General features: G+C 53.7%; 49 protein-coding genes and 10 tRNA genes (1 of these 59 running past the window's edge). 20 read left to right on the top strand and 39 right to left on the bottom strand.

From position 1 onward, the window contains the following. Nucleotides 1-1422 carry the 3' portion of a phosphoglucomutase (alpha-D-glucose-1,6-bisphosphate-dependent) gene (gene pgm, locus KJI95_RS15780; RefSeq protein WP_214508153.1) on the top strand. It extends 228 nt beyond the left edge of the window, so only the last 1422 of its 1650 coding nucleotides appear in the window; its start codon lies beyond the left edge, outside the window; the stop codon is at nt 1420-1422. A gap of 109 nt (nt 1423-1531) precedes the next feature. Here pgm and gloA read toward each other — a convergent pair whose 3' ends face one another. From gloA to KJI95_RS15710, 14 genes are all read right to left on the bottom strand, one after another. Further along, nucleotides 1532-1942, bottom strand: coding sequence for a lactoylglutathione lyase (gene gloA, locus KJI95_RS15775; RefSeq protein ID WP_214508152.1), 411 nt, complete (start codon nt 1940-1942; stop codon nt 1532-1534). Nucleotides 1943-2258: 316 nt separating this feature from the next. Then, the gene (gene nth, locus KJI95_RS15770; RefSeq protein WP_214508151.1) at nt 2259-2900 is read right to left on the bottom strand and encodes an endonuclease III; all 642 of its coding nucleotides are present in this window, start codon (nt 2898-2900) and stop codon (nt 2259-2261) included. Between the two features lie 3 nt (nt 2901-2903). Continuing rightward, nucleotides 2904-3602: an electron transport complex subunit E gene (locus tag KJI95_RS15765; protein WP_214508150.1), complete on the bottom strand. Its 699-nt coding sequence runs from the start codon at nt 3600-3602 to the stop codon at nt 2904-2906. Between the two features lie 20 nt (nt 3603-3622). Further along, nucleotides 3623-4327 (bottom strand): electron transport complex subunit RsxG, encoded by a 705-nt coding sequence (gene rsxG, locus KJI95_RS15760; RefSeq protein WP_214508149.1) that lies wholly within the window; start codon nt 4325-4327, stop codon nt 3623-3625. Between the two features lie 8 nt (nt 4328-4335). After that, a complete protein-coding gene (gene rsxD, locus KJI95_RS15755) occupies nt 4336-5382 on the bottom strand; it encodes an electron transport complex subunit RsxD (RefSeq protein WP_214508148.1) in 1047 nt (348 codons plus the stop codon). A 2-nt stretch (nt 5383-5384) separates the two neighbouring features. After that, nucleotides 5385-8084, bottom strand: coding sequence for an electron transport complex subunit RsxC (rsxC, locus tag KJI95_RS15750; protein ID WP_214508147.1), 2700 nt, complete (start codon nt 8082-8084; stop codon nt 5385-5387). Then, a complete protein-coding gene (gene rsxB, locus KJI95_RS15745) occupies nt 8078-8647 on the bottom strand; it encodes an electron transport complex subunit RsxB (protein ID WP_214508146.1) in 570 nt (189 codons plus the stop codon). Before rsxB ends, rsxC begins: the two co-directional genes overlap by 7 nt. Beyond that, the gene (gene rsxA / locus KJI95_RS15740) at nt 8647-9225 is read right to left on the bottom strand and encodes an electron transport complex subunit RsxA (RefSeq protein ID WP_214508145.1); all 579 of its coding nucleotides are present in this window, start codon (nt 9223-9225) and stop codon (nt 8647-8649) included. Before rsxA ends, rsxB begins: the two co-directional genes overlap by 1 nt. 75 nt (nt 9226-9300) lie before the next feature. Beyond that, the gene (locus KJI95_RS15735; protein ID WP_214508144.1) at nt 9301-11226 is read right to left on the bottom strand and encodes an EAL domain-containing protein; all 1926 of its coding nucleotides are present in this window, start codon (nt 11224-11226) and stop codon (nt 9301-9303) included. A gap of 168 nt (nt 11227-11394) precedes the next feature. Next, nucleotides 11395-11470 (bottom strand) — tRNA-Asn (locus KJI95_RS15730). Between the two features lie 27 nt (nt 11471-11497). Beyond that, nucleotides 11498-11573, bottom strand: a tRNA-Asn gene (locus KJI95_RS15725). A 23-nt stretch (nt 11574-11596) separates the two neighbouring features. Further along, nucleotides 11597-11672: transfer RNA gene (locus tag KJI95_RS15720), tRNA-Asn, on the bottom strand. 22 nt (nt 11673-11694) lie between these two features. After that, nucleotides 11695-11770: transfer RNA gene (locus KJI95_RS15715), tRNA-Asn, on the bottom strand. 48 nt (nt 11771-11818) lie between these two features. Continuing rightward, a tRNA-Asn gene (locus tag KJI95_RS15710) sits at nt 11819-11894 on the bottom strand. Nucleotides 11895-12665: 771 nt separating this feature from the next. On the opposite strand from KJI95_RS15710, the gene uvrB reads away from it, so the two are divergent. Then, a complete protein-coding gene (gene uvrB, locus KJI95_RS15705) occupies nt 12666-14681 on the top strand; it encodes an excinuclease ABC subunit UvrB (protein WP_214508143.1) in 2016 nt (671 codons plus the stop codon). Between the two features lie 184 nt (nt 14682-14865). Here the strand turns inward: uvrB and rrtA are convergent, their stop codons facing one another. Next, nucleotides 14866-15447 (bottom strand): rhombosortase, encoded by a 582-nt coding sequence (rrtA, locus tag KJI95_RS15700; RefSeq protein ID WP_432653812.1) that lies wholly within the window; start codon nt 15445-15447, stop codon nt 14866-14868. A 32-nt stretch (nt 15448-15479) separates the two neighbouring features. Then, complete coding sequence (gene queC, locus KJI95_RS15695) at nt 15480-16172, bottom strand: 7-cyano-7-deazaguanine synthase QueC (RefSeq protein ID WP_214508141.1); 693 nt, start codon at nt 16170-16172, stop codon at nt 15480-15482. A gap of 133 nt (nt 16173-16305) precedes the next feature. Here queC and queE point away from each other — a divergent pair, with 133 nt between their 5' ends. Next, nucleotides 16306-16977 carry a 7-carboxy-7-deazaguanine synthase QueE gene (gene queE, locus KJI95_RS15690; RefSeq protein ID WP_214508140.1) on the top strand — a complete coding sequence of 224 codons (672 nt, stop codon included), beginning with the start codon at nt 16306-16308 and terminating at the stop codon, nt 16975-16977. Nucleotides 16978-17047: 70 nt separating this feature from the next. On the opposite strand, the gene KJI95_RS15685 is transcribed toward queE, so the two are convergent. The 4 genes from KJI95_RS15685 to KJI95_RS15670 form a co-directional block, all read right to left on the bottom strand. Beyond that, the gene (locus tag KJI95_RS15685) at nt 17048-18118 is read right to left on the bottom strand and encodes a PLP-dependent cysteine synthase family protein (RefSeq protein ID WP_214508139.1); all 1071 of its coding nucleotides are present in this window, start codon (nt 18116-18118) and stop codon (nt 17048-17050) included. Between the two features lie 194 nt (nt 18119-18312). Beyond that, a tRNA-Tyr gene (locus KJI95_RS15680) sits at nt 18313-18397 on the bottom strand. Between the two features lie 27 nt (nt 18398-18424). After that, nucleotides 18425-18509, bottom strand: a tRNA-Tyr gene (locus KJI95_RS15675). 36 nt (nt 18510-18545) lie between these two features. Next, nucleotides 18546-18630: transfer RNA gene (locus KJI95_RS15670), tRNA-Tyr, on the bottom strand. 125 nt (nt 18631-18755) lie between these two features. Here KJI95_RS15670 and KJI95_RS15665 point away from each other — a divergent pair. The 3 genes from KJI95_RS15665 (at nt 18756) to KJI95_RS15655 (ending at nt 22306) form a co-directional block, all read left to right on the top strand. Next, a complete protein-coding gene (locus tag KJI95_RS15665) occupies nt 18756-19280 on the top strand; it encodes a VC2046/SO_2500 family protein (RefSeq protein ID WP_214508138.1) in 525 nt (174 codons plus the stop codon). Nucleotides 19281-19686: 406 nt separating this feature from the next. Beyond that, nucleotides 19687-19974, top strand: a complete 288-nt coding sequence (locus tag KJI95_RS15660; protein WP_214508137.1) for a DUF406 family protein — start codon at nt 19687-19689, stop codon at nt 19972-19974. 154 nt (nt 19975-20128) lie between these two features. After that, nucleotides 20129-22306, top strand: a complete 2178-nt coding sequence (locus KJI95_RS15655; RefSeq protein ID WP_214508136.1) for a putative bifunctional diguanylate cyclase/phosphodiesterase — start codon at nt 20129-20131, stop codon at nt 22304-22306. A gap of 121 nt (nt 22307-22427) precedes the next feature. Here KJI95_RS15655 and KJI95_RS15650 read toward each other — a convergent pair whose 3' ends face one another. Then, entirely contained in the window at nt 22428-22934 is a 507-nt protein-coding gene (locus KJI95_RS15650; protein ID WP_214508135.1) for a YchJ family protein, read from the bottom strand. A gap of 269 nt (nt 22935-23203) precedes the next feature. Further along, nucleotides 23204-23818 (bottom strand): YybH family protein, encoded by a 615-nt coding sequence (locus KJI95_RS15645; RefSeq protein WP_214508134.1) that lies wholly within the window; start codon nt 23816-23818, stop codon nt 23204-23206. A 143-nt stretch (nt 23819-23961) separates the two neighbouring features. On the opposite strand from KJI95_RS15645, the gene KJI95_RS15640 reads away from it, so the two are divergent. Then, on the top strand, nt 23962-24549 hold the full coding sequence (locus KJI95_RS15640; RefSeq protein WP_214508133.1) for a Smr/MutS family protein: 588 nt from the start codon (nt 23962-23964) through the stop codon (nt 24547-24549). Nucleotides 24550-24774: 225 nt separating this feature from the next. Here KJI95_RS15640 and KJI95_RS15635 read toward each other — a convergent pair whose 3' ends face one another. Beyond that, nucleotides 24775-26715 (bottom strand): M2 family metallopeptidase, encoded by a 1941-nt coding sequence (locus KJI95_RS15635; protein WP_250885881.1) that lies wholly within the window; start codon nt 26713-26715, stop codon nt 24775-24777. Between the two features lie 204 nt (nt 26716-26919). Here KJI95_RS15635 and psrA point away from each other — a divergent pair, with 204 nt between their 5' ends. Both psrA and KJI95_RS15625 read left to right on the top strand, forming a co-directional pair. Next, entirely contained in the window at nt 26920-27567 is a 648-nt protein-coding gene (psrA, locus tag KJI95_RS15630) for a TetR family transcriptional repressor PsrA (RefSeq protein ID WP_214508132.1), read from the top strand. A gap of 5 nt (nt 27568-27572) precedes the next feature. Continuing rightward, complete coding sequence (locus KJI95_RS15625; RefSeq protein WP_214508131.1) at nt 27573-29852, top strand: acyl-CoA dehydrogenase; 2280 nt, start codon at nt 27573-27575, stop codon at nt 29850-29852. Between the two features lie 240 nt (nt 29853-30092). Here the strand turns inward: KJI95_RS15625 and pyk are convergent, their stop codons facing one another. Both pyk and KJI95_RS15615 read right to left on the bottom strand, forming a co-directional pair. Further along, nucleotides 30093-31532, bottom strand: coding sequence for a pyruvate kinase (pyk, locus tag KJI95_RS15620; protein WP_214508130.1), 1440 nt, complete (start codon nt 31530-31532; stop codon nt 30093-30095). Between the two features lie 185 nt (nt 31533-31717). After that, complete coding sequence (locus tag KJI95_RS15615) at nt 31718-32572, bottom strand: MurR/RpiR family transcriptional regulator (protein WP_214508129.1); 855 nt, start codon at nt 32570-32572, stop codon at nt 31718-31720. A 312-nt stretch (nt 32573-32884) separates the two neighbouring features. Here KJI95_RS15615 and zwf point away from each other — a divergent pair, with 312 nt between their 5' ends. From zwf to KJI95_RS15595, 4 genes are read left to right on the top strand one after another with little or no spacing between them, the layout of a single operon-like run. After that, on the top strand, nt 32885-34357 hold the full coding sequence (gene zwf / locus KJI95_RS15610; protein WP_214508128.1) for a glucose-6-phosphate dehydrogenase: 1473 nt from the start codon (nt 32885-32887) through the stop codon (nt 34355-34357). A 10-nt stretch (nt 34358-34367) separates the two neighbouring features. After that, on the top strand, nt 34368-35066 hold the full coding sequence (gene pgl / locus KJI95_RS15605; protein ID WP_214508127.1) for a 6-phosphogluconolactonase: 699 nt from the start codon (nt 34368-34370) through the stop codon (nt 35064-35066). Nucleotides 35067-35078: 12 nt separating this feature from the next. After that, entirely contained in the window at nt 35079-36905 is a 1827-nt protein-coding gene (gene edd, locus KJI95_RS15600; protein WP_214508126.1) for a phosphogluconate dehydratase, read from the top strand. A 19-nt stretch (nt 36906-36924) separates the two neighbouring features. Beyond that, nucleotides 36925-37569 carry a bifunctional 4-hydroxy-2-oxoglutarate aldolase/2-dehydro-3-deoxy-phosphogluconate aldolase gene (locus tag KJI95_RS15595; RefSeq protein ID WP_214508125.1) on the top strand — a complete coding sequence of 215 codons (645 nt, stop codon included), beginning with the start codon at nt 36925-36927 and terminating at the stop codon, nt 37567-37569. A gap of 559 nt (nt 37570-38128) precedes the next feature. Here the strand turns inward: KJI95_RS15595 and gap are convergent. Next, nucleotides 38129-39142, bottom strand: a complete 1014-nt coding sequence (gene gap, locus KJI95_RS15590) for a type I glyceraldehyde-3-phosphate dehydrogenase (protein WP_214508124.1) — start codon at nt 39140-39142, stop codon at nt 38129-38131. 142 nt (nt 39143-39284) lie between these two features. Beyond that, a complete protein-coding gene (locus KJI95_RS15585; RefSeq protein WP_349356750.1) occupies nt 39285-40193 on the bottom strand; it encodes a DUF2989 domain-containing protein in 909 nt (302 codons plus the stop codon). Between the two features lie 187 nt (nt 40194-40380). Between KJI95_RS15585 and KJI95_RS15580 the strand changes: the two genes are divergently transcribed. The 4 genes from KJI95_RS15580 (at nt 40381) to KJI95_RS15565 (ending at nt 43610) form a co-directional block, all read left to right on the top strand. Further along, a complete protein-coding gene (locus KJI95_RS15580; protein WP_214508123.1) occupies nt 40381-41820 on the top strand; it encodes a glyceraldehyde-3-phosphate dehydrogenase in 1440 nt (479 codons plus the stop codon). A gap of 194 nt (nt 41821-42014) precedes the next feature. Beyond that, nucleotides 42015-42090, top strand: a tRNA-Gly gene (locus KJI95_RS15575). A gap of 29 nt (nt 42091-42119) precedes the next feature. Next, nucleotides 42120-42193 (top strand) — tRNA-Cys (locus KJI95_RS15570). A 223-nt stretch (nt 42194-42416) separates the two neighbouring features. Beyond that, the gene (locus tag KJI95_RS15565; protein ID WP_214508122.1) at nt 42417-43610 is read left to right on the top strand and encodes an amino acid aminotransferase; all 1194 of its coding nucleotides are present in this window, start codon (nt 42417-42419) and stop codon (nt 43608-43610) included. A gap of 181 nt (nt 43611-43791) precedes the next feature. Here KJI95_RS15565 and yvcK read toward each other — a convergent pair whose 3' ends face one another. Continuing rightward, nucleotides 43792-44700, bottom strand: a complete 909-nt coding sequence (yvcK, locus tag KJI95_RS15560; protein ID WP_214508121.1) for a uridine diphosphate-N-acetylglucosamine-binding protein YvcK — start codon at nt 44698-44700, stop codon at nt 43792-43794. A gap of 170 nt (nt 44701-44870) precedes the next feature. On the opposite strand from yvcK, the gene KJI95_RS15555 reads away from it, so the two are divergent. Both KJI95_RS15555 and KJI95_RS15550 read left to right on the top strand, forming a co-directional pair. Continuing rightward, complete coding sequence (locus tag KJI95_RS15555; RefSeq protein WP_250885880.1) at nt 44871-45662, top strand: glucosaminidase domain-containing protein; 792 nt, start codon at nt 44871-44873, stop codon at nt 45660-45662. A 2-nt stretch (nt 45663-45664) separates the two neighbouring features. Further along, nucleotides 45665-46300: a DUF2987 domain-containing protein gene (locus KJI95_RS15550; RefSeq protein ID WP_214508119.1), complete on the top strand. Its 636-nt coding sequence runs from the start codon at nt 45665-45667 to the stop codon at nt 46298-46300. A 129-nt stretch (nt 46301-46429) separates the two neighbouring features. Here KJI95_RS15550 and ttcA read toward each other — a convergent pair whose 3' ends face one another. The 11 genes from ttcA to ccoN all read right to left on the bottom strand — a co-directional run bounded on the left by ttcA (nt 46430) and on the right by ccoN (nt 56493). After that, complete coding sequence (ttcA, locus tag KJI95_RS15545) at nt 46430-47392, bottom strand: tRNA 2-thiocytidine(32) synthetase TtcA (protein ID WP_214508253.1); 963 nt, start codon at nt 47390-47392, stop codon at nt 46430-46432. A gap of 83 nt (nt 47393-47475) precedes the next feature. After that, on the bottom strand, nt 47476-48408 hold the full coding sequence (gene uspE / locus KJI95_RS15540; RefSeq protein WP_214508118.1) for a universal stress protein UspE: 933 nt from the start codon (nt 48406-48408) through the stop codon (nt 47476-47478). A gap of 86 nt (nt 48409-48494) precedes the next feature. Beyond that, on the bottom strand, nt 48495-49247 hold the full coding sequence (gene etrA / locus KJI95_RS15535) for an electron transport transcriptional regulator EtrA (protein WP_214508117.1): 753 nt from the start codon (nt 49245-49247) through the stop codon (nt 48495-48497). A 56-nt stretch (nt 49248-49303) separates the two neighbouring features. Beyond that, complete coding sequence (locus KJI95_RS15530) at nt 49304-49999, bottom strand: sulfite exporter TauE/SafE family protein (protein WP_214508252.1); 696 nt, start codon at nt 49997-49999, stop codon at nt 49304-49306. Next, nucleotides 49996-50247, bottom strand: a complete 252-nt coding sequence (gene ccoS, locus KJI95_RS15525) for a cbb3-type cytochrome oxidase assembly protein CcoS (protein ID WP_214508116.1) — start codon at nt 50245-50247, stop codon at nt 49996-49998. The genes KJI95_RS15530 and ccoS overlap by 4 nt, the downstream gene beginning before the upstream one ends. Continuing rightward, the gene (locus tag KJI95_RS15520) at nt 50244-52655 is read right to left on the bottom strand and encodes a heavy metal translocating P-type ATPase (protein WP_214508115.1); all 2412 of its coding nucleotides are present in this window, start codon (nt 52653-52655) and stop codon (nt 50244-50246) included. Before KJI95_RS15520 ends, ccoS begins: the two co-directional genes overlap by 4 nt. 7 nt (nt 52656-52662) lie before the next feature. Beyond that, complete coding sequence (locus KJI95_RS15515; RefSeq protein ID WP_214508114.1) at nt 52663-53142, bottom strand: FixH family protein; 480 nt, start codon at nt 53140-53142, stop codon at nt 52663-52665. Between the two features lie 112 nt (nt 53143-53254). Then, complete coding sequence (ccoP, locus tag KJI95_RS15510; RefSeq protein ID WP_214508251.1) at nt 53255-54226, bottom strand: cytochrome-c oxidase, cbb3-type subunit III; 972 nt, start codon at nt 54224-54226, stop codon at nt 53255-53257. Between the two features lie 5 nt (nt 54227-54231). After that, nucleotides 54232-54405 (bottom strand): cbb3-type cytochrome oxidase subunit 3, encoded by a 174-nt coding sequence (locus KJI95_RS15505; RefSeq protein WP_214508113.1) that lies wholly within the window; start codon nt 54403-54405, stop codon nt 54232-54234. A 12-nt stretch (nt 54406-54417) separates the two neighbouring features. Beyond that, on the bottom strand, nt 54418-55044 hold the full coding sequence (gene ccoO / locus KJI95_RS15500; RefSeq protein WP_214508112.1) for a cytochrome-c oxidase, cbb3-type subunit II: 627 nt from the start codon (nt 55042-55044) through the stop codon (nt 54418-54420). A 12-nt stretch (nt 55045-55056) separates the two neighbouring features. After that, nucleotides 55057-56493, bottom strand: coding sequence for a cytochrome-c oxidase, cbb3-type subunit I (gene ccoN / locus KJI95_RS15495; RefSeq protein WP_214508111.1), 1437 nt, complete (start codon nt 56491-56493; stop codon nt 55057-55059). Nucleotides 56494-56758: 265 nt separating this feature from the next. Here ccoN and KJI95_RS15490 point away from each other — a divergent pair, with 265 nt between their 5' ends. Then, nucleotides 56759-57214, top strand: coding sequence for a hypothetical protein (locus KJI95_RS15490; protein ID WP_214508110.1), 456 nt, complete (start codon nt 56759-56761; stop codon nt 57212-57214). Nucleotides 57215-57671: the final 457 nt, after the last annotated feature.

The raw sequence follows: 57671 nt of genomic DNA, 5'->3' as shown, positions 1-57671 counted from the left end.
ATAAGCGGCGCAATGTACCTTGGCATGGATACCCACGCCTTGTCGCAGGCGGCGTATTTGTCGGTTATCGAGGTGCTGAGCGCCAATCAGGTGACCATGATAGTGCACGCCAACGACGGTTTTACCCCGACGCCCGTGGTCAGTCAGGCGATTGTCAGCGCCAATGTGGGCGCGACCGAGCAATGTGACGGCATTATCATCACGCCGTCCCACAATCCGCCTCAGGATGGCGGTATCAAGTACAACCCACCCCATGGCGGCCCAGCCGAAGGGGAAATCACCGCCTGGATTGAGCAGCGTGCCAACCATTATCTGGCCCATGGCCTCGATGGCGTGCGCCGGGTGAATTATGGCGTTGCCGAAACCCTGCCATACCTTAAGCCAAGCGACCTCATCACGCCCTATGTGGCCGCGCTCGCTGAGGTGGTCGACATGGCCGCTATCGCCAAGTCCGGCATTCGTATTGGTGTTGATCCGCTCGGTGGCAGCGGTATCCATTACTGGCAGCCGATTGCCAAGCATTATGGCCTTAACATTACCCTGGTGAATGAAGCGGTTGACCCGACCTTTGGCTTTATGACTCTGGATAAAGACGGCAAAATCCGCATGGACTGCTCGTCGCCCTATGCCATGGCGTCACTGCTTAAGCACAAGGATGCCTTTGATTTGTGTGTCGGGAACGACCCTGACTACGATCGTCACGGCATTGTTTGCCCGGGCTCCGGGCTTATGGATCCCAACCACTTCCTCGCGGTGGCCATCGATTACCTGCTTGGGCACAGACCACAGTGGAGCAAATCCCTATCAGTGGGTAAGACGCTGGTGTCCAGCGCCCTTATCGATAAGGTGTGCGCCGCCCACGGCGTGCCTTTGATGGAAGTGCCGGTTGGCTTTAAGTGGTTTGTGGATGGTCTTGCCAGCGGTGACGTGTGCTTTGGCGGTGAAGAGAGCGCCGGCGCTGCTTTCCTTAAAATGGATGGCACCACCTGGTGTACCGATAAAGACGGTTTTATTCTGACCTTACTTGCGGCTGAAATTCTTGCCGTCACCGGCCAAACTCCAGCCGAGCGTTACGATGCGCTGGTTGCCCAGCATGGCCGCAGCTTTTATAAGCGCATCGACAGCCCGCTCAATCCCAAGATGAAGGCCAAGTTCGCCAAGCTCAATGCCGAAACCCTGGGCGCGACCGAGATTGCCGGTGATGCCATAGTGTCTGTGCTCACCAAGGCGCCCGGTAATGGTGCGTCCATTGGCGGCATCAAGGTGGTGACCGACAAGGGCTGGTTTGCTGCCCGTCCGTCCGGCACCGAGCCGCTGTTTAAGCTCTACGCCGAAAGCTTTGTCGATGAGGCGCACCTCGCCCGCCTGATTGAAGAAGCCCAGGCCGTGCTTGGCAGTGCGCTTAAAGCCATTGAGGCCTGATCCACGGAGGCCTGATCTCACTGAGGCCAACGCCCGCTCTCGCTTAGCCGATGAAAAACGCGCCTGTTGGCGCGTTTTTTTATGACACTTTTTGAGGAGAACTCAGGGCTCAGCCCAGTCCTTTCATCGCCGATTTCATCTGGATAAGTTCAATCTTGTAGCCATCCGGGTCCTGCACAAAGGCGATTTCGGTGGTGCCACCGGCAACCGGGCCCGGTGCACGGGTGATTTTACCGCCGGCGGCTGCAATGTCGTCACAGGCGCGGTAGATATCAGCCATACCCAGGGCGATATGGCCAAAGCCTGTGCCCAAGTCGTAGCTGTCGGTGTCCCAGTTCCAGGTAAGTTCAATCACGGCGTTGCCACTCGCTTCTTCGCCATAACCCACAAAGGCGAGCGAATAGCGGTACTCGGGATTTTCAGAGGTCCTGAGCAGTTTCATGCCGAGCACCCGGGTGTAAAAATCGATGGAAGTTTCCAGGTTGGCAACCCGGATCATGGTGTGAAGTATTTGAGACATATAAGACTTCCTCTTGAATAAGCGCCGCTCAGTATACCAGAGAAAGCCAGTGCGGGTAGGGCAGCAAGACAAATCGGAGCCTGCTCACAATTTAAGGTTATAAGGTTGGATTAGCGCCAATCAAGCAGGAATAATGACTGCAAGTTCACTGAAGGAGAACAAGATGAAAACCGAACTTAAAATGGCGATGGGCACTGTGGCTGTGATTGGTCTTTTCTTTGCGGCGTTTGCAAGCTCAATGTTCTAAAACGCTTTTTTACGAAAAACGCCGCAGCTGGTAACAGACTGCGGCGTTTTTCATTAGCGGTTTCCCTGCTTACTCGTCGGGATAAACCTTGTCTTTGAATTCACACAAATCTTCGATGATACAGCTGCCGCAGCGCGGTTTGCGGGCAAGGCAGGTATAACGGCCGTGCAAAATAAACCAGTGATGCACATCGACTTTAAACTCAGCCGGCACCACCTTTAACATCCGCTCTTCCACTTCCACCACATTTTTGCCGGGGGCAAATTTGGTGCGGTTGGCCATGCGAAAAATATGGGTGTCCACGGCAATGGTCGGCCAGCCAAAGGCGGTGTTTAGCACCACGTTGGCGGTCTTGCGACCAACGCCTGGCAGGGCTTCCAGCGCCTCTCTGTCTTCGGGGACTTCGCCGCCGTGCTTATCGAGCAGAATTTGCGACAGCTTGACCACGTTGATGGCTTTGTTATTGAAAAGGCCGATGGTTTTGATGTACTCCTTCAGCCCCTCAATCCCCAGCTCTACCATGGCTTTTGGGGTATTGGCCACCGGAAACAGTTTGTCGGTGGCCTTGTTAACGCTGACATCGGTCGCCTGGGCCGACAGGGTCACTGCGACCAAAAGCTCGTAGGGGCTTGAGAAATTAAGCTCGGTTTCCGGCTTGGGGTTATTTGCCCTGAGCCGGGTAAGTATTTCAATACGCTTTTGATTGTTCACGGCTTATCCCACCTTGGTGATGCGGGCGCGGGTGATGGCCGCAGCAGGCTCAGGCGCAGGCTTTTTCGCCTCAAGGCGCTTATCAATCACGTTTTTGGCGGCAATCAAGAGCCCCATGGCGATAAAGGCGCCCGGGGGTAACATGGCCAGCAAAAAGCTGTTATCCACTTGCCACAGCTCAATTTTCAGCGACTGCGCCCAGGAGCCAAGCAGCTGATCGGCGCCATCAAACAAGGTGCCCTGACCCAAAATTTCCCGCGTGGCGCCAAGCACCGCCAGCACAGCGGTAAAGCCAAGGCCCATCATCAGGCCATCAAAGGCGGCTGCCGGTACGCTGTTTCGTGATGCAAAGGCTTCGGCGCGGCCGATGATGACGCAGTTGGTCACAATCAGCGGCAGAAAAATCCCAAGCGACAGATACAGGCCGTAGGCATAGGCGTTGATAAGGAGCTGCACCGCCGTTACCAGCGCAGCGATTATCATCACAAACACCGGAATGCGGATTTCTTTGGGTACAAAGTCGCGCACCAGCGACACCAGCACGTTGGAGCCAATCAGCACGGCGACGGTGGCAAGCCCAAGACCCAGGGCGTTGGTCAGGGTGGCGGTGACCGCAAGCAGCGGGCAAAGCCCGAGCAGTTGCACCAGCCCCGGGTTATTTTTCCAAAGGCCCTGCCAGGCGATATCTTTAAAATTGCTCATAAAAAGTTACTCACCGAAAGTCAGTCGTTTCCGTCTGTATTTGAAGCGTCTGTATCTGATGCGTCTGTAGCTAACGCGTCTGCATCTGCCGCCTTTTCGGGATGGCAACCAAGCGGACGTTTGAACCAGTCGGCCTTTTGCTTTTCAACCAGGGTCAGAGTGCGGCTGATGGCATTAAGATAAGCGCGCGGGGTGATGGTGGCGCCGGTAAACTGATCGAATTCGCCGCCATCTTTTTTCACCCGCCAGGGCGCAGGGTTTGAAGCTTCAAAGCGTTTACCGTTAAACCCAAGCACCCAATCGTCTTTTCTAAGCTCAATCTTGTCGCCAAGGCCCGGGGTTTCCTGATGACTCAAGGTGCGGATCCCAAGCACTTCCCCTTTGGTATCAACGCCGACAATGAGACGGATATTGCCGTTGTAACCATCGGGGGCGATGGTTTCGATGGCAAGTGCCACCGGCTTGCCGCCTTTGGTGCCAAGGTACACAGGCATTGGGTCAATACTGCCAAGGGCGTCAGGCTCGGTAACCAGGATACAGCTCGCGCTTAGGTCATTGTCGTGGATATCGTCCGGCACGATTTGGTGCAAAATCCTCGACAGCTCCAGCCGCTGCTGCTCGGCAATCCTGTCTTTGGTGGCATCGTTTACCAGTGCAACCGCGGCGGTGCAGGCAAGGGCGAAGCCACCGAGCAGCAAGCCATTTTTAATGATGGATTGTTTCATGGCGACTCCTAGCTGTGACCACGGTGGCCGTATGCACGCGGTTTGATGTAATAGTCAATCAGCGGCGCACAGAGATTTGCCAGCAGCACCGCAAAGGCAACGCCATCAGGGTAACCACCGAACGTACGGATAACATAAATCAGCACGCCAATCAGGGCGCCAAACAGCAAGCGCCCGCGTCGGCTGGTTGCCGCTGTCACAGGATCGGTGGCAATAAAGAAGGCCGCCAGCATGGTAGCGCCGCTGAAGAGGTTAAACAGCGGGCTTGCGTGGGTATCCGGTGACAGAGCAAAGCCGACCAGGCTACAGACAAACAGCGCACCAAGCAGACCTGTGCTGATATGCCAGCGGATGGTTTTGCTCGCCAGCAAATAGATACCACCTGCGAGGTACGCAAGGTTTACCCAAACCCAGCCTTCGCCTGTGCTGCTGCCGCCAAAAATGGGTTTTTGCAGGCTTTCGGTGGCGGTAAGACCCATGGATAAATCGGTTTTCAGGGTATCGAGCGGCGTTGCCATCGACACCCCATCGATACCGAGGGCAAAGGCGGGGGCGCCAACGCCGGAAAAGATGACTTTAAGCGCGTCGACAAAGCCTGCGTTGTCAGCGCCAAGCCCCAGGGGCGCAGCCCAGGTGGTCATCAGTACCGGAAACGACACCAGCAGTAACACATACGCGGCCATGGCGGGGTTAAACAGGTTTTGCCCGAGGCCGCCATAGAGCTGCTTTACAATTACAATTGCGAAAATGGTTCCGATAACAACGAGATACCAAGGCGCGAGTGGCGGCAGCGCCACACCAATCAGAAGCGCCGTAAGGATGGCGCTCTGATCGTTCAGGGTCTCTTTGATAGTGCGGCCACGCAGTTTAAGCACCGCCGCCTCGGCGCCAAGTGCGACCGCGATGGCAAGCAGCACCTGGATAAAGCTGCCCCAGCCGAAAAAGTAACATTGCACCGCAAGCCCGGGCAGGGCGGCGAGAATGACTTTTTGCATCACGGCCTGGGTGGCCGTGTCTTTACGAACGTGGGGCGAGGATGAAATGCGAAATGCCATGGTTACTCTTGCTCCCTTGCGGCTTTCTTGGCCTTGGCTTTGGCCACCGCGGTGGCAATACGGGCTTTTTTACTGTCTTGTTCGGCGTCCTGGGCTTGGTCTGCTTGCGGCGCTGCGTTTTCGGCGACGGCTCCATCGGCCGCATCAGGCACATTAGACACATTAGACACATCGATGTCGGCGATCTCGGACACATCGGCCGCTTCGGCGGCGTTGTCCGATTGAGCCAATTGCGCATCGCGTTGCGAGCTGCTGTGCTCATTGTCTTCTGCTTGCTGAAGATTGCTTGCTTGGGCTTGAGCCTGCGCCGCCTTTTTTGCCTTGGCTTTGGCGACAGCCGCGGCCACAGCGGCTTTTTTGGCATCGGCCGGTGTCAGAGTCTCGCTTGCCTTTGCATCTGTACCAGCGCTTTCTGCACCGTCTGTGCCAGCGCTTTCAGCAATATCTGTGACATTTTTTTCAGCAGCATCTGCGTTGTCTTGGGTATCTGCAGCTGGCGCATCAACGCCGTCATTCTGTGCCGCTTTGGCCGCCTTTTTGGCTTTGGCTCGGGCAACTGCGGCGGCAATGGCGGCCTTTTTCGGATCTTCCTTGCCTTCAGGCGTTACAGTTGCAGCAGCGTTCGCGTTATTTTCATCGGAGTTGTTAGAAGCGCTGTCTTCGGCGCCGGTCTCTATGGCTTGGTCAATGGCAGGCGCGTCGCTCGTCTGAGCATCACTCGCTGAGCTAAGCCCCTGTGCGGCCGCTTTCTTGGCTTTGGCGCGGGCAACTGCGGCGGCGATGGCCGCCTTTTTCGGGTCCTGCGCTGCGCTTGGCTCTGGATTTACGTCCGCTCTTGCTTCGGTGCTTCTTTCTGCAGCCATGTCAGTACTTGCCTGGTCCTGCGCACTGCTTTCGCCTGCCTCAGCCTGGGCTGCGGCCTTTTTAGCCTTGGCGCGGGCGATGGCGGCGGCAACACCTGCTTTTGGATCGGCAGCCGTTGTTGCTGCATCTGCAGGCGTGGCAGCAGTGTTGTTTACACCCGCACTCACAGCCGCACTCAAACCCACACTTGCACCGGCACCCGCGCCATCAGCAGCTACGCCGCTGACAGCGCCATCATCCTTGGCGGCCTTTTTGGCCTGCACCCGTGCAAGCGCGGCGGCGATGGCATCTTTTTCATTGCCAACCATGCTGGCTTTGCGTTTTTCAGCCGCTTCACGGGCCTTGGCTTCGCGGGCGTTCTTCTCTTCTTCGAGACGGGCGATGCGGGCTTCAAAGCGCACCTTGGCACGCTCGGCTTTACGCTTTTCTTCGGCGTCGTGGCGAATGGCGGCCTTGGCGACACGGTAATATTCGACCAGCGGAATGTCGCTTGGGCAGACATAGCTGCAGCAGCCACACTCGATACAGTCTTTGAGGTTATAGCTTTCGGCCTTGTCGTATTCTTCGGCCTTGGCGTGCCAAAAAAGCTGCTGGGGCAGCAGGGATGCCGGGCAGGCAACCGCGCACTCGCCGCAGCGGATACAGGGCTTTTCGGCGGGCATCTCGCCAATTTCATCGCTTGCCGGCACCAGAATACAGTTGCTGCCTTTAAGGATTGGCACCTTTGACTCAGGCAAGGCGTAGCCCATCATGGGGCCGCCCATAATGATTTTTTGCGATGGCTCACTTTGAAAGTCGCAGTACGTCAGCACATCAGTCACCCGGGTGCCGATTGGGACCCAGTAGTTGCCTGGCTTACTCACTGTATTGCCGGTCACGGTCACAACTCGCTCAATCAAAGGCTTACCAAACACTACCGCATCGCGGATGGCAAAGAGCGTACCGACGTTGTGCACCACAATGCCAAGCTGTGCCGGGATGGCGCCCGATGGCACTTCTTTGCCGGTAATGATTTGAATCAGCTGCTTTTCACCGCCGGAAGGATACTTGGTCGGAATTTGGGTGACTCGCGCGGTGCCTGCGGGCAGGTGGCTGCGATTAAGCGCTGCGCCCATGGCTTCAGCGGCGGCAGGTTTATTGTCTTCAATGGCAATAATCAGCCGTTTGGGGGCGAGCAGTTTATGGATAATTTCAAGGCCGGCGATGATGTCATCGGCGTGCTCACGCATCAGGCGGTCATCGGCGGTGATGTAGGGCTCACACTCCACACCATTGACGATAACGAGCTCAATTTCGCTGGCGGGTGAAAGCTTAATATGGCTTGGAAACGCGGCGCCGCCCATACCGGCGATCCCGGCTTGCTGAATGCGGCTGAGAATTAGCTCGCGGCTTAAGCTTGCGATATCGACCTTTTCGGCATTCACGCCTTCTGAGCTGACACTTTTTGTATTGGCGCCATCGGAATTGGCGCCTTCAAGCGTGCACCAGTCGTCCTTTCCATCACTTTTAAGCACCAGTGTCAGTACCGGCAAGGCGGATGCATGGTTGCTTGGGCGTGGCTCAATGGCAATAACAGTGCCGGACGTTGGCGCATGCACGGGTAAGTAGCTGTGGCCTGCACCGCGGGTAAGGCTTTGGCCTTTTAACACCTGCTCGCCAACACTCACGGCAAGGCTTGCCTGCTCGCCTACCTGCGGCAGCGGCAGCAGGTATTCGTCAAACAGCGGCAGACGGGCGATGGATGAGGCGTTGGAGAGGGACTTCATTTCCGGCGGATGAATGCCGCCCGGAATTTTCCACAGCGTACCTTTGTCCAGTTGTTCAAGTAATGTCAGCACGGCTTTTCCTCTTCAAGCTGTGTGACAGGAATGGCACTGAGTTTCCAGTTCCAGCTGCGCAAATCTTGGGTCACGGGGATCATATCAATACAGTCAACGGGGCAGGGCTCGACGCACAAATCACAGCCGGTGCAGTCCTGGGCTATCACGGTATGCATCAGCTTACCGGCGCCGACAATGGCATCCACAGGGCAGGCCTGAATACATTTGGTGCAGCCGATACATTCATCTTCGCGGATGTAAGCAACCTTTTTAACCTGCTGCTCAGTGGTGGCGGACAATGGCTCGGGCTCAACGCCCATCAGCTCGGCGATTTTTTCCATGGTGGCGACGCCGCCAGGCGGACACTTGTTGACCTTGTCGCCACCGACAATGGCTTCTGCATAGGGACGACAACCCGGATAACCACATTGGCCGCATTGGGTTTGCGGCAGCAGGGCTTCAACCTGATCGGCAAGGGGGTTACCCTCGACTTTGAATTTTACCGCGGCAAAGCCCAGAATGGCGCCAAACACCAATGCCAGCAGGCCGAGTAAAATAACGGCAATCATAATTCCTGACATTATTTCACCAAACCGGTAAAGCCCATAAAGGCAAGTGACATCAAACCGGCCGTGATCATCGCAATCGCGCCGCCTTTAAACGGCAGCGGCACATCGGCGGCGGCAAGGCGCTCGCGCATGGCAGAAAACAGCACCAACACCAGCGAAAAACCCACGGCAGCGCCGAAGCCGTAAATGGCTGACTCAATAAAATCGTGTTTTTCGTTGATGTTCAGCAGCGCTACACCGAGTACGGCGCAGTTGGTGGTGATGAGCGGCAGATAAATACCGAGCGCACGGTGCAGGGCACTGCTGGTTTTTTGCACCAGCATTTCAGTAAATTGCACCACAACCGCAATCACCAGAATAAAGCTCATGGTGCGCAGATACAACAGCTCAAAGGGCGCCAGCAGATACTGGTTGACCAGATAACTTAAAATGGAGGCGAGTGTCAGCACAAAGGTAGTCGCCATCGACATGCCGATGGCCGACTCAAGCTTGCCTGACACGCCCATAAAGGGGCAAAGGCCGAGAAATTTAACCAGAACAAAGTTATTGACCAGCACGGTGCCAATCAATAACAACAGATAGTCACTCATCGCGAAAAAGCATTGGCGTTAGGTGGCGGTATTATCGGCTTTTTGAATGTCATTAACAACATATCAAAAGCAGGGTTAACCCTGCTGGGCGGATTTTCCGTCATCAGGCTCATTGCCAAGGGCTTTGGGCTGGGCAATGTAGTAGCCCTGCAGGCCATCGACCAGCAATTTCTCGAGGGTGAACTTTTCTTCCTGGCGCTCTACACCGCAGGCCAGCACCCGCACGCCGATGCGTCTGGCGATATCCACTATCATGCGCACAAAAAACTTGTTGTTGGCGTCCTGATCGATAGCTTCGCTGTAGGTGGCATCGAGCTTGATGTAATCCGGGCGGATCTCACGGAAAAACTTGAACGAGGTAAAGCCCATGCCAAAGCGCTCAATGGCAACGCGGGTGCCAACGCCATGCATGTCGCGGATAAACTTAAAGCAGCCCTGCATGTTGGTTTGCACGCCACTTTCGTTGATTTCCAGCACCAGCCTTGGCGCTATGGTGCGATGTTTAATCAGGGTGTCTTTAAGCCAACCGACGAAACTGTCGTTGGTGGCCGAGGTGGCGCTGATATTGACCCCGAATGCGCCACTGAGGTTAGGGGACTCGAGCAGGGTGCGGATCGCCGACATCAGCACCAGTTTATCCAAATCGATGATAAGCCCATGGCGCTCGGCCATGGCAATCACTGTGGTGGTGGGCAGGATTTTACCTTCGGGGTTATAAAAACGGGCAAACAGCTCGCGATACACTTCCACTTCAGTGCGGCATGGCTGGATGGGCTGCTGGAAAAAGCGCACCGCGCGCCGCTCAATAATGTTACGAATGGCCAGTTGCCAGCGATTATCCCCAATCTCCACATCGTCAGTAAATTTCTCAAGGGTGTGGAAACTGTTGGGGCCGAGGGTCTGGGCGATACTGAGCGCCGCATCCGACAGGCTCAGGAGGTTCACCGGATCCAGACCATTTTTGTAGGGCACGAGCCCAGTGTAGGCAACAGAATCGGTGCCTGTGTTGCCCTGATATTCATCGAGCAGGGTTTTAAGCGGCTCAAGGAAGCGCTCGGCATCCTTGATGATCAAATTGGGCAGAAACACCGCAAAGTCAGAGCTGTTAATGCGAAAGCACTCAGCGTCGGTAAACGGCATGGCGGCGCGGCGCAGGCAATTGGCAATTTTATTCAGGTACTCGTCACCAGCGGTGCGGCCCTGCAGCTGGTTGATATTGCCAAGCTCGGTGGCCTGCACCATGGCAAGGCAGCCAATCTGATCTTTGGTGCTTTTACTGAGTTCATCGAGCTTGCGGGTAAAGCGAACCCGGCTGCCAAAACCTGTGACCGGATCCTGATAAGCCGCCCGTGACAGCTTTTCATTTTCAGCGTTCAGGTTGTCAATCCGGGTTTTGAGGGCAATACGGCACTCATCGAGCGCGGCGGCCAGCGGCTTAAGCTCGCCATTGAGTTTGGACTGCTCAACCGCCTGATAGTTAAGTTCAGGAATAGTGCGGATATAGTCGGCGCCGTAGCGCACGCCGCGCTTTATGTATGCGCTGAAAAAAGCAAACACCCCAAGTGAGCCCAACAGCAGCGCAGCAAGAATAGCAAGCTGCTTGGCAAAGGCGTCTGCTGCGTCGCGCCGAAGCGCCGCGACATCAAGCTTTATCATCAGCCGACCTTCGCTCAAGCTGCGGGTATCACCCAGCTCAAGCTCAAACAGCGGCATCAAGAGCGAATCGTTGCTTGCCTGCAGTACCCCGGCGGTGTGATTACGGGCGCCGTCGGTTGCATCGGTATATTGGAAAAATTGCAGCGGAATTTTTGCCTGCAGCATCTGATAAAGGGATTTGCCATCGCCGGACCACTGGTCAAGGCTTACGGCCTGCTGCTGATACTGCGCCATATGTTGCTGAGCGGCTAATTCAAGCTGGCTTTTATCGTCCTGATACATAAAAGCGGCAGCTATGCCAAACAGCCCAACCAGGGCAAAGGGGAGAGATTTGGTCAAACTCATGGTTATGTCCGTTAACGCTGTTTACTGGATTCTAGTTAAAGAAGCTGCAATAAGGCAGAAAGTGTAACCCTAAAGCAATAAAAACAAAATCCAAATCAATGAACTTGGTGATCCAGTGGCTGAAACGCAGACAGGGTGTAAATGAAGGATTAAGCGCGGTAAAGAAGGTGGCTCCCCTGACTGGACTTGAACCAGTGACATACGGATTAACAGTCCGCCGTTCTACCGACTGAACTACAGGGGAATCGAATTAAAGCAGAGTAGTGCGATGTGGCTCCCCTGACTGGACTTGAACCAGTGACATACGGATTAACAGTCCGCCGTTCTACCGACTGAACTACAGGGGAACAGATTGTATCGCTTGTGAAGTTGGCTCCCCTGACTGGACTTGAACCAGTGACATACGGATTAACAGTCCGCCGTTCTACCGACTGAACTACAGGGGAACAGATTGTATCGCTGTGAAGTTGGCTCCCCTGACTGGACTTGAACCAGTGACATACGGATTAACAGTCCGCCGTTCTACCGACTGAACTACAGGGGAACAAATTTTGCGATTAACTTCATGCCTTTACAGGCGTGTTTCAGTGAGTGGCTCCCCTGACTGGACTTGAACCAGTGACATACGGATTAACAGTCCGCCGTTCTACCGACTGAACTACAGGGGAATCGTTGTAAAACAACTGCTCGCTGAGAACGGAGCGCATAGTAAAACGGGTGGAGGGATGAGTCAACGGCGAAGGGCAAAAAAAGTGTGATTAGGCTGTTAAGTGGTGAACTAATGTGCATCATGGCGTGAAAATCTCCATTTTGCTGCGCTTTTATACACTAAGCGACTGTTTTCGTTGAATTGACTGGTACTAAAGTCGACTTGCATCTGTTTTATATTCTTGGGGGCGCAGCGTCGTTGCCAGGTTTGTGCGAATGACGCATTGGACGCGCATACGGCAACGACTTTCAGCTGTAGTTTAATTACATACACTTGACTGACGCAGCCCCCAAATGCCCATCTGCCGCAAAGCCGCATCGGGTCTGGCTTTAAGGCACTTTTCCACAGATTCTGTGGATAAGCTTGTGAATTAAGCCGGATTTAGCCCTGCAAACCCGCATGGACTGTGGAGTCAAGTTAAAATCTGATTTTTTCAGGCAAAGAAATTTCTTCAATAAAATCAATGTCAAGTGTTTTGGCGTTTCTGTGTCGCCCGACGCAAAATCTGTTGCAAATTTGTAAGGCGTTACCACAAAAAACTTGTGCATGAAATTTCGTAAACGCGCAGTACAAACGTGCAAGATAGGGTGAACCTGCGCTTTTATGGTCAGCTGTCATTGAATTACAGGCTGTTTGGCCGACAAGGCAGAACAAACGTCGGCTGAGCGCAGGTGGTATCCCGGCACAGCCTGAATTACACTAGCGGCGAATAACTTCAAGGAAAGCGCCTGTGAGCGAAAACGCATTTCAACTTTCGTCCCAGTATGAACCGGCGGGTGATCAACCCAAGGCCATTGCCAAGCTGATTGAGGGTCTCGAGTCTGGGCTTGCCTGCCAGACCCTGCTTGGGGTAACCGGCTCGGGCAAAACCTTTACCATCGCCAATGTGATAGCCAGCCTCGGCCGGCCCACCATCATTATGGCGCCCAACAAGACCCTGGCGGCGCAGCTTTACGGTGAGATGAAGGAGTTCTTTCCCCATAACGCGGTAGAGTACTTCGTGTCTTACTACGACTATTATCAGCCCGAAGCCTATGTGCCGGCATCCAACACCTTTATTGAAAAGGATGCCTCGGTAAACGCCCACATAGAGCAAATGCGGCTGTCGGCCACCAAGGCACTGCTGGAGCGGCGCGATGTCATTATTGTGGCATCGGTGTCGGCGATTTATGGTCTTGGCGATCCGGACTCTTACATGAAGATGTTGCTGCATTTGCGTCAGGGCGATTTTATGGGCCAGCGCGACATCTTAAAGCGCCTGACAGAGCTTCAATACAGCCGCAACGACATGGAGTTGTCGCGCGGTACCTTTAGGGTGCGCGGCGAAGTGATAGACATCTTCCCGGCCGACTCTGAGCGTGATGCCATCCGCGTTGAGCTGTTTGATGATGAAATTGAGCGCCTCAGCGAATTTGACCCGCTCACCGGGCAGGTCACCAAGCGCCTTGCCCGCGCGACCATTTACCCCAAGACCCACTACGTCACGCCGCGGGAAAAGATTTTAGAAGCTATCGACCTTATTAAAGAGGAGCTTCGTAGCCGCAAGCAGCAGTTTTTGGACACCAATAAGCTTATTGAAGCGCAGCGCATCGGCGAGCGGGTGCAATACGATGTGGAAATGATGACCGAGCTTGGCTACTGCTCCGGTATCGAAAACTACAGCCGTTATCTTTCCGGCCGCGCCGCCGGCGAAGGGCCGCCGACCTTGCTCGATTATCTGCCCGCCGACGGCCTGATGATAATCGATGAGTCGCACAATACGGTGCCGCAAATCGGCGCCATGTATAAGGGCGACCGCTCCCGTAAAACCACGCTTGTGGAATACGGCTTTAGATTACCATCGGCGCTCGATAACCGGCCGCTCAAATTTGAAGAGTTTGAAGCCCTGATGCCGCAAACCATCTTTGTCTCGGCAACGCCCGGCAAATATGAGCTTGAAAAGAGCGGTGATGACATTGCCGAGCAGGTGGTCAGGCCCACAGGGCTGATTGACCCTGTGCTTGAGGTGCGCCCGGTTGCTATTCAGGTGGATGATTTGCTCTCTGAAGTCGCCAAGCGGGTTGCGGTGAACGAGCGGGTGCTGGTAACCACGCTCACCAAGCGGATGGCGGAAGATTTAACCGAGTATCTCGATGAGCACGGCGTGAAAGTGCGCTACCTGCACTCGGATATCGACACAGTCGAGCGGATGGAAATTATCCGCGATCTGCGCCTTGGGGTGTTTGACGTGCTGGTTGGCATCAACCTGCTGCGGGAAGGCCTCGATATGCCGGAAGTGTCGCTGGTGTGTATTCTCGATGCCGACAAAGAAGGCTTTTTGCGCTCCGAGCGTTCACTTATTCAGACCATTGGCCGCGCCGCCCGTAACGTAAACGGCAAAGTTATCCTCTACGCTGACTGCATTACCGACTCCATGGCCCGCGCCATGGCGGAAACCGAGCGGCGCCGCGAAAAGCAGATGCGCCATAACGAGGAGCACGGCATCATCCCTCGGGGGGTAGTGAAAAAAATCACCGATGTGATGGACGTGGGTGAGAAATCGGCGCCGGTGCGGGGCATGTCCCAAAGTGGTAAAGCCAGTGCGAATACCAGCGCCAAGGCGAAAGCCGATCCGCATCAGATAGCCATCAGCATTGATGCCCTTGAAAAACAGATGCATCAGCACGCCCGCGACCTAGAGTTTGAGCAGGCCGCCGCGCTTCGGGATGAAATTCATGCGCTGCGTCAGCAGTTGCTGCAGGCCTAGTGGTTACTGCAGATCTTGCTGTTGCTGCAGAACTAGCTGTTGCTAAAGTTCTGTGCCGTTACACACCCACAATGAAAAACGCGCCTTGAGGCGCGTTTTTTGTAATGACGTTTTCGTATTGGCGTTTTTGTATTGGTTTCTTTGTATTAGTGTTTTTTGAATTTAAGGCAAGCCGCATTCCGCTTTAGGCAGCAACCTTGGCCTGTTTCAATTTGCGTAAGCCAAGATAGGCCAGCCCTAACGCTGCGCCAACTATGGCGCCCACCAGGTGAGATTCGGTGGCGACCCGCGCGCCTATCATGGCGCTCACATCGGCGCTGGCGCCAAACCACTGCTCGTAACCCACTTTCGCGGCAAGCCCGGCAAGCAGCAGCCAACCGGATTTAAGGCCGCGGTTAATGTCCATCACGGCGCCAAAGGCAAAGAGGCCATGCAAAATGCCGCTAAGGCCCACGTAGGCGCGAAGCTCAGAGTGAAAGAGGTACAGGCCAATGCCTTCACCAACACACAAAAGCACAAGCAAGGCGACGAGCACCGCAGCGCGGTAATGAAAATGATGCAGGCTTAGAATGACCCAGAAGCCCGCGAGGTTCATCAGTAGATGCCAGTGATTGGTGTGCAGCAGGTTGCCTGTCAGCAAACGCCAGTACTCACCCGAATCAATTTGCAGTCGCTGCCAGTTAAGCGCGCCGTCAACCGGCAGAAAATAAAGGGCGGTGCAAAGCAGCGACAGTGCCGCGGCAACCAGCAGCAGGCCCCTGTCTATGGCGGGCATTACCGCAGACAACCCCTGCAAGCTCAATTGACGGCCATTTTGCTGTTAAGCGCGGCATTTACCGCATTGCGGTTACCAAGGTAATCCTCAAGGCCGCGGCGTCGCAGCAGGCAGGCTGGGCAGTCGCCACAGCCGTCACCTTTAATGCCGTTATAGCAGGTCAGGGTTTGATTACGCACCAGCTCAAGCTTGCCATACTTGTCGGCCAGAGCCCAGGTTTCGGCCTTGTTGAGCCACATCAGCGGGGTGCGAATTTCAAGCTTTTTGTCCATGCCAAGATTCAGTGCCTGCTCCATGGCTTTCACAAAATCATTGCGGCAATCCGGATAGCCGGAGAAGTCGGTTTCGCATACGCCGGTTATCACGGTATCGGCACCAAGCTGATAGGCATATATGCCGGCCAGGGTTAAGAACAGGATATTGCGCCCCGGCACAAAGGTGTTGGGCAGGCCATTTTCCATCAGCTCATGGGAGACTGGAATGGCATCGCGGGTGAGGGCGCTGATGGCAAGCTCGCCAAGCAAAGACACATCCATCAGTTTGTGCGATGCGCAGCCAAGCTCGCTTGCCAGCGCCTTGGCCACGTCAATTTCTTCACTGTGGCGCTGACCATAATCGAAGGTGATGGCATGTACTTCATCGAACTCTGACAGGGCTTGCACCAGACAGGTGGTGGAATCCTGACCACCACTGAACACAACAACGGCTTTGGACATGGGAAAAACCAAACAGAAAAGGGAACATTTGGCTTATAGTGTATCCCAGCAGGCCCCCGGCCTCAAAGCAGCCTTGATCCTTAAGCTAAAATCTTCTATAACAGCCGCCCAACTTGCAAAGCGAAGCCAAGCCATGACCGACTATCCCATCAATGAAGTGTTTGAAACCATACAGGGCGAAGGCAGCCACACCGGTTTGCCGGCAATCTTTGTGCGGTTGCAGGGATGTCCGGTGGCCTGCCCCTGGTGCGATACCGCCCAGACCTGGGAGGTCTTGGTCGAAAACAAGGTCGCGCCACAGGAAGTTATTCAGGTGGATGGCAGCGTTGGCCGCTGGGCCATGCATACGGCAGCATCGCTTATCGAGGCGTTCCATCAAAAGGGCTTTACCGCCAAACTGGTGGTGATCACCGGCGGCGAGCCCTGTATGCACGATTTAACCGATTTGACTCAGGGCTTTGAAGCGGCGGGCTTTCGTTGCCAGATTGAAACCAGCGGCACCTTTGAGGTGCGCTGCTCAGAAAATACCTACGTGACGGTATCGCCCAAGGTGAATATGAAAGGCGGCTATCCTGTGCTTAAACAAGCGCTTGAGCGTGCCAACGAAATCAAACATCCGGTGGCTACCGAGGCACATATTGATGAGCTGGATGAGCTCCTTGCTGGCATAGAACTCAGCGCCAAAACCATTTGTTTGCAGCCTATCAGTCAAAAGCCCCGCGCCACCGAGCTTGCGATGAAAACCTGTATCGCCCGTAACTGGCGGCTGTCGATTCAAACCCATAAGTATCTGAATATTGATTGATTAGCTAAATCCCACCTTGGGGCCTTGGCAATAAAAAAGCTCCCTCGAGAGCTTTTTTACTTCTGCGAATTCAAAGGCTGCCGCTTTCATTAAACGCATCAAGCGCCGCACTGGCAGCCGTGATATCGCCAATGTGCGAGCTTACCCAGTCACTGTTGTAGTAGGTATCAAGATAGCGCTCACCCGGATCGCAAATCAGCGTCACTATACTGCCGGTTTCGCCGCGCGCCTTCATTTGGGATGCGAGTTTCAGCGCGCCAAAAAGGTTGGTGCCGGTTGATGGGCCTGTTTTGCGGCCAATGCGCTTTTCAAGCCAGAGCATGGTGGCGATGGAGTCAAGGTCCGGCACTTTCAGCATTTCATCCACCACGCCCGGTATAAAGGATGGCTCAACCCTGGGGCGGCCAATGCCTTCAATACAGCTGCCTTTTTCGCAGGTAATGGCGGCATCGCCTGTTTTGAAATAGTCGTAAAATACCGAGTGCTGCGGGTCAACCACCAATAGCTTGGTGGCAAGACGCTGATAGCGGATATAACGGCCTATGGTGGCCGATGTGCCGCCTGTGCCGGGGCTCATCACAATCCAGCTGGGGATCGGATGGGGCTCGCGCTCCATCTGGCCAAAAATCGCATTGGCAATATTGTTGTTGCCGCGCCAGTCGGTGGCTCGCTCAGCGTAGGTGAACTGATCCATATAATGGCCGCTGAGCTCTTTGGCGAGTTTTTCTGACTCGGCGTAGATCTCACTGGAATGGTCGACAAAGTGACAGCGGCCGCCGTAAAACTCGATTTGCTCAATCTTGCGCTTGGCAGTGCTCTTTGGCATTACCGCAATAAAGGGTAAACCGAGCAGGCGGGCAAAATAGGCCTCAGACACTGCTGTGCTGCCGGAGGATGATTCAATCACCGGCGTGCCTTCTTTTATCCAGCCATTACACAGGGCGTAAAGAAACAGGGAGCGTGCCAGGCGATGCTTAAGGCTGCCGGTGGGGTGAGTGCTTTCGTCTTTTAAATAGATGTCGATGCCGTCAAGCATCGGTAATTCAAGTTTAATCAGGTGGGTGTCAGCGCTACGCTGAAAGTCGGCTTCAATCTTGCCGATGGCATTGGCGACCCAGTTTGAGCAAAGGGGAAGGCTCATGGGGAGTCCTGTGTTTTTGCGATACGAACTTGGATAATATGCAAATTCAGCAGGATTTCACAGCATCTGGAACAAACGGGATAAACGCCGATACAAATTCATGCGTTTGGATTGATAAGGGCTTGGAATAAAGTGCGATAAATGCGAATTAAGCAGGCTAATTCGACCAGAAATTGCCGCGAGGGCAGAGAAGATGGTGGAGGGAGAAGGATTCGAACCTTCGAAGGCGGAGCCGTCAGATTTACAGTCTGATCCCTTTGGCCACTCGGGAACCCCTCCATCATGGCGTAAAGTGTAAGAAACAAGTGGTGGAGGGAGAAGGATTCGAACCTTCGAAGGCGGAGCCGTCAGATTTACAGTCTGATCCCTTTGGCCACTCGGGAACCCCTCCACGAGTTTCTTGCTTTACTTTTTTGCGTCGCTGAAGTGGTGGAGGGAGAAGGATTCGAACCTTCGAAGGCGGAGCCGTCAGATTTACAGTCTGATCCCTTTGGCCACTCGGGAACCCCTCCTCATCAGCGGCGGCCATAGTAAGCAGAATCGATTCTCATGTAAAGCGTAAATTTGCAAAAAAAGCTAAAGATCGGCGCCAACTGGTCGATTTAATAACAAGGACATGTTTTTCTGACGTTTTTTTATGCAAGCTGCTGTTGTTTCCGCCAATATTGGCACCATCAATGAAAGTCACCTCGGCGACCGTCTCAGTCAGGCAATTGAGCAGGGGCGTCGGGGTGAGTTTGCCTTGTTGCTGGCGCTGCTTTCAGAGGATGCGCGGGAATTTGCTGAATTCAGCCTGAGCGCCGATGTGCCGCTGGCGCAAAAACTGGCGCGCCGGTTTGAGTTGCCGCCGGGCGCAGCGCCCAGGGCTGTGGTGGGCACAGAAGATGCCATAGACAACAGCAGCGCGTACCGCCACGGGGACTTAACTGATTTTCGTCTGGCGCAGGCACTGACGCCAGAGCCCCTGGTGCTTGGCGCCGCCGACAGCCAGGACATGCTCATCGCCCTTGGAAACAGTTCACTGCACGCCAGATTGCGTCAGAAGGGTGAGTTTGCCGCGCTGCCATCACCTATGCACTTTAATGACGTACTGGAGGCGCAGCTCAGTATCAGTAAACGCATGGCGCTGTACCATAATGCGGTATCAATGGCGCCGAACTAGTCGTAAGCCACAGTCTGCGGGGGCTTATTATGGCGAGATTTAGGCTGCCGAGACTTAGCCTGCTCGCCGCCACAACCTTATTTGCCAAGGTCATTGGCAATATCCAGTTGGCAATCCAGTTGGCAATCCAGTTGGCAATTGCTTGAGTTGGATTAGGGTTTGCTTTGCAGTGCTGCTTTATACTTGTTGACTTATATATGACTTGCCGACTTTTACACGAACGCATACACGCAGGCTGGCAAAGCGCCGCGCTTTCATCATCGGCAGCTATGATTATCGGCAGCCATGTTTATCGCCGCTAAGGTTTTTCGGCAGCAAAATCCGCGATACACAGGCGAATGGCTACTACATAAAGGTCACTGCACAAAGGTCAGAACATAAAGGCCACAACATAAGGAAACAAGTGATGAAAAGTATTCAGGCAAATCAGGGCAATCACGTTAACGACACCTGCACCGATTGCGGCAGTTTCGTCGACATAGGCGCTGTGATTGGTGAAGACGATCGCCTCCTTAGCCTTAATTTTACCGGTGAGGATGCGCTTGAGCGCGCTAAGCGCGTGGCAGAACTTGCCTCTTCGCGCTTTGATGAAGTGCATTACACCCTGGTTGAAACCGCAGACGGCGTTGAGATGAACCTGACCTTCGGGGTTGCCGCGGAAATGATGATTTTTCAGCTTGAACAGGGGCTTTAATTTGTTTGGGTTCTTGCGCCGGGTTCATCTGCTGAGGTACAGTCTAAGCGTATAAAAAATAACAAAAACATACCGAATATAATAAAAACAGTTGCCACAAGAGTAACAAGGCGTTCTCGCTGGTTGTATCCCGCAAAGGGACTTAGGGAAATGCGTGAAAAGGCGTAAATATCAATCACTGGTCGAACAGATAGTGCTGTCTGCTGCCAAGCAGCAGGGGGACTTTACCAAGACGGCGGAGCTTGCTACTGAGCTTTTGCATCAGACTCTGGGTCTTTGCGACGCCAGTGTGTGGGCGTTTGATGCCGAGCTTGCCAGTCAATTTCGCGTTGCCCATTTTGGCGCAGCCCTAGCTGGCGCCGATGTGCTGCGCCCGTCCGCCATCAAGGAACTGCCACGCTATTTAGCCGAATTATCCTCACGGCGTCAGATAGACGCCGCCAATACCCTTGACGATCCCCGCCTTGCAGAGCTTACAGGCAGCTATTTTGCTGTCCGCGGTGTACTTGCCAGTCTTGATGTGCCAATCCGTATCAATGGCCGGGTAGAAGGGGTGCTGTGTCTTGAGCGGTGCGAGGCCGGCAATTGGGCCGACAGTGAAATTTACCTCGCAACCCAGGTTGCCGATCAGCTGGCGCTTGCCCTTGCGACCCGCAACACCTACGAAGGTGAAGAAAAACTGTCGCTGTTTAAAAGCGCGGTGGAGCAATCGGATCAGGTGTGCATGCTGATTAACCTGCACACCGAAATGGTGGAATACGTTAACCGCGCCCATGGCCTTATCACCCGGGTTCCCCGGGAAAAAGTGGTTGGCCGCACCCTGCGGCAACTGGATTTTTTCAAGCAGCAGCCACGCATTGCCGAAGATGTGCTGGGGCAGATTTTTCGTGGCCAAAGCGCCAAGGGCGAAGTGCAGCTGAACCGTTACGATGGCAGCGAATACTGGCTTAAGTATCATGCCAGTCAGTTTGTGACCGAGCGCGGCAACTATTATGTGCTGGTGACCTGTGAAGACAGCACCGAGCAGCAGAATTATCAGCAGGAGCTTGAGCGGCTCGCCTGGCGCTGCAGTCTTACCGGCCTTTATAACCGGCTGCACTTTAACCGGGTACTGGAACGTACATTAAAAGGTCAGCTGTTACTGATTGATTTGGTTGGTTTTAAACGCTTTAACGATACCTATGGCCATGAGCAGGGTGATGTGCTGCTGATGGAAATGGCCCGCCGGCTGCGCCACTTCTCTGACATCAATAAAGCCACCGAAATTGCCCGGGTCGGCAGTGATGAGTTTGCCATTTTACTGCCCGGCGACAAGCCGCAAACGGAAATCGAGTTTCTCAGTAATCGCCTTTATCAGCATCTTGCCATGCCGGTGCTGATTGGCCGCGAGCAGGTGGACCCAAAGCCTGCGATGGCCATTGTCGATATTGGCGCGGTGGCCAATCTGGTGGCACCGCTCACCTGCGCCGATATTGCGCTGCAATACGCCAAAAAGAAGCAGGGCACCGCCATTCAGTTTTTTAACTCCGCCTTGCTGAGCGCCTTTAAAGACGATGCACAAATCGAGCGCGATTTGCATTCAGCCATCCGTGGCCGGCAATTTGAGCTTTATTATCAGCCGCTTCGTGATTTGCAGCACGACAGATACACAGGCGCTGAGGCGCTGATCCGCTGGCACCATCCCAAAAAAGGTGTGCTTTATCCCGGCGCTTTTATCGATATTGCCGAGCAGTCGGGGCTTATTACCGCCATCGGCAGTTGGGTGCTTGAGGCGGCCTGCCGCCAGCTCAATCTGTGGCAGCATCATAATCTGGATATCTCGATGCATGTGAACGTGTCGGCGCGACAGTTTTTTTCCGGCAATCTTTATGAGCAGGTGTGGCAGCTCTTGACCCGCTATCGGTTAAAGCCAAGGACGCTCATTCTGGAAATCACCGAAACTGAGCTGATGGAGGATATCCGCTATGCCACCAATCTGTGTCAGGAGCTGTCGGAGCTCGGTGTGGGGCTTGCGATTGACGATTTTGGTACCGGCTATAGCTCGATGCGCTATTTAAAGCAGTTCCCCATCAGCAAGATTAAAATTGACCGCTCCTTCATTTCAGATCTGACGGTGAGCCGCGAGAGCCGCGAGATTGTCAGTGCCATCATCGCCATGGCCAAGGCGCTTAATTTGTCGCTGACCGCCGAAGGGGTGGAGACACCGGAGCAGGAAGCCTTTCTGGCGGCCAACCTTTGTCATCAAGCGCAGGGATTTTTGTACAGTCCGGCGCTGCGGGAAGCTGACTTTTGCCGCTTTATCGGCAGTTTGCGGCCCGAATCCCTGCACTGAGCGCTAGCCTGACGCCGCTTCTTTGCAGATGCTTGCTTCAACTATGCGGCAGTAACAAAACGCTTCAAAAATCAAAGGCAAAAAAAGCACCTCGTATATGTGTCAAGGTGCCTTTTACAACTCAGCCGCGCTGGCAGCATTGCTTGAATTTTTTGCCGCTGCCACAAATGCAGCTATCGTTACGCCCGGGCAGCTTTGGCTTGCTGTGGCGGCCCTCAGTGTAAAACCACGCGCCATTTTCACGTAAAAACGCAGAACGCTCACAGATGGCGTCAAGCTTGCCACTGTCTTTATACCAGGCGCTGAAAAACACCTCGCCGCGGTCGCCTTGCATCGAGGACTCGTGCACCTCAAGCGTAAGCCACGCCGGATGCGGCCCTTGCTGCAAAAGCTCGGTTGTCAGGCCATTGAGATAATCAGGATGATGGGTTGCAATCAGGTAATCCCACAGCCGCAGCACAAAGGCGCTGTAGCGTGAGCGCATCAGCTGCTCCGGCGTTTGCGGTATTTGCTGGCCAAGGTGAAATGGCTCGCAGCAATGCTGGTAATCAAGCGTTTTTACCCCACCGGTGCTCTGGCACGGGCAAATTGGGTTAGCAGCGGCGTTGGGTGATGGGGCAGTTGTCATGGTTGTTAAATCACAAAAAGGATCCAAAGAAGGCGGCGTTACTGTGCCAAAAGGGCGGGGAAACCGCAATAATCTGCTAAAAAGGTTGTTAGCACGGACTTGGTATTGTTTTAGCTCCTGGCCAAGCTACGCCAAGGCATTGAAGGTTAGGCAGGGCGTTGAACGTTTTACACAGCAAAATTCCACAAGCCAATAAAAAAGGCTGAACGCATTATGAGTTCAGCCTTTTTGCTATCAATTATTTAGATTGATTAAGTTTATGTGGTGCTTCATGGCTTCTTTTTAAGCTCCATCGCCTGAAAGGCCATGCCGTAATAAAGCTCGCCGGATTTGGCTGCATCAAAATAAAACCTTGGCTCGGCGGTGTTGCTTGAATCCAGCGACAATCGCCACTCACCGTTGTCCTGCTTTTGCGCCACGGTCACAAACTTGCCGGCGTATTCGCTGATGGGCTCGCCGGTGTCGCTGGCAGGATAGAAACGGATAAGGTAGTAGCCGACATCGGTTGCTGAATCGCCACTGCGACTGCGTTCAATCACCCGAAAATCCACTTCGATACGGGCGTTTTTGTTGCGGATTTTGCCAAAAAATTTCTCGTATACCGCAATAATCGAATTGCGGCCGCGGATGATCTCTTTATCGTGACGCTCGGGGATATAACAGGCGTTTTCGGTGTAAATATTGCCAATAATCGTCGGGTTGAGACTCTCAAATGCCTGGCTGAACAGCGCATAGTTGCGGTTGATGGCCTGATCGTCGCTTTGCTGACTTTGATCGACTGGGCTTTGATCGACGGCGCTTTGCCCGCCGTTTGTCGGGTTGGCATTGCTCGCCAAAGCAGCAAACGACATCAACAGGGCAAGCAATAACGGAAAAATTCTCATGGTTTGGCAATATTTGACGCTATCATGGGGCAAATATAATGGATACGCGCCGCTAACCCAAGCGGCAGATCTTTACAAAGTGTGTTACTTCAGGTTCCGGCGTCATTGCGTGTTTGGGCCGTCCAGAGTCAGGGGATAGCATTATGATGCATGAAGAGCAGCAACTTTTTATGGCCGAAATGGCCGATGTTAAACCACTGAAATCCGCAGAAAGTCATTTCTTTGTTAAAGCGCCACAGGATGAAGCGGCGCAAAAAGCGCGCCGTGAAGCTGCCGATATCGACGAGCGGCTGTTGGCGCTGTCGGTTGATACGGTAAATCTTAAGCGGGTAAAGGGCGATGAAATTGTCTCCTTTGCCCGTGAAGGCGTGCAGGAAGCGGTACTGAAAACCCTGCGTCTTGGCCGCTATGAGGCAAAAACCCGCTTTGATTTTCGGGGGTTAAGCTTGAGTGAAGCGCGAAAAACCTTGCTTGAGCTTATCGATGGCGCGCTGTTTCGCGGCGAGCGCAACCTGCTGCTGGTTTGCGGCAAAGGCCTTGGCAATAAGCCCTTTGAAGCCGTGATGAAGTCGGCGCTGACGACATGGCTTTCCCAGCTTGAGGTAGTGCGCGCCTTTCACAGCGCCACCCGTGAAGAAGGCGGCAGCGGTGCCCTTTATGTGATGCTGATTAAGTCAGAGGCGGAAAAAATTCACAGCCGCGAAACCAATCGCCGCGGTGCACGGCGTTGATCTTCACCTAACAGACACTCAACTAACTGACATTCAGTTAATGGAAACGCAGCTAACTCATATCAGCCAAGCTTTCGACAATAAAAATCCCGGCAATTGCCGGGATTTTTATAGTCTGAACGTTCCTGTCTCGACGTCACCAAACCTGTGCTTCATTCAACCTGAAATGCAGCTATGAAAGGCTGCTATGAAGTGGAGCATGGAACGAGTCTGACAGTGTCACTGTTACCAGCCGCACTGACGATTTGCGGCACTGTTTTGCTCATCCAGCCACACTTTTAATGGCGCAAAATAGTCAAGCACGGCACTGGCATCCATCTCCTGGGTGCCGGTGACCACGGCAAGTGCCTCGGGCCAGGGCTTGCTTGCACCGAGCTCCAGCATCTGATTAAGCTTAGCGCCAGCCTCTTTACTGCCGTAAATCGAGCAGCGGTGCACCGGTCCCTTGTCACCGGCAATATCACACAGTGAGCGGTGGAACTGGAACTGCAGAATGTGAGCGAGGAAATAGCGGGTGTAGGGCACGTTGCCGGGCACATGGTATTTGGCGCCCGGATCAAAATCCGCTTCACTGCGCGCCAGCGGCGCTTTCACGCCCTGATATTTTTCGCGAAGCTCCCACCAGGCCTGGTTGTAGTTTGCCGGTGTGATTTCGCCGGAAAACACCTTCCAGCGCCACTGATCTATCATCAGGCCAAAGGGCAGGAACGCCACCTTATCAAGCGCCTGCTTAAGCAAAAGCCCGATATCCTTTGAAGCATCCGGCACGTCACTGAGCAGGCCAATCTGCTGCAGATATTTTGGGGTGATTGACAGGGCTACCGTGTCGCCAATGGCCTCGTGGAAACCGTCGTTGGCACTGTTTTTAAAGATAAATGGCTGATTTTTATATGCGCGCTGATAAAAATTGTGCCCAAGCTCATGGTGGATAACGGTAAAGTCTTCCGCCGTTTTCTGGATACACATCTTGATGCGGATATCGTCTTCGTTATCCAGATCCCAGGCCGAGGCGTGGCACACTACGTCTCTGTCTTTGGGCTGAACAAACAGTGAGCGGCTCCAGAAGGTCTCGGGCAGCGGCGCAAAGCCGAGCGAGGTAAAGAAGCTTTCGGCCTGCTTTACCATTTTTTGCTCATCGTAACCCTTGGCAGCGAGAAGCTCGGTGACGTTGTAACCGGGGTCGGCATCTTTTGGTGCAACCAGCGGATAAATAGTGCCCCATTGCTGCGCCCACATATTACCCAGCAGATGTGCCGGAATAGGGCCGGTTTTCGGCACAACCTTATCACCATATTCGGCGTTAAGCTCGCCGCGCACGTAGCAGTGCAGCGAGTCATACAGCGGTTTTACCTGGCCCCACAGACGGTCAAGTTCGCTAGAAAACGCATCCGGCGCCATATCGTACTGGCTGCGCCACAGCTCAGATAAATTCGCAAAGCCCAAATCACGGGCGCCTTCGTTGGCAAGCACCACTTCGCGCTCAAACAAGGGCCGCATGGGTTTGGCAATTTCGCGCCAACCTGCCCAGATTTCTTTAAGCAGCGCCGGATCGCGGGACTCAGCCATCATGACAGACAATTCGGTTTGGGTAAGGCAGCGGCCGTCGCTCAGGCAGTATTTGCCTTTACCGTAAAGGCCGTTAAGCTCAGCCACTATACCCGCAAGCTCGGCGTTTTTGGCAGGGTCGAGCGGCGAGGGCAGCACCAACGCACTTCGCAGCATCGTCAGTTTACGCTTGTTCACCGGATCGAGTTCCACGGCGGCATATTTGGCCGCTTCGGTGGCGAGGCGCACCGAAGTGGAAATCATCTTTTCATTCACAGACGCCGACAGTGAGGCTGTGTCTTCGGTAATAAAGTTGCTGTAAATCCACTCGGCACGGTTTGATTCCAGCGACAAGGCCGCAAGCTCGGCCTCAGCGGCCTGGATAAAGGCCTTGGCATCGTCACTGGTTACCGCGGCGGTGCTTGATTTTGCCTGGCTTTGGCTTGGGTTCTGGCTCTGGCTTTGGTGCTGATTGAGGTGAGGTTGGCTTGACTCGGCGGCGGTCTTGGCCGCAGCCACAGAGGCTGAAGTTAACGCCGCATCTTTTTCGCAGGCGCCAAGCGTTAGTGCGAGGGCGATGCCAAGCGCGAGCCTCCCGGGATGGAATTGTCTGATGTTCATGGTTGCATCCTTGTTAATTGTTTGCGCCAGTCTAGCGGCCATCTAAGTAAAATGCCACGCAGCAGCCTCGCTGCTCTCAAACAAAACTCAAGCAATGCGCAAACAAAGCACAAGCAAAGTAAACAGCTGTTCATATTTCGTTTGACAAGCCGTTTACCTGTGATTAATTTAAACGGGTGTTTTAAATCATTTATAGGTCACGGAATGGCGAATCGGTCCGACACCAAAACCCGCATCCTTGATGCCGCCGAAAAACTGTTTGCTGAACGCGGTTTTTCGGAAACCTCATTAAGGCTTATTACCAGTAAGGCCGAAGTGAATCTCGCTTCGGTCAATTATCATTTTGGCTCTAAAAAAGAGCTCATCCGCGCCGTGTTGGCCCGCTATCTCGATGTGTTTATGCCGGCTGCGTCTCAGGAGCTGAATAAGCTCACGGCAACCGGTCGGCCCGATCTTGACACCATCTTTTCCGCGCTGGTTCGGCCGCTGCTGGACCTGGACAAGGTGAGAGTGGAAGGCACGCGGATTTTCCTGCAGCTGCTGGGCCGTGGTTATATCGAAAGCCAGGGCCACCTGCGCTGGTTTATCACCACCCATTACGGCGAACACCTCGACCGCTTTGTACAGGTTGTCTGCCAGAGTGCGCCGCACATTCCCCCTGCGGAGATGTTTTGGCGGCTACACTTCACCTTGGGCACAGTCGTGTTCACCATGGCCTCGTCGGATGCGCTGATGGAAATCGCCGAGGCCGACTTTAAAGAGCAGAACGACATTGAATCCGTGATCCGTAAAGTCATTCCTTATATGGCTGCCGGTGTTGCGGTGCCCCTCACTCAGGCAAATCGGGAGTAATTGCCATGTTCACTTTGTTGTTATTGATAGTGGCAGCCATAGTGGTGCTGTTTGCAGTCAAAGATCTTCGGATAAAGTTTATTACCAAGCCGGTATTTGCATTTTTCAAGCGGGTGCTGCCGCCATTGTCGGACACCGAGCGTGAAGCGATGGAAGCCGGCGATGTCTGGTGGGAAGGCGAGCTTTTTCGTGGCAAACCCAACTGGGAAGCGCTGCATTCCTACGGCAAATCATCACTGACTGCGGAAGAAAAAGAGTTTCTGGACAATCAGGTGATGAAAGCCCTCACCATGATTGACGATTACGACATAGTGCATAATCGTAAAGATCTGCCGCCTGAGCTGTGGGATTACTTCAAAAAAGAAGGCTTCTTCGCGCTCATCATTCCGAAAAAGTACGGTGGTAAAGGTTTCTCGGCTTATGCCAACTCCACTATCGTGGCCAAACTGGCAAGTCGCAGCGTTAGCGCCGCCGTTACTGTGATGGTGCCAAACTCCCTCGGCCCCGGTGAGCTTTTAACCCATTACGGCACCAAGGAGCAAAAAGAGCGTTGGTTGCCGGCGCTTGCCATTGGTGACGAAATTCCCTGTTTTGCGCTGACCGGCCCCGAGGCTGGCTCTGACGCAGGCGCCATCCCCGACGTGGGCATAGTGAAGCGCGGCAACTTCAACGGTGAAGACGTCCTTGGGCTTGAGCTTAGCTGGAACAAGCGTTACATCACTCTGGCACCGGTGGCAACCGTGCTTGGGCTTGCGTTTCAGATGAAAGATCCGGACGGCCTGCTTGGCGATAAAAAGCACATCGGCATTACCTGCGCACTTATTCCCACCAATCACCCTGGCGTTGAAATCGGTAACCGTCATAACCCGCTTAACATGGCGTTTATGAACGGTACCACCCGTGGCGATAAGGTGTTCATTCCGCTGGATTGGATCATAGGTGGCCCGCAGTATGCCGGTAAGGGCTGGCGTATGCTGGTTGAATGTCTGTCGGCTGGCCGTGGTATTTCATTGCCGGCGCTGGCGACAGCCTCCGGCCATATGGCGACCAAAACCACCACAGCTTATAGCTATGTCCGTAAGCAGTTTGGTATGTCCATCGGTCACTTCGAAGGTGTGCAGGAAGCGCTGGCGCGCATCATCGGCAATACCTATCAGCTCGAAGCCGCGCGCCGTCTGACCACTACCGGCATCGATCTTAAAGTGAAGCCTTCCGTGGTGACCGCAATCGCCAAATACCATATGACCGAGATGGGCCGCGCGGTGATGAACGATGCCATGGACATTCAGTCCGGCAAAGGCATTCAGCTTGGGCCGAAAAACTACCTTGCCCATGGATATATGGCGAACCCGATTTCCATCACGGTGGAAGGGGCCAACATTCTTACCCGCAGCCTGATGATTTTTGGTCAGGGCGCGACCCGCTGCCATCCTTATGTGCTGGCCGAAATGGAAGCCGCGGGCATGGAAAACTACCATGAGGCACTTGCACGCTTTGACGATTTGCTGCTTGGCCACATGGGTTATGCCAGCCGTAATGCAGTGGCGAGCCTGGTGCATGCCTTGAGTGGCAGCCGCTTTGCATCGACGCCGGTGAGCGGCGAAACCAAGCGCTACTACCAGCACATGGGGCGTATTTCTTCTGCGCTCGCCATCATGACCGACATGGCAATGCTTATTCTTGGTGGCGAGCTTAAGCGCCGTGAAATGTTGTCGGCCCGTTTGGGCGATGTGCTGTCTGAGCTGTATCTCGCCTCCGCGACATTAAAGCTCTTTGAAGACAATGGCCGTCAGCATGACGACCTGCCGGTTGTGCATTATGTAATGCAAACCCGCCTGCAAAATGCTGCCAAAGCGCTTGAGGATGCGGTACGTAACTTCCCGTTCAAGCCTGTGGCCTGGATTTTGCGCGCGCTGGTGTTCCCGCTTGGCAATCACTTTAACGGCCCGTCGGATAAGCTTGCCAGCACAGTGGTGGAAGGCTTGCTGAAACCCGGCCCAGTGCGCGAGCGCCTGACATTCCTGTGCCCGAACTTTGAAGGCGACACCGGCGGTATTGCCGAAGTGGAAGAGGCCTTCCTTGCACAGTACGAATGCCGCGGCATTTACAAGAAAATCCGCGCCGCCCAGAAAGAAGGTAAGCTTAAGGCCAAAGGCATGAGCGCTGCCGTGGTGGCCAAAGCGCTGGAAGCCGGCGTCATCGATGCCAAAGAAGCTGAAGCGCTGTCACGGGCCGACGCCTCAAGGCTTGCTGCCATCAATGTGGATGAGTTTGAAGCGCTCTAAACTTTATTCTCTGGCGTAAAACGCTTAGAAATTACAAACGCCCGCAATCGCGGGCGTTTTCTTTTGCCTCAAAAGATCAGCTCCATGCTGTGATCGACATTGGCTGACTGGAGCAAACTGAAGTGCATGCTCATCGCAGGAGGCAAGGCCTTAAATTGATGCACGGGGGCTAACGATGGGCGCAGCAAAAGAAAAAGGCACGCAAAGCGTGCCTTTTCGATGCTCTATTCTATTCTCCGGTTACGGCAGAATAAGTACCTTACAGGTGTTGGTGCCACCGATGGTTTCCATCGCGTCACCCTTGGTCATCAGTACCATGTCACCGCTGGTGAGGTAACCGGCAGCGCGCACGGTTTCCAGCGCCTGGGCGGCGATTTCATCGGCACGGAACTCTGTAGAGTTGAAGTACACCGGCTGTACACCGCGGAACAGCGCCATTTTCGCCAGCGTGGTTTCGTGGCGGGAGAGGGCGATGATAGGCAGTGAAGAACTGATGCGGCTCATCAGCTGGGCAGTGGCGCCAGACTCGGTCAGCGCGATAATCGCCTTCACGCCATCGAGGTGGTTGGCGGCATACATGGTTGACAGCGCGATGGTTTCTTCCACCGAGGTGAAACGCTCGTCCATGCGGTGCTTGGAGACTTTCACGCTTGGGTGAGACTCGGCGCCCACACACACGTTGGCCATGGCGCGCACGGTTTCTTCAGGGAAGTCACCGGCAGCGGTTTCGGCAGACAGCATCACGGCGTCAGTGCCATCGAGCACGGCGTTGGCCACGTCCATTACTTCGGCGCGGGTTGGCATCGGGTTGGTGATCATCGACTCCATCATCTGGGTCGCGGTGATCACAACACGGTTAAGCTGACGAGAGCGGCTGATGAGCTTCTTCTGCACAGCAACCAGGGCAGCATCACCGATTTCCACACCGAGATCGCCACGGGCGACCATTACCGCGTCAGAGGCGAGGATAACATCATCCATGGCTTCTTCGCTGGCAACGGCTTCGGCGCGTTCTACCTTGGCAACGATCAGCGCCTTGGAGCCGGCGGCAACCGCAAGCTCACGGGCATAGTTCAGATCGGCGCCGCTGCGAGGGAAAGACACCGCCAGGTAATCCACCTGAATACGGGCCGCGGTGATGATGTCAGCCTTGTCTTTTTCAGTCAGGGCCGCAGCAGACAAGCCGCCACCTTTCTTGTTGATGCCTTTGTTGTTGGACAGGGGGCCTGCCACAGTCACTGTGGTGTGCACCTTACGGCCTTCAACGCGCTCAACTTTAAGCTGCACGCGGCCATCATCCAGCATCAGGATATCGCCGATGTTTACATCATCCGGCAATTCCTTGTAATCGATACCCACAGCGGTTTCATCGCCTTCACCTTTGCCAAGCTCGGCATCCAGTACAAACGCCTGACCCAGTGCCAGTTGCACCTTGCGGTTGTCTTTAAAGGTTGAAACACGGATTTTAGGGCCTTGCAGATCGCCCAGGATAGCCACGTGAACACCCAGTTCCTTGGCAATGCTGCGTACGGCATTGGCGCGGGCGAGGTGGTCTTCTGGAGAGCCGTGGGAGAAGTTAAGACGGACTACGTTAGCACCAGCCGCAATGATACGGCGCAGGTTATCGTCACGGTCTGTGGCGGGGCCAAGGGTAGTAACGATTTTCGTTCTGCGGAACATGAGATACTCCGTTAATTTTCCAAAATGACTGAGACTATATTAACAGACATTGGCGCATTATGTAGGAAAGTTACAAACAAAATGATCTATCTCAAGCTTTTTATTTTTGTGAGAAACCGCCAACTTTTGGCGGATAAACGGCGCCTGGCCTGATGGCAAAGCGCCGAGTACGGCATGGAATCCAGTTACAGGTCTGGATCCTTATTGATCCTGGACTCTTTCAGAGCCTCTTTAACGCGCTTCAGGCTGTCTCTGAATCTTGGACCGCGGCGCAGGGTAAATCCAGTGGCCAGCACATCAATTACCACCAGCTGTGCCAGACGTGACGCCATCGGCAGATACATATCGGTATCTTCCGGCACTTCCATCGTCACTGCCAGTGTACATTCGACTGATAAAGGTGAGTTGCGGGCGGTGATTGCAATCACGGCAGCACCGTTTTCACGGGCAAGACGAGCTATTTCAATCAATGACTTAGTGCGGCCAGTGTGGGAAATCAGCACCACCACATCGCCTTCATTGCTGTTGATACAGCTCATGCGCTGCATCAGTACATCATCAAAGCAAATCACCGGCACATTGAAGCGGAAAAACTTGTTCTGGGCATCGTGGGCCACCGCTGCCGAGGCACCAAGGCCAAAGAAGGAGATTTTCTTGGCCTGAGTGAGTATATCCACGGCCTTATTTATCGCCTGCATATCGAGGCTTTGGCGGGCTGTATCCAGCGAAGCCATTGAAGATTCGAAAATTTTAGTGGTGTAAGACTCTGGCGAGTCATCTTCTTCCACATGGCGGCTCACGTAGGGCGTGCCATTGGCGAGACTTTGGGCCAGATGTAATTTAAAATCAGGGAAACCTTTAGTATCCAGACGACGGCAGAAACGGTTAACGGTTGGCTCACTCACATCGGCCATTTTGGCCAGGGTTGCGATGCTGGAATGGATCGCAGTTTGTGGTGAGGCAAGAATAACTTCCGCTACCTTACGCTCTGATTTGCTGAATTGGTTTAGACTTTTCTGGACCTTTTCTAGGGTATTCATACACGTACGTCCGCTATTGGGTAAAGGTGTTATTTTTTTATTTTCTGATCACAGCGTTTCCATTTGCTGTCTGGATCACAAAGTGGTTTGCCGCTTACAGTTTTCACGGCGATTTCCCACCAACTTACGAGTTACAACAGTAATTTAAGCACAAAAATAATAACAGATTTCGTCGCGGACTGCCTAGCTGGACGGTGCCGACGATTTTTCAAATTATGGATGCATTTAACAAGATCTGTTGTTATATTACAACAAAACGACCCGAAGCGTTCGAAATCTGCGCGGGTCTATTACAAAGGAGAGCTTGCAGCAATGGGCAATACAACATCAGGGGCTAAGGCGTGTGATTTTGTCCTCTTCGGAACCAAGGGCGATCTGGCACGGCGTAAACTGCTTCCTTCTCTATATCAGCTGGACAAAGCAAAACTGCTGCACACCGACACCAAAATCATCGGTGTTGCCAAAGATCACTTCTCCACTGAAGAATTCAAAGAGCTGGTCAAGACCGCACTGACCACCTTCGTTAAAGAGCCACTGTGCGAAGAAACAGTCGCCAAGTTCATTGAGCGTTGCCATTATGTCGGCACCAATTTCACCGAGCCATCCGGCTACAGTGCCTTCCATGAATTGCTTGAACCCGAAAAGCGGGTGATGGTGAACTACTTCGCCACGCCGCCTGCCATTTTCGGTGATATTTGTCGTTGCCTGCACGAGCAGAAGCTGATTTTCCCCGATACCCGCGTTGTTCTTGAAAAACCCATCGGCTCTGATCTCGAATCCTCCAAAGTTATCAATAATCAGGTTTCCCAGTATTTCAACGAAAACCAGGTGTATCGCATCGACCACTACCTGGGTAAAGAAACCGTACAGAACCTGATTGCGCTGCGTTTTGCCAACTCGCTGTTTTCGTCCAAGTGGGACAACCGCACCATCGACCATGTGCAGATCACCGTGGCCGAAGAAGTGGGTATCGAAGGCCGCTGGGGTTACTTCGACAAAGCCGGTCAGATGCGCGACATGATCCAAAACCACCTGCTGCAGGTGTTGACCCTGGTCGCCATGGATCCGCCGGTAAACCTCAATGCCGACTCCATCCGTGATGAAAAGGTGAAAGTGCTTAAGTCACTGCGCCCAATCAACATGGACAACGTCAACGAAAACACAGTGCGTGGCCAATACTCTGCCGGTTTCCTTAAGGGCAGTCCGGTTCCGGGTTACCTCGAGGAAGAGGGCGCCAACGTCGATTCAAACACCGAAACCTTTGTGGCACTCAGGGTCGATATCGACAACTGGCGCTGGGCCGGTGTGCCGTTTTATTTGCGCAGCGGCAAACGTATGCCGTTCAAGAGCTCTGAGATTGTGGTGTATTTCAAAAACCCACCGCACAACCTCTACCGCTCAAGCTATCGCAACCTGCCACCGAACAAGTTGACCATCCGTCTGCAGCCACACGAAGGCGTGGAAATTCAGATGATGAACAAGGTGCCCGGACTTGAGCAGAAAACCCGTCTCCAAACCACCAAGCTTGACCTGAGTTTCTCCGATACCTTCAAAAACGAGCGTATCGCCGATGCCTACGAGCGTCTGCTGCTCGAAGCCATGCTCGGCAATCAGGCGCTGTTTGTGCGCCGCGACGAAGTAGAGCAGGCCTGGACCTGGGTTGACGGCATCATTCAGGCATGGGAAGCCGGTAACGAGCGGCCGAAGGCCTATCCTGCCGGTACCTGGGGCCCGGTGGCGTCTGTGGCGCTTATCACCAAAGATGGCCGTTCTTGGGACGAGTAAGGAGTCAGGCGTGTTAAAAGAAGCAGTATTCAAGTCCTTTGACAATACCGACTCGCTGGAAGCCCAGCTCGCTGACCGCATTGCGCGCCAGCTGCAGGAGGCGGTAGATGCCCGCGGCAAGGCAAGTCTGGTGGTGAGCGGCGGCTCAACCCCGCTGAAACTCTTTAAAGCCCTGTCGAAAATTGCCATCGACTGGAATGAAGTGTTCGTGACCCTCGCCGATGAGCGCTGGGTCGATAACGACCATAAAGATTCAAACGAGCGTCTGGTGCGCGAAAACCTGCTGCAACACCGCGCCGCCGGCGCCAAGTTCCGCGGTTTGAAAAACATGTTTGCCACGGCCGAAGAAGGCGCCGTGATGACATCCGAGCAACTGGCCAATATTCCGCGTCCCTTTGATGTAGTGGTTCTGGGGATGGGCAATGATGGGCATACCTGCTCCTGGTTCCCGTGTTCGGCCGAGCTTGAGCGAGCGCTTGAAAGCAGTGCCCTGTGTGAGGCGGTAACGCCCACCACGGCGCCGCACGAGCGGATCACCCTGACAAAGCAAGCCATTTTAAGCAGCCGCCAAATCTATTTGCATCTGGTGGGCGAACAGAAGCTCAGCGTCTATCGTCAGGCGCTGGAGAGCGATGATGTTAAAGCGATGCCAATCCGCGTCGTCCTCGGGCAACACAAAACCCCCGTTGACGTGTATTGGAGCGCCTAAGGAGGCAAGTTTATGCACCCCGTAGTCAAAGCGGTGACCGACAGGATCATCGAGCGCAGTCAGGCCAGCCGCAGCGCATACCTTGCGGCCATTAAAGAAGCCCGCAGCAGCACAGTGCACCGTGGTGCGCTGAGCTGTGGCAACCTTGCCCACGGTTTTGCCGCGTGCGGCGCCGATGACAAACAGTCACTGCGCCAACTGAACAAGGCCAACATAGGTATTGTGACGGCATTCAACGACATGTTGTCAGCCCATCAGCCCTATGAGCGTTACCCTGAGATGCTCAAAGCCGCCTGTAATGAGGTGGGCAGCGTGGCGCAGGTCGCCGGCGGCGTACCAGCCATGTGCGACGGCGTCACCCAAGGCCAGCCCGGCATGGAGCTGTCGCTGCTGTCACGGGAAGTGATTGCCATGGCGACTGCTGTTGGTTTGTCGCACAACATGTTTGACGGCGCGTTGCTGCTTGGGGTGTGTGACAAGATCGTACCGGGCCTGCTGATTGGCGCCCTGAGTTTTGGCCATCTGCCGATGCTGTTTGTGCCGGCTGGCCCAATGCGCTCCGGTATTCCAAACAAAGAAAAAGCCCGTATTCGCCAGAAGTTTGCCGAAGGCAAGGTTGACCGGGCAGCACTGCTTGAAGCCGAAGCCAGCTCCTATCACAGTGCCGGTACCTGTACTTTCTACGGCACCGCCAACTCTAACCAGCTGGTGCTGGAAGTGATGGGTCTGCAATTGCCTGGCTCGTCATTCGTTAACCCTGACGATCCGCTGCGGGATGAGCTCAGCAAGATGGCCGCCAAACAGGTGTGCCGCTTGACCGAGCAGGGCCTGCAATATTCACCGATTGGTGAAATCGTCAGCGAAAAATCCGTGGTGAATGGCATAGTGGCGCTGCTCGCGACCGGCGGTTCAACCAACCTGACCATGCACATAGTGGCCTTTGCCCGCGCCGCCGGCATCATCATCAACTGGGATGATTTCTCAGAGCTGTCGGATGCTGTGCCGCTGGTTGCCCGCGTGTATCCAAACGGTCATGCCGACATCAACCACTTCCATGCCGCAGGCGGTATGGCGTTTTTGATGAAGGAGCTGTTGGACGCAGGCTTAGTGCATGAAGATGTGAACACGGTTGCCGGCTTTGGCCTGCGCCGTTATACCCAAGAGCCAAGGCTGCTCGATGGCAAGCTGACCTGGGTTGATGGCCCGGTTGCAAGCCTCGACCCTGACGTGCTGCGCGGTGTGGCTGAGCCATTCCAGTCCAACGGCGGCCTCAAGCTGATGAAGGGCAACCTTGGCCGAGCGGTGATTAAGGTGTCTGCCGTTGCCGAGCAGCACCGTGTGGTGGAAGCTCCGGCGGTGGTGATTGACGATCAGAACAAGCTCGATGCCATGTTCAAGGCCGGTAAGCTTGACCGTGACTGCGTGGTTGTGGTCAAAGGTCAGGGCCCGAAAGCCAACGGCATGCCAGAGCTGCACAAGCTGACCCCAATCCTTGGCACCCTGCAGGACCGTGGTTTTAAAGTGGCGCTGATGACCGACGGCCGTATGTCCGGCGCGTCAGGCAAGGTGCCGGCAGCCATCCATCTGACCCCAGAGGCGCTCGATGGTGGTTTGATTGCCAAGGTAAAAGACGGTGACCTAATTCGCATCAATGCCCTGACCGGTGAGCTGTCGCTGCTGGTCAATGAGGCTGAACTGAATACCCGGGTTGCCGAGGTCGTTGACCTCAAGAAATCCCGCTATGGAATGGGCAGGGAGCTTTTCGGTGCGCTGCGGCAGAATCTGAGCAGCCCCGAGACCGGTGCGCGCTGCACAGATGCCATTGATGAACTTTATTAAGAAATGAAGGAAACAACCGATGTCTGAAAATACATGGTCATTGCAACCACAGGACGTTTTTAAGCGCAGCCCGATTGTTCCCGTCATGGTGATCAATAAGATTGAGCACGCCGTACCACTCGCCAAGGCGTTGGTAGCCGGTGGGATCAGTGTCCTCGAGGTGACCTTGAGAACCCCGTGCGCGCTGGAAGCCATCGCTAAAATCGCCGCCGAAGTGCCTGAAGCCCTTGTTGGTGCCGGCACTATTCTGAATGAAGAGCAGCTGCGCCAGGCGGTGGAAGCCGGTGCCCAGTTCATCATTACGCCGGGTGCTTACCCAGAGCTTTTGAAAACCGCGATGCAGGGCAGTGTGCCGCTTATTCCGGGCGTTGCCAGCATTTCTGAGGTGATGGCCGGTATGGCGCTGGGTTATCGTCACTTTAAGTTTTTCCCGGCTGAAGCATCTGGCGGTGTAAATGCGCTCAAAGCTTTCCAGGGGCCGCTGGCGGATATCCGCTTCTGCCCAACCGGTGGCATTACCCCTTCAAGCTACAAAGACTATCTGGCACTGAAAAACGTTGATTGTATCGGCGGCAGCTGGATTGCACCGACTGATGCAATGGACTCAGGCGACTGGGAACGTATCACCAATCTGTGTAAAGAAGCGCTTGCCGGTCTCAAGTAAAGGTTAAGCCTTACTGCAGAGGCATGCGCTTAACAGCGCTTTGAGCTGCGTCAGCAGACAACTTGCCTCAGTAGACTCACCCCAAGAGCTTATAAAGCCCCGCCTATGCGGGGCTTTTTACTGTCTGCGGCTCAGCTATTTCTGATTTCTAAGGCCAGTTACCCGCGGTTAACTGTTTATTTTTCTTTGAATGCTTTGTGAAGGCGGTAGCCTGCGAATATTGCTTTGGCTTTAACGCTTCAAAAGCTCCGGTCTTATTGAGCTTCAGGGCATACAACAGCCAATGCTAATGGCTTATGGCTTATGGCTTGTCGCTCATGATTGCGATGTCGCTTGAAGGGAGCGGCCCTGTGCAAACTCGCGTATGCATAATTAGAGGCGCGCCGGAGCAGGGCGACGTGTTGCATGAAGGAATAGGGGGGCGATGAGCGCGCGAAATGAAGGTGACGTTAAATGACAAAGGCAGGGAGGAGGATTAAAGGGGCTCAGCGTGTGAGATGACAACGCACAGGCAATAAAAAAGGCCCCGCAGGGCCTTTAATCACAACAGCATAGCGGATTACTTGGCGTTCATCAGCGCTACAGCGTTGTCCAGCATACGGTTGCTGAAGCCCCACTCGTTGTCGTACCAGGCCATGACTTTCACCAGGCGGCCGCTGACGCGGGTCTGAGTGGCATCAAAGTTGGACGAGAAAGCGTTGTGGTTGAAGTCGATAGACACCAGCGGCTCTTTGTTAACAGCAAGAACCTGACGCAGGGTTTCATCGCCGGCAATGGCCTTTTCAACGATTTCATTCACTTCAGCCACAGTGGTGTCGCGAGAGGCGATGAAAGACAGGTCTACCAAAGACACGTTCACAGTCGGTACGCGTACGGCCAGACCGTCGAACTTGCCTTGCAGTTCAGGCACCACCAGCCCCACTGCCGCAGCAGCACCGGTCTTGGTTGGGATCATCGACATGGCAGCAGCACGGGCGCGGCGCAGGTCGCTGTGGTAAACGTCAGACAAACGCTGGTCGTTGGTGTAGGCGTGAATGGTGGTCATCAGGCCAGACTCGATACCGATGGCATCGTTCAGCGGCTTGGCGAAAGGAGCCAGACAGTTGGTGGTACAGGACGCGTTGGAGATAACGGTCATGTCCTTGGTCAGCACGTTCTGGTTAACACCGTAAACTACGGTGGCATCAACGTTTTTGCCCGGGGCAGAGATGATCACCTTTTTGGCGCCGGCGTTCAGGTGTGGCTGAACTGCGTCTTTGGAGGTGAAGATACCGGTACATTCAAATACCACGTCAACTTTGAGGTCGGCCCATGGCAGTTTGCCCGGATCGCGCTCAGAGAAGGTCAGGATCTTGTCGCCATTCACGTAGATGGCTTCGGCGTCGTGCTCAACTTTGGCGTTGAAGCGGCCGTGAACCGAGTCATACTTGGTCAGGTGAGCGTTGATGGAGGCGTCACCCAGGTCGTTGATGGCAACGATTTGGATTGGGTAGGCTTTTTCGCTTTCGTACAGGGCACGCAGTACGTTACGACCGATACGGCCATAGCCGTTGATTGCTACGCGGATAGTCATTTCATATCCCTCAGTGATTATAAACAGTATCTGGTAGTAAAATTACCAAATTGTTTGAATTCGTCAAGCTAATTCCCAGTTTTAACCCATTTAAGGCCGCATAAAACGTTATTATTTTACAACGCTCTCGAATTTTGAAAATTTATTGCACGTCAGGGGTGACATCCGCGGGTTGTGGCTCGGTTTTTGCCGCCGGTGCCCATTTTGCCCTGAAGTGTTTCTCAAAACTGCTGCCGCCAAAGTCACCTGATTTGATAGTGCGCGCCAGCGCCTTGGCCTCTTCGTCCAGCGAGCTGACGAGCGCTTTGTTTTGCGACAGCAGCGCCTGCATTTGTGCTTCATCGACTTTTTGATCTGTCATCAGCACGTTGGCACGGGAAAAGAGGTATACCGACTCCAGATCGTTAAGGCTTCGCGCCGCATTGGCGAGCCCCAGAAGCCAGTCCGGGTCGATATGCTCGCTGTCGGTTTTCGCCAAAACATCAAGATACAACCAAATGGCCTTGCGGGCGTCAGTCTTGAGGTAGTAAATCGCAAGCTTTGATAACAGCTCAGGATCCTGAAGCTCACCCCTGGCTTCGGTCTCAAGCAGGACATTGAGCGCTGCGCTGTCGTTCAGCCGTGCCCAGTGATAATAAGCAAGATAGGGATCGGTCGAGCCCTTGGTCGCCTGCTGTAATTCTTCCAGATTCTGCACGCTGTAACCGTAAGCACGCAGGCGGTCGTTGGTGCGGTGTACATTTACCTTGTGCTGCACGCCGGCGGCAAGCTCAATGCACTTGGAATAGACCTCCAGGTGCCGCAATTGGTCGTAAAGCATTTTCCCGGAAGGGGTGGGGGTGGTCTTTAACAGGTAGCGCTGGCGAATTAAGTTGCCTTTTTCATACAGGCACCAACTGTCGCGGTGCAGATCTTCGCAAATTTCAGGATTATTTTTACAAATTGCGTCGGTATTACGGTCATTATCACAGCCAAACAGCGCAAATGAGCCAATCGAGCAGATAATTGGTGTAAATATTACAAAAAAAGCACGTCCATACTGGCTTTTCACGGTTATTTCTCTAATTAAATTACACAGTTAGCGAAAATATCTTTCTGGCGTGATGTGACAAGTTTCATTACAATAGCGCCGACCAAAATCCTGCCCGACCCTATACTAAAGTGATTATGGTCGTTTCTGTTTGTTACTCAATCCTTTCTGTAAATAAATATAGAAAAGTGAGATAAAGGACCTGTACATGAGTGCTGATAAACACCTGCAAAGCTGGCAAGAACGATTTGAAATGGCCGAGGCCATGCAACCTCTGCTCGGTAAACTGTACCGCAACCAAGGTGTCGAAGTTGTTGTCTATGGCAAGCCCTTGCTGAACGCCTCCACCATCGAGATTATTAAGGCGCACCGTTTGGTACGCCGTCATGTGGGTGACAAGCTGCGCCTGCGTGAAAGCTTCCCCTTTGTGGAAGCCCTGAGCAAACTGGCTGTTAAGCAATGCAAAGTGGATATCGGCAAACTCGCCGTCAATTACTGGCGCAACCACAGCGACGGCAGCGAAATCGAAGCCTACATGGCCAAAGAGCTGGCGCCTGCGATTGATCATGCTGACGAAGTCGAGCCAAGAGACGTGGTGCTTTACGGTTTTGGCCGTATTGGCCGTCTGCTGGCGCGCCTTCTGATTGAACGTACCGGCCGCAGCAACAAGCTGCGTCTGCGCGCCATCGTTATCCGTGGCGGCCGCGCCGGCGACCTTGAAAAGCGTGCCAGCCTGCTGCGCCGCGATTCAGTGCATGGCCCATTCAACGGCTCCGTTGAAATCGATGAAGAAAACAACGCGCTCATCGCCAACGGCACCTACATCCAAATCATCTATGCCAACGGTCCGGAAGAAGTGGACTACACCAAGTACGGCATCAACAATGCGCTGGTTGTTGACAACACAGGTGTGTGGAAAGATGAAGCTGGTCTCGGTCTGCACCTTAAGAGCCCAGGCGCTGCCAAGGTGCTGCTGACTGCACCTGCCAAAGGCAACATCAAGAACATCGTATTTGGTGTGAACGATGCCGACATTCTGGATGAAGACGTTATCGTGTCTGCCGCGTCGTGCACCACCAACGCCATCACCCCAGTGCTCAAAGCCATCAACGACAAGTACGGCATCGAAAATGGTCACGTGGAAACCATCCACTCTTATACCAACGACCAGAACCTTATCGACAACTACCACAAGGCCGACCGCCGTGGCCGCAGCGCGCCGCTGAACATGGTGATCACCGAAACCGGTGCTGCCAAGGCCGTTGCCAAGGCGCTGCCTGTGCTGGCTGGTCGCTTGACCGGTAACGCCATTCGCGTACCAACGCCAAACGTGTCGATGGCGATTCTGAGCCTGAACCTCAACGCCGAAACCAGCAAAGACGATATCAACGACTACCTGCTGGACATGGCGTTGCACTCACCGTTGCAGAACCAGATTGATTTCACCAACTCCACTGAAATCGTATCAAGCGATCTGGTTGGCTCACGCTACGCCGGTGTGGTTGACTCACAGGCCACCATCGCCGAAGGCAAACGCGCTATTCTGTACGTGTGGTACGACAACGAATTCGGTTACAGCTGTCAGGTAGTGGGCGTGATGCAGAAGATGCTCGGCCTGAATCACCTGTCTCTGCCAGTATCTGAATAAGAAACTGTGTCGATATAAACGCTGTATCTGGTTAAGAAACAGCAGTTTGAAAGCCCGGCTATGCCGGGCTTTTTCTTTTCAGCGCAATAAAACAGCATTCAGCCAACCCCTGATAAAAAAGCCGTTGACTGGGAAGTCTAAAAAGGTAGAATGCAACTCGCTGACAGGGACACCCAGTTCCAGCAACCGGAAACGCGACATTAGCTCAGTTGGTAGAGCGATACCTTGCCAAGGTATAGGTCATCGGTTCGAACCCGATATGTCGCTCCAATTCCGCAGTCAGCACCAGGTTAAAAAGTGGCGCGATGGCAGAATGGCTATGCTGCGGATTGCAAATCCGTCGATCTCGGTTCGACTCCGGGTCGCGCCTCCACTCCTGATTTACCTCATTTTTCTTTCCGTTTAAGACCCGTTTAACACCTGCTTTAACCGACTCAGCCAAATAAGATTTTATTCATCAATTATTTTCATTTTTTGATGAATGTTCATCTATTAAAGATTTTCAGCCAATATTCTTTCTTTCGCGCTACTCCCGTGGCAGCCACAATGCTATAAATAGGCGGTTTTCGTTACCCTCATCTATAAGGATAGTTTTCATGATATTTTCCCAGGTTGTACCCGCACCCGCCGACCCTATTTTAGGCCTGACAGATACCTTTAAGGCCGATCCACGGACCGACAAGGTGAATTTGGGCGTTGGGATCTATAAAGATGAGGCAGGGCAGACGCCGGTACTGAAGTCTGTAAAAAAGGCCGAAACCATTCTGCTGGACGAAGAGAAGACCAAAAATTACCTCGGTATTGAAGGCGTGACCCTGTACAACAGCGTGGTTCAGGCGCTGCTGTTTGGTGACAAGCATCCGGTGCTGGATGCCGGCCGCGCCGTGACCGCGCAGGCGCCGGGCGGAACCGGTGCGCTGCGTATCGCCGCCGAGTTTGTGGTGCGTAACACCCCAAGCCGGGTCATTTGGATCAGTAACCCAACCTGGGCCAACCATCAAAATATTTTTGAAACCGCGGGCCTTAGCGTAAAAGAATATGCCTACTACGACGCGGCGGCGCAGGACATTGACTTTGATGCCATGCTGGCGTCACTTGCAGGCGCTGCAAGTGGCGATCTGGTGCTGCTGCACGGCTGCTGTCATAACCCGACTGGTATCGATTTGACCCTTGAGCAGTGGCAAAAAGTCGGTGAGCTTTGCCGTGACAAAGGCCTGGTGCCTTTGTTTGACTTTGCTTATCAGGGCTTTGGCCGTGGCATTGAGGAAGACGCTGAAGGCTTGCGCCTGGTGGCGGGGATGGTGCCTGAGCTTTTGATAGCCAACTCATTCTCAAAGAACTTTGGTCTTTACAATGAGCGCATCGGCGCCGTTACGCTGGTTGGTGCCAGCGCCGACGAAGCCAAGGTAGCATTCAGTCAAATCAAGCGCACTATCCGCGCCAACTACTCCAATCCGCCGGCACACGGCGCCATGATTGTGAGCACCATTTTAAGCCGTCCAGCGCTGAAAGCTGAGTGGGAAGCCGAGCTTGCTGAAATGCGCGAGCGTATCGCAGAAATGCGGACCCTGTTTGTAGACAGCCTGGCCAAGGCCGGTGTTGAACGGGATTTCTCCTTTATCAGCCGCCAGATGGGCATGTTCAGCTTTTCCGGACTGGACAAAGCGCAGGTTGCTCGCCTGAAAGATGAGTTCGGTGTTTACATCGTTGGCTCAGGCCGTATCAGCGTTGCCGGTATGACCAAAAGCAATATGCCGGCCATCTGCGCCGCTATTGCCAAGGTGCTGTAACAAGCCACTTGTGTTACTGAGTACCGTTGATTGCGGATCAATATATCCATCTGATTTGCAATTAAAAAGGCTGCCTGTTTGGCAGCCTTTTGATTTTCTACGCAGTGCTTTCAAGCATCAAGCATCAACTTTCTACTTCTGGTATTCACACTTCGCTTTTACAGCCAATAGGCTGTGCCGGTCAGGCAATCAATCGCGTATGCAGCGGTGTTGCCATGATGGCGCTGGCGAGTGCCTGGGTACAATGCAGGCCCTGATGGTGGGCGCTTCTGAGCGGCAGGTAGCTGAAAATGCCATCATCGAAGCTCGTCTCAGCGTGGCACAGTACCCGCGAAATCGCCTGCTTACCGATAAGGCGATTACACCAGTCAACCCGCTCTTCGGCGCTGAGACGGTTGGCGGCGGCAGAGGTTTCCGGCGTCAGGTTTTCAATCAGCAGCACCTTGGCCGAGCTTCGGCGTATTGCTTCAGCCACCTTGGGCATCAGCAGCGCAGGCAGGGTTGAGGTTAAAAAGCTGCCGGGCCCGAGTACAATCAGCTCCGCGTCCAGAAGGGCGCTGATGGCTTCCTGAGTCGGCTCTACCATGGGCTCAAGGCCAAGGGCCTTGGGGTTTTGCTGCATCCTGTCGACATTGAGCTCACCAAACACCCAGTTACCATTTTGCTCCTGCGCCATCAAATGGGTCGGCACTTCGGACATGGGAATAAGCTTGCACTCAATTTTGAGCATGCTGCGGATAAGATTTACGGCATCGAGCGGCCGCACACAGAGCTGATCAAGTGCATAAAGCACCAGATTGCCAAGATTATGGCCGCTGAGATCAGAATTGCCGTCGAAGCGATATTCAAACAGCAGTGAGCCCACAGAAGGGCGATCGGCGAGCTGGGAGATACAATTACGTAAATCGCCCCAGGCAATACAGTTGTGTTGATCACGAAGCCTGCCGGTGGAGCCACCATTATCTGTGGTAGCCACTATGCCGGTAAGCCGGTGACCGAGAAATGACAGGCTGGACAGGACTCTGCCGAGCCCGTGACCGCCGCCTATGGCGACAACTTTGCGATAATCGTTTAGCTGTAATACGTCCATATGCATCCCTGAACAGCTGAAGGCACCGACACCCCTTGTCGGTGTTTGGCAAACGCCTTAGTGTAGTCAAAAACAGACACTTTTGCAGCCGGAAGTTTTGCGATGTGATGCCTTTCACATATAATCACGCTCAAGTCGTAATCTGTATCCACAAGCTAGAGATTAACCCATTGAAAATTGGTAATATATCTACTTTAGCCTTTGCCTTTGTGCTGTGTTTTGTCAGCGTGGCGCTGTTACGCCAGCTCTCCGGCACTCCGCCTGAGCAGGAGGCGGTGCCGGGGCTTAAGGCGCTTGGAAACACCACTGCGCTGCCGGATTTTAACGGTATCGCTAATATGCGTGAAAAAAAGAGCGCGTTTTTTGATTTTTTGCGGCCGATTGTTGCAGATATCAATCACAACAACCTGCAAAAACGCGCTCTGGTTGAAAGCGTGCTGGCCAGTATCAAGGCCGGTAAGGCATTAAGCGCTGAGCAAAGCGAGCAGCTTTCAGCCCTTGGCGCTGAATTCAAGGTCGATGAAACCGATCCGGAAAAGCTTGCCGAACGTTTGCTGCGCCGGATTGATGTGGTGCCCGAATCCTTGGTGCTTGTACAGGCCGCCACCGAAAGTGGTTGGGGCAGCTCACGTTTTGCCCGCGAAGGCCTGAATCTCTTCGGCCAGTGGTGCTACACCAAGGGCTGCGGTTTGGTGCCATCGGCGCGGCGTCAGGATATGAGCCACGAGGTGACAGTGTTTGACTCGGTAGAAGAGGCGATGCTGTCATACATCAATAACCTCAACACTCATCCTGCCTATCAACTGTTTCGCGCCATCCGCGCCGAGCAGCGCGCCAAGGGCCAGCACCCGACAGCACCTGAGCTCGCCTATGGGCTGGTCAACTATTCTGAGCGCCGCGAAGCCTATGTGGATGAATTGCTGCAAATGCTGCAGCACAACAAGAAGTATCTGGACGTATAACCATGCCCAAGCTCAAAATCTGTTTGTTGTCTTTACTGTCATTGCCGTTCTTTGCCGGCGCCGGCGAGGTGTCGCTGGAATACTCCGGCTTTCACGACCGGATGAAACTGGTGAACCGTGGCGAGTATCCCCGGATTGAGCTTACCTTTTCAGTACCAAAGCGCCCGGGCTGCATTATTCTCAAAGGCGAAATCACCACCGCCAATAAAAAGCAGTATCCCTTGTCCTTTACTGAGGATCAGCGTCTTTACGTTCCTTTTGATGACAATCTGAAATTAAATCGTGGCCTGGTGCGGCTTGAGACCGATGGTGATGCCTCGCAGTGCGGACTTGCGCTGCAAATTCGTGAGCGCGTGCCAAAGCAAAGCTACAGCGGTGAAGAGCTGAACGCTCTCAAAGAAGAGATGGACGAGCTGCAGGCTGCGATGCAGGGCTTTCCGATGAAGTATTTCGCGAAACCCGCCGATGGACTGCGATTTGAATTTGGCGCTGCCGATATCGCTGTCACCATAGATGGCATTGAGAAAGTGGTGCAGGGCGAGCTTACTTTGGATGAAAAGACCCTTGGCACTATTAAAACCCTTACGCTTACACAGCCTGCGCAGGTGGTGAGCCCCTGGTTTAATCGCGAGTCGTAAAAGCGGCTGGGCGAAAAGGTAGCTATCGCCAGCAGCCAACAGCGGCAGTCAGCAGCATCAATTGACAACCATCAGTCAGTAAAAAGCCCGCATCATGCGGGCTTTTGTGTATTTGGCTGAAACCAAACCTTATGGCATGAAGGTCGACACTATATCGATACGTTCGCCAAGGGGTTTAACGGCGGCCTTATCAAGGTCGATATGGCCGCTGTTGGACACGTCCATAAAATCGAATGCCGGCAAATTGGCTTCGGCAACATCACCGCGAAACTCGGCGTTCGGATCCTGCTTCAGTGACACAAAATCAAATTGCTCGCGGTCCACGCCCTGAGAGGGGGCGGTGTTCTGCATCGCGGTAAAAATGGTTTCAATACGGCCCGGGTACTGACGATCCCACTGCTTGAGCATATCTTTGATGGCGGCGCGCTTGAGGTTTTCCTGAGAGCCACACAGGTTACAGGGGATGATAGGGAAACCTTTGAGCGCCGCGTACTCTTCGATGTCTTTTTCGCGGCAGTAGGCGAGCGGGCGAATAACCACGTTGGCACCGTCGTCCGACAGCAGCTTGGGTGGCATGGCCTTCATTTTACCGCCGTAGAACATGTTCAAAAACAAGGTTTCGATAATGTCGTCACGGTGATGACCCAAGGCAATCTTGGTGGCGCCGATGCGCTGGGCAAAACCATAGAGGGTGCCGCGGCGCAGGCGTGAGCACAGCGAGCAGGTGGTCTTGCCTTCGGGAATTTTGTCTTTAACGATGGAGTAGGTGTCTTTTTCCAGAATATGGAACGGGATCCCAAGGCTCTCAAGGTATTGTGGCAGTACATGTTCAGGGAAACCCGGCTGCTTCTGATCGAGGTTTACCGCCACGATTTCGAATGACACAGGCGCACGCTGCTGCAGATTGATGAGGATATCCAGCATGGCATAGCTGTCTTTGCCACCGGACAGGCAGCACATCACCCGATCGCCTTCTTCAATCATGTTGTAGTCAGCGATGGCACTGCCGACTTCACGGCGCAGCCGCTTTTGCAGCTTGTTAAGGCGAGTGATCTGTTTTTTGGAAAGTTCGTCTTGCTGGATTTCAGACATTACAACGTCAGACATAAAAAAGCGCCCGGTAACCTAGGTTTCAGGGCGCGTATTATTCCAGCTTAGTGGCTTAGGGTAAAGCCTTAGCCTTCCTGAAGTGGTGATTTATATCCGTCGGGCTTTATCGCAAGCAAATCGCAGTTGAGGCTGTCAATCACATGCTCGGCGGTATTGCCGATAAGCGCCGCCGACAGGCCGGTTCGGCCAACGGTGCCCAGGATCACAAGCTCCGCATCCAGGCTTACGGCAAGCTCAGGAATAACATCTTCCGGCAAGCCTTCTTTCACATGGCAATGGTTGGCTGCCACACCAAAACGTTTGGCAAGCTCGGCAACCCGCTGCTCATGCTGAATGCGGATAGATTCGTTGTAGCTGTGGGCGTCAAAGTCGGGCAGTTCAATGGCAAGGTTCACCGGCGTGCCGGGGTAGCCGTTTACCAGATGCACGTCGGCATCAAACTGCGCCGCGAGCGTATTGGCGTGGCTGATGATTTTGTCATTCAGCGCCTGATGCTCAGGATCTTCAGTGGCCACGTTAACCGCACAGAGGATTTTGCCGCCAACCGGCCAGTCATGATCTTTTACCAACAGCACAGGCACAGGCGCTTTGCGCATCAAGTGCCAGTCGGTGGGGGTGAAAATCACCGCCTTGAGCTTATCGTGCTCATGGGTGCCTTTGACGATAAGGTCGTAATTACCATCGATAACGTGATTGATGATGCTCTCGAATGGGCGATTGTGCCACACCACCTGGGTGTCGATGGCAAGGCCGGGCTCACTCACTTTGGACACTATGTCGGCAAGCCAGGCAACGCGCTGATCTATCACTCCTTTACGCATGGCTTCGCGTTCGTGGGCGGATAGGATCGAAGTCATTTCGTAGGAAAAGTCAAAAATCGACAAAAACAGGGTAATGGACGCCTGGTGTCTGGAGGCCAGCTTTACTGCCCGCTCCAGCGCAACCTGTTTGTCGGTGGTGGGATCAATAACAACCAGTATCTTGTGACAATCCTTCATGGCGCTCTCCTGATGTGCCTTGGCTTACTTCCTATAATGAACCAGCCGCCAAAGGCTGCTTTGTTTTGGATCAATCGTTTATATGATTATCTGGCGATGCGTGCGTTACCGGCAAGGCCATTTAAGCCCGCATAATCGAGAATGGTGATGTACTTGCCTTTAACCTCGATTAAGCCGGACTTCTGAAAGCGGCCAAGCAAGCGGCTGATGGTCTCAACCGTCAGGCCAAGGTAATTACCTATGTCGCCGCGGGTCATGGTGAGGCGAAACTCACGGGGCGAAAAACCACGGTTACCGAAACGGCTGGCGAGATTTGCGATAAACGCAGCGAGGCGCTCTTCGGCGTTTTTCTTGCTGAGCAGCAAAATCATTTCCTGATCTGACATGATTTCGTTGCTCATCAGACGCATGATCTGCTGACGCAGCTTTGGCATAGAGCCCGACAGCTCATCGAGGGTGTTAAAGGGGATTTCGCACACCATGGAGGTTTCCAGCGCCTGAGCAAAACTCTGGTGCATCTGGGCATGAATGCCATCAAAGCCAATCACGTCACCGGCAAGGTGAAAGCCGGTGATCTGTTCATCGCCTTGCTCTGTGATGGTGTAGCTCTTGATGGTGCCGGAGCGGATAGCATAGAGCGACTTAAGCTGGTCACCGGATTTAAAAATCTGCTCGCCTTTCTGAATCGGCTTTTTGCGCTCAATGATATTGTCCAACTGATCGAGCTCATTGGCATTGAGGGTAAACGGAATGCACAGCGTTCCCATGCTGCAATCGTGACAATGGATGGTACAACCTGAAGCAGCGGGGCGGCGTTGTTTGTTTTGTTCTATGGGCATTGTCGGATCTCAAACCTTTCTATTAACTACATGTTAACTCAATTGCCCTGGTCGGGCTAGCCAAGCTGAGCTATGCCAATATATAGCGTTTGCACCCCAAAGGCTATGAGCAGGGCACCGCCGAGCACGCGCACCGCACGCTTCTGAAGCCAACTGGCGAGGGTCTTGGCGGCCAATCCGGCACTGAGAAGCGCAGGCAAGGTCCCCAAGCCAAAAAACAGCATGATAAGTGCGCCATCGAGGGCACTGGCGCTTGCCACTGACCAGGTAAGGGTAGAGTACACCAAACCGCAGGGCAGCCAGCCCCACACCATGCCGGCGCTGAGCGCTCGCCCCGGCGTATTGATGGGCAACAGCCGCTTGCTAAGTGGCTGAAGATACTGCCACAGCCATTTGCCGAGGTTTTCGATGGCGAGCAGCCCACCCCAAAGTTTGGCGATATGCAGCCCAAGTAAAATCATCATCACACCGGCAATAAAACGCAGCGCCAGCGTAAAATGCCCCGCATCAAACAGAAGCGTGAGACCACCGGCCGCGCCGCCCGCAATGGCACCTGCCGCAGTGTAGCTCGCGATGCGCCCGCCGTTATAGGCAAGCAAAAAGGTGAGCTTGTGACTCAGGGGATTTTGCAGGCGGCCGGGCGCCGGAATTTGACTTGAAAAAGCGCCGACCAGGCCACCGCACATACCAAAACAGTGAGCGCCGCCCATCAGACCAACGAGAAATGCACTGTAGAGGCTGTAATCCATCAGTGCGGCTCGTTAGCGTTGGCCTTAACGGCTTGAACGTCAGAGTCAGCGGCGCTTGGGTGGTTAGTTTCTGTGTTATGTACAGAGTTTGAAGCCGGGTTTGATGCCTTATTGTCGTCTTCAAACAGAATGGATGAGCCCTGACGGTTTAAATCGTCAAACTGCTCAGAGCGTACCGCCCAGAAAAAAATGCCCACCGCGATAAGCACAAACAACATGGCGATGGGAATGAGGACGTAGATAATACTCATGGTTTAATCCTAAGCAGGCGCAAGCTGTTGCCAACCACAATCAGCGAGCTTGCTGACATGCCGATGGCGGCAATATAAGGCACCACATGCCCAGTCACGGCAAGTGGCAGAATGAGCACATTGTACCCCAGTGCCCAGGCAAGATTCTGACGAATAATGTTGCTCGTGCGTTTGGCGATGTCGAGCGCGTCCACAAAACGATGCAGATGGTCGCCAAGCAAAATCAGATCGGCGCTGTTTTTGGCAATGGCACTGCCGCTGCCCATGGCCACCGACAAATCCGCACCGGCAAGCACAGGTGCATCATTGATACCATCGCCAAACATGGCCACGGTTTTACCGGATTGGCGCAGCGCTTCAATCAGGGCGAGCTTATCCTGTGGCCGCAGTGCACCTTTGATATCCGTAACCCCAAGAGCGCTGCCCACTTCCTGCAGATGATGGGAAGAGTCACCGCTGGCAATCGCAAGCCCAAGGCCGCGCGCCTTAAGCTCTGCGAGCGTTTCTTTGGCGTCAGTCCTGAGTTCATCCTGAATTTCAAAAGCGGCGATAAGCTTAAAGCCGGCTTCACTTAACTTACTGAGATACACCCACTGGCCATGCTCTCGCTGCACTTCCGGCAGCGTTTCAGGCACTTGGGCAAACGAAGCGCTACCAATGCGAAGCGTGCTGCCGTCGATTGTGCCTTGCACGCCTTCGCCGACAAAGTGGGTAAGATCAGTGGGAGCAGACGCAGGCTCGGCGCGGGCAAAAAGTTTGGCGATAGGATGCAGCGAGCCCTGCTCAAGCGAGGATGCCAGCGCCAGCGCTTCGCTTCGCTCAAGTCCCTGATAAAGTTTTATGTCACCAAAGGAGAATTCGCCGCAGGTGAGGGTGCCGGTTTTATCAAACACGACCGTATCAAGCCTTGGCAGTTTCTCAAACACAGTGCCATTTCTTGAGATGATCCCCAAGCGGGTAAAAAGTCCGGTGGCGCAGGTTACCGCGGTTGGGGTGGCGAGTGCGAGCGCACAGGGGCAGGTGGCAACCAGCACCGACAGGGTGACCCAGAACGCATCTTCCGGCGCAAACTGACGCCAGACAAAATAGGTAATGGTGGCAATGGTTAAAATGGTGGCCGAGAAATAACGCGCCAGTTTATCAGCAGTCAGCGCAATGGCGGGCTTGGCGTTGGATGCTAGCTCCTGCAGGCGAATGATTTCGGCAACCAGCTGATCCTGACCAAGCGCCGTGACCTTAATTTGCAGCGGCTGCTCGAGGTTTATGGTGCCGGCGTACACCGCCATGCCGGGCGCTTTGGCCACGGGCAACTGCTCACCGGTGAGCATGGCTTCGTTTACGCCGGAGCTGCCGTCAATAATGTCACCGTCGGCGGCAATCACATCGCCCGGGCGCACCAGAATAATATCGCCTATCGCAAGCTTTTTGGCAGGCACTTCTTCGATGCCGCCTGCGGTGACAAGTGACGCGGTAAGCGGCACCAATTTATGCAGGTTACTTGAGCTTACCGAGGCTTTTTGGCGCGCGCGCTGCTCAAAATAGCGGCCAAGCAGCAAAAAGAAGGTGAACATGGACACGGATTCAAAATACACCTCGCCGGTGCCATTGATGGTGGCAACGCAGCTTGCGATGTACGCGCCGCAAATCGCAATCGACACCGACACATCCATATTCAGCTTGCCGCTCAATATGGCGCGAATGGCACTGAAGTAAAATGGCTGCGCCGAGTAGAACACCACGGGCGCAGCAAAAATCATGCTGACCCAGCGGAAATAATCGCGGTATTCGGCTTCAAGATCGGTGAAGTAGCCATTATAGAGCGCCAGCGCAAACATCATCACCTGCATGGTGGCAAAGCCTGCAAGACCTAAGCGCAATAAAAACCGGCGGCTGTTTTTCTTGCTGATCACTTCCTGATCGTCAAGCTGAAATGGCGCGGCGCTGTAACCGATACTGGCAATGGCGCTGAGCAGCTCGCTCAGTTTTACTTTGCTTGCCTGCCAGCGAATGTAAGCGCGCTGGGTGGTGGAGTTAACCTGAATGCGCGCCACACCCTCGATTTTTTGCAGTTTATGCTCGATAAGCCAGGCGCAGGCGGCGCAGGTGATGCCATCAATGGAGAGGCTGACTTCTTCAAAGCCGTCGCGGCCCTGCACAAAGTCCTGCTGCACTTCGGGCAAATCGTAGGCGCTGTAGTGGGACAAACTCTCAGGAACAAGGGCGGTTTGGCGACTGCCGGGCTCGGTGCGGTATTTGTAGTAAGAGAGCAGACCGGCATCGACAATCGACTGGGACACGGCCTGGCAACCCGGGCAACACATGATTTGGTCGTTGCCGTCGATATGGGTGATAAAACGGGAGCCGGTTAGCACCGGCTCGTTACAGTGAAAACACAGGGAATTGGACATGGCGGGCTCAGTTCAGCCAGTGCTGCTTGCCTTCGACAAGTTCGAGGCGCTTTTGCAGACGCCACTTGCCATCAAAACTCTCGATACGGATTTCCCAGTCGCCGGAGATTGGCGCTTCGGGGGTGATACGGTACTTGCCGGTGGCATCGCGGCTCAGCATCTGGCTAAAGTCACGGTCGGCGAGTGTTGGGTGGTAAAACTGGGTGTTAAGACCGGCCTCATAGGCAGGGCCGCCATGCTGCTCGATGATCACGGCGCCATTTTCAACGCTGACGAGGAACTGCATACCAATCTGACGCGCGAACTGGATTTTGGACAAGTCCATATTGATGGCTTTGCCTTTTTTATAGTACTCCTCGGCAACCAGAGAATCTGAATTGTCCAGGGCGATTTTAAAGGTGGTCAAACTGGCCACCACGGCGCACAGGGGAAGGATAATCAAAAACCAGGGCCAGAACTGCTTATACCAGGCTTGCTGTTCACTCATGTCGTAATACCATCGATGAAATTAGTGCGATATTTTATCGCCAAATGTATGAGTTATCACTTAAAAAAAGGCCCCGAATTTCACTCGGGGCCTTTATTTTCAGCTGTCCTTATTACTTGTTGGACAGGCTGTATACGTAAGCTGCGATAACGTGAACTTTTTCTTCACCCAGCATGTCTTTCCATGCAGGCATCACACCGGCGCGACCGTTCTTGATTGACTCGGCAATCTTGCCATCGCTTGAGCCGTACAGCCAAACGTTGTCAGTCAGGTTAGGGGCACCCATCAGCTTATTACCTTTAGCGTCCATACCGTGACAGGCGAAACAGCCTTTCATGAAGGAACCCTGACCCTGAGCTGCCAGCGCTGCATCGTGCTCGGCGCCGCCGAGTTTGTGCAGGTAAGCAACCAGACCTGGGATTTCGCTGTCATCAACCGGCAGACCGCCTTTTGGAGGCATCATACCGCGACGACCGTTCATGATGCTGGCTTTGATTTCGTCAGCAGAACCGCCATACAGCCAATCAGTGTCGGTCAGGTTAGGGAAACCTTCACCGCCACGGGCATCTGAGCCGTGACACTGGGCACAGTTCTGCAGGAACAGACGGCCACCCACTTTAACGGCTTCAGGATTCTTGGCCAGCTCTTCGATTGGGGTTTTGGCATACTCCTGGAAGATAGGGCCGGACTTTTCGTTCTCAGCTTTTACTTCCTGGTCGTACTGTACCCAACGGCCTTCGGTGGCAGCAGCTTCAATCGCAGCCTTGGAGTCTGCTTTGATGCCCTGGTCAGTACCGATGCTCTGGTTAGAGCTGCTCCAGCCCAGCAAACCTTTATAGTTGCCAAGACCTGGATAGGCTATCAGGTAAACCACACCGAATACGATGGTGATGTAGAACATGTAGCTCCACCATTTCGGCAGAGGGTTGTTCAGCTCTTCAATGCCATCGAAGCTGTGACCCATAGACTCGCCTTCTTTGATCTCTGGAGTCGTGTTCTTGGAACAGATCCGGAGCAAAACAAAACAGCCTACGATCACTAAGATTGTGAGTATGCTAATCCACATACTCCAGAAGCTACTCATCAACATTATTTTTGCTCTCCTGAGTCCTTCATTACCTTGCTATCTTCATCAGAGAACACAAGGTTAGCCGCCTCGTCGAATTGCTTTTTGCGACGGGAGCTATAAGCCCAAGCAAATATACCGACGAAGGTCAGCATTACAACGATGGTGATAACTCCGTGTAATGTGCCGTAATCCATATAATTGCCTCCTTATTTGAGTGCATGCCCCAAAGACTGCAGGTACGCGATGATGGCTTCCATCTCAGTTTTGCCTTCTACGGCTTTCTGAGCGTTAGCAATTTCTTCATCACTGTACAGGTCTTTACCGTTGTACTCGCCCTTGTGCATATCGCGCAAAATGGTCATTTTGCGAGCGGTATACTGGCCATCAAGTTTGTTGTCGGCAAGCCAAGGGAAAGCTGGCATGTTGGACTGAGGAACCACGGCGCGAGGGTCAATCAGGTGAACCTCATGCCATTTGTCTGAGTAACGACCACCTACACGGGCCAGATCCGGACCGGTACGCTTGGAGCCCCACTGGAACGGGTGATCCCATACGGATTCACCGGCAACAGAGTAGTGGCCATAACGCTCGGTTTCGGCACGCAGAGGACGGATCATCTGGCTGTGACAGTTGTAGCAACCTTCACGGATATAGATGTCGCGGCCTTCCAGCTCGAGTGCAGTATAAGGACGCAGGCCCTTCACTGGCTCGGTGGTGTCTTTCTGAAAAAGCAGCGGCGTGATCTGTACCAGACCACCGATGCTGATCACCAGCACAGTGAAGATACCGAGCAAACCGATGTTTTTCTCTATTAACTCATGATTGAATTTCATCGTGTCTACTCCTTATGCAGCTTTGGCTTCGGCCAGCGCAGGCAGTGAATCTTTCGGCGCTTTAACGGTGCGATACACGTTATAGGCCATGATCAGCATACCGGTTACGAAGAAGCAGCCGCCGAGGAAGCGTACGAAGTAGAACGGATATGAAGCTTCCAGACTTTCAACGAAGCTGTAAGTCAGGGTGCCGTCAGAGTTAACTGCACGCCACATCAGACCTTGCATCACACCAGAGATCCACATGGCAACGATGTACAGTACAGTACCGATAGTTGCCAGCCAGAAGTGTACGTTTACCAGAGAGGTAGAGTACATACGGCCATGACCGAACAGGTTCGGGATCAGGTGATACAGAGAACCGATAGACACCATGGCAACCCAACCCAGCGCGCCGGAGTGTACGTGACCAACGGTCCAGTCAGTGTAGTGAGACAGCGCGTTAACGGTCTTGATCGCCATCATCGGGCCTTCGAAGGTAGACATACCGTAGAAGGACAGAGAAACCACCAGGAAGCGCAGTACTGGATCAGTACGCAGCTTGTGCCATGCGCCGGAAAGGGTCATGATGCCGTTGATCATACCGCCCCATGAAGGTGCGAACAGGATCAGAGACATCACCATACCCAGAGACTGAGTCCAGTCGGGCAGGGCAGTGTAGTGCAGGTGGTGAGGACCGGCCCAGATGTACAGTGCAATCAGTGCCCAGAAGTGCACGATAGACAGACGATAAGAGTACACAGGACGACCGGCTTGCTTAGGCACGAAGTAGTACATCATACCCAGGAAGCCTGCGGTCAGCAGGAAGCCTACGGCGTTGTGACCATACCACCACTGAACCATGGCATCCACGGCACCGGCATAAATAGAGTAAGACTTCCACAGGCTAACAGGTACAGCCATGGAGTTTACAATGTGCAGCACGGCAACAGTGATGATAAAGGCACCGAAGAACCAGTTCGCCACATAGATGTGTGAGGTTTTACGCTTAATAATGGTTCCGAAGAACACAATCGCGTAGCTCACCCAAACAACGGCGATGGCGATATCGATTGGCCATTCCAGCTCGGCGTATTCTTTACCACTGGTAATACCCATTGGCAGAGTGATGGCAGCAGCCAGAATGATCGCTTGCCAGCCCCAGAATGTGAATTGAGCCAGAGCAGGCGCAAACAAACGGGTTTGACAAGTACGTTGAACAACATAGTAGGAGGTGGCGAAGAGCGCTGAAGTACCGAACGCGAAGATTACCGCATTGGTGTGCAATGGCCGCAGGCGGCTATAGGTCAACCAAGGAGTATCAAAGTTCAGCTGTGGCCAGATCAACTGAGCCGCAATCAGTACACCGACGGACATACCAACAATACCCCACAAAACTGTGGTAAGGGCAAATTGGCGCACGACAGTGTAATTGTAATCAGCGCCGTGAGGCTGGGAATGGTTCATCATAGTGCTTCCACTGCTTATTACTTTTACTTGTAATGTGAGTAAAGACGAGCTTTACCGGTTTCTAATTTATGATAGCCGCAATTTGTCCCTATCGGTCTAAACAACGGCTGTCAATGTTTTTGCCCGAGGTTTTGCAACCCAACGCAAGGCTTGGCAATGATACTTGAGCTGCGTCAAAAAAGATACGCCGTGTAACGGGCGTTTGTTGATCTGGATCAAGCGGGACAATAGAATGTTAACTTATTGCAGCACAAGGTGAATTGTTATGCTAGGAAAGCGTGTTTTGCTGATAATGAGCGTGGTTTTGAACGCTGTTTTCGCGGTGGGTTGTGATCAAAATCAAATTTCAGCGACGCCGCGCGCCGACGAAACGGATTTGTGTAACTTTCATCAAGGCCCATGCAGGGTTTCAGTTGGCGATAATATCATCAGCCTTGAACTGTCGCCGAGTGATGCGCCCAGTGAAAAGCCGCTGACTTTCAAGGTTAAACTCTCAAACGCCCCCACAAACCTCGATAGCAGAATAGAAGGAAGAGATATGTTTATGGGGGTTATTCCTGTCAATTGGACCGAAACCGGTGAAAATACGTTTCAGGCAAGCGCAATCTACGGCAGCTGCAGCAGTGATTATATGATTTGGCGCCTATGGCTTAGCATCACCGACAAAGAGGGCAATACACAGCAAACCTGGTTTGATTTTAAAGCCGACAACAGCCGTTAATGGCAGAATGGATTAACGCAATGGTCAATTTGCGGGTGGCGCTGAAGAGTGCTGACACAAACTCGTCGCCCAAACTAATGGCGGATTGGAGGTATCGAAACCAGACTCAGGGCCATCAAGTCAGTTAGGGCCGCGCTCATTCAAGGATGATTCAGTTAAAGAAGGCTAGGTCATGGTAGGTCAGTTATAGAGGGCTCTTTAGCAGATTTACTTATAGAGTGATTACCTTAATAGGCTCAGTTTTAATAGTTTGAGTAATAGAAGTTTTGGATAGAGATAAGTACCCCTGTGGTAAAACAACCCACCAAATGCAGCTGCCATCGCCTGAACTGTATTAGTCGCGACTTGATCTGACACATCATCTTGAAAAGGTGAGAGTTACCCGTTTTGATAAAGGTGTCGAATCTTCAATCAAAACAAAAGAGGTAACTCTCATGTTGCATACTAACAACCCCAT

Source organism: Shewanella jiangmenensis, from assembly GCF_018596335.1.
GTDB lineage: Bacteria > Pseudomonadota > Gammaproteobacteria > Enterobacterales > Shewanellaceae > Shewanella > Shewanella jiangmenensis.
The sequence above is the reverse complement of the archived record's forward strand: the minus strand, read 5'-3'. Positions and strand labels throughout refer to the sequence as shown.

What these genes read in the sequence shown, in the direction of transcription:
- ccoN (WP_214508111.1), bottom strand. Translation starts at nt 56,493, where the DNA reads ATGATGAACCATTCCCAGCCTCACGGCGCTGATTACAATTACACTGTC.
- queC (WP_214508141.1), bottom strand. Translation starts at nt 16,172, where the DNA reads ATGTCCAAAGCCGTTGTTGTGTTCAGTGGTGGTCAGGATTCCACCACC.
- zwf (WP_214508128.1), top strand. Translation starts at nt 32,885, where the DNA reads ATGGGCAATACAACATCAGGGGCTAAGGCGTGTGATTTTGTCCTCTTC.
- edd (WP_214508126.1), top strand. Translation starts at nt 35,079, where the DNA reads ATGCACCCCGTAGTCAAAGCGGTGACCGACAGGATCATCGAGCGCAGT.
- KJI95_RS15635 (WP_250885881.1), bottom strand. Translation starts at nt 26,715, where the DNA reads ATGAACATCAGACAATTCCATCCCGGGAGGCTCGCGCTTGGCATCGCC.
- ccoS (WP_214508116.1), bottom strand. Translation starts at nt 50,247, where the DNA reads ATGAGTATTATCTACGTCCTCATTCCCATCGCCATGTTGTTTGTGCTT.
- KJI95_RS15505 (WP_214508113.1), bottom strand. Translation starts at nt 54,405, where the DNA reads ATGGATTACGGCACATTACACGGAGTTATCACCATCGTTGTAATGCTG.
- KJI95_RS15735 (WP_214508144.1), bottom strand. Translation starts at nt 11,226, where the DNA reads ATGAGTTTGACCAAATCTCTCCCCTTTGCCCTGGTTGGGCTGTTTGGC.
- KJI95_RS15550 (WP_214508119.1), top strand. Translation starts at nt 45,665, where the DNA reads ATGCCCAAGCTCAAAATCTGTTTGTTGTCTTTACTGTCATTGCCGTTC.
- uspE (WP_214508118.1), bottom strand. Translation starts at nt 48,408, where the DNA reads ATGAAGGATTGTCACAAGATACTGGTTGTTATTGATCCCACCACCGAC.
- KJI95_RS15665 (WP_214508138.1), top strand. Translation starts at nt 18,756, where the DNA reads ATGCAAGCTGCTGTTGTTTCCGCCAATATTGGCACCATCAATGAAAGT.
- gloA (WP_214508152.1), bottom strand. Translation starts at nt 1,942, where the DNA reads ATGTCTCAAATACTTCACACCATGATCCGGGTTGCCAACCTGGAAACT.
- yvcK (WP_214508121.1), bottom strand. Translation starts at nt 44,700, where the DNA reads ATGGACGTATTACAGCTAAACGATTATCGCAAAGTTGTCGCCATAGGC.
- KJI95_RS15580 (WP_214508123.1), top strand. Translation starts at nt 40,381, where the DNA reads ATGAGTGCTGATAAACACCTGCAAAGCTGGCAAGAACGATTTGAAATG.
- KJI95_RS15565 (WP_214508122.1), top strand. Translation starts at nt 42,417, where the DNA reads ATGATATTTTCCCAGGTTGTACCCGCACCCGCCGACCCTATTTTAGGC.
- ttcA (WP_214508253.1), bottom strand. Translation starts at nt 47,392, where the DNA reads ATGTCTGAAATCCAGCAAGACGAACTTTCCAAAAAACAGATCACTCGC.
- psrA (WP_214508132.1), top strand. Translation starts at nt 26,920, where the DNA reads ATGGCGAATCGGTCCGACACCAAAACCCGCATCCTTGATGCCGCCGAA.
- ccoP (WP_214508251.1), bottom strand. Translation starts at nt 54,226, where the DNA reads ATGAGTAGCTTCTGGAGTATGTGGATTAGCATACTCACAATCTTAGTG.
- KJI95_RS15515 (WP_214508114.1), bottom strand. Translation starts at nt 53,142, where the DNA reads ATGAGTGAACAGCAAGCCTGGTATAAGCAGTTCTGGCCCTGGTTTTTG.
- KJI95_RS15650 (WP_214508135.1), bottom strand. Translation starts at nt 22,934, where the DNA reads ATGACAACTGCCCCATCACCCAACGCCGCTGCTAACCCAATTTGCCCG.
- gap (WP_214508124.1), bottom strand. Translation starts at nt 39,142, where the DNA reads ATGACTATCCGCGTAGCAATCAACGGCTATGGCCGTATCGGTCGTAAC.
- rsxD (WP_214508148.1), bottom strand. Translation starts at nt 5,382, where the DNA reads ATGGCATTTCGCATTTCATCCTCGCCCCACGTTCGTAAAGACACGGCC.
- KJI95_RS15520 (WP_214508115.1), bottom strand. Translation starts at nt 52,655, where the DNA reads ATGTCCAATTCCCTGTGTTTTCACTGTAACGAGCCGGTGCTAACCGGC.
- KJI95_RS15490 (WP_214508110.1), top strand. Translation starts at nt 56,759, where the DNA reads ATGCTAGGAAAGCGTGTTTTGCTGATAATGAGCGTGGTTTTGAACGCT.
- rsxA (WP_214508145.1), bottom strand. Translation starts at nt 9,225, where the DNA reads ATGAGTGACTATCTGTTGTTATTGATTGGCACCGTGCTGGTCAATAAC.
- KJI95_RS15625 (WP_214508131.1), top strand. Translation starts at nt 27,573, where the DNA reads ATGTTCACTTTGTTGTTATTGATAGTGGCAGCCATAGTGGTGCTGTTT.
- KJI95_RS15685 (WP_214508139.1), bottom strand. Translation starts at nt 18,118, where the DNA reads ATGAGCCTTCCCCTTTGCTCAAACTGGGTCGCCAATGCCATCGGCAAG.
- KJI95_RS15645 (WP_214508134.1), bottom strand. Translation starts at nt 23,818, where the DNA reads ATGAGAATTTTTCCGTTATTGCTTGCCCTGTTGATGTCGTTTGCTGCT.
- queE (WP_214508140.1), top strand. Translation starts at nt 16,306, where the DNA reads ATGACCGACTATCCCATCAATGAAGTGTTTGAAACCATACAGGGCGAA.
- KJI95_RS15615 (WP_214508129.1), bottom strand. Translation starts at nt 32,572, where the DNA reads ATGAATACCCTAGAAAAGGTCCAGAAAAGTCTAAACCAATTCAGCAAA.
- KJI95_RS15595 (WP_214508125.1), top strand. Translation starts at nt 36,925, where the DNA reads ATGTCTGAAAATACATGGTCATTGCAACCACAGGACGTTTTTAAGCGC.
- rsxB (WP_214508146.1), bottom strand. Translation starts at nt 8,647, where the DNA reads ATGTCAGGAATTATGATTGCCGTTATTTTACTCGGCCTGCTGGCATTG.
- ccoO (WP_214508112.1), bottom strand. Translation starts at nt 55,044, where the DNA reads ATGAAATTCAATCATGAGTTAATAGAGAAAAACATCGGTTTGCTCGGT.
- KJI95_RS15640 (WP_214508133.1), top strand. Translation starts at nt 23,962, where the DNA reads ATGATGCATGAAGAGCAGCAACTTTTTATGGCCGAAATGGCCGATGTT.
- rsxG (WP_214508149.1), bottom strand. Translation starts at nt 4,327, where the DNA reads ATGAAACAATCCATCATTAAAAATGGCTTGCTGCTCGGTGGCTTCGCC.
- KJI95_RS15660 (WP_214508137.1), top strand. Translation starts at nt 19,687, where the DNA reads ATGAAAAGTATTCAGGCAAATCAGGGCAATCACGTTAACGACACCTGC.
- etrA (WP_214508117.1), bottom strand. Translation starts at nt 49,247, where the DNA reads ATGCCCATAGAACAAAACAAACAACGCCGCCCCGCTGCTTCAGGTTGT.
- pyk (WP_214508130.1), bottom strand. Translation starts at nt 31,532, where the DNA reads ATGTTCCGCAGAACGAAAATCGTTACTACCCTTGGCCCCGCCACAGAC.
- KJI95_RS15765 (WP_214508150.1), bottom strand. Translation starts at nt 3,602, where the DNA reads ATGAGCAATTTTAAAGATATCGCCTGGCAGGGCCTTTGGAAAAATAAC.